Annotated in this window: 50 protein-coding genes and 2 tRNA genes (2 of these 52 only partly in view); 39 read left to right on the plus strand and 13 right to left on the minus strand. The window is 71.4% G+C overall.

What is annotated here, in order from left to right; all coding sequences use genetic code 11:
• A protein-coding gene (locus tag LV79_RS26355; RefSeq protein WP_285470609.1) for an AMP-dependent synthetase/ligase crosses the window boundary here: on the plus strand, window positions 1-868 show its 3' end. 914 nt of this gene lie to the left of the window's left edge; only the last 868 of its 1,782 coding nucleotides appear in the window; its start codon lies beyond the left edge, outside the window; the stop codon is at window positions 866-868.
• A gap of 747 nt (window positions 869-1,615) precedes the next feature.
• Here LV79_RS26355 and LV79_RS26360 read toward each other — a convergent pair.
• Together LV79_RS26360 and LV79_RS26365 are read right to left on the minus strand one after the other, a co-directional pair.
• Entirely contained in the window at window positions 1,616-2,620 is a 1,005-nt protein-coding gene (locus LV79_RS26360) for an S-adenosylmethionine:tRNA ribosyltransferase-isomerase (RefSeq protein ID WP_253840923.1), read from the minus strand.
• Complete coding sequence (locus LV79_RS26365) at window positions 2,617-3,300, minus strand: SDR family NAD(P)-dependent oxidoreductase (protein ID WP_308208964.1); 684 nt, start codon at window positions 3,298-3,300, stop codon at window positions 2,617-2,619. Before LV79_RS26365 ends, LV79_RS26360 begins: the two co-directional genes overlap by 4 nt.
• A 192-nt stretch (window positions 3,301-3,492) precedes the next feature.
• On the opposite strand from LV79_RS26365, the gene LV79_RS26370 reads away from it, so the two are divergent.
• The 5 genes from LV79_RS26370 (at window position 3,493) to LV79_RS26390 (ending at window position 8,489) form a co-directional block, all read left to right on the plus strand.
• Window positions 3,493-4,620: a GAF domain-containing sensor histidine kinase gene (locus tag LV79_RS26370; protein WP_253840924.1), complete on the plus strand. Its 1,128-nt coding sequence runs from the start codon at window positions 3,493-3,495 to the stop codon at window positions 4,618-4,620.
• A complete protein-coding gene (locus LV79_RS26375; protein WP_253840925.1) occupies window positions 4,610-5,254 on the plus strand; it encodes a response regulator in 645 nt (214 codons plus the stop codon). The genes LV79_RS26370 and LV79_RS26375 overlap by 11 nt, the downstream gene beginning before the upstream one ends.
• Window positions 5,255-5,452: 198 nt before the next feature.
• A complete protein-coding gene (locus tag LV79_RS26380; RefSeq protein ID WP_253840926.1) occupies window positions 5,453-6,457 on the plus strand; it encodes an efflux RND transporter periplasmic adaptor subunit in 1,005 nt (334 codons plus the stop codon).
• Window positions 6,454-7,167, plus strand: a complete 714-nt coding sequence (locus LV79_RS26385) for an ABC transporter ATP-binding protein (protein WP_253840927.1) — start codon at window positions 6,454-6,456, stop codon at window positions 7,165-7,167. Before LV79_RS26380 ends, LV79_RS26385 begins: the two co-directional genes overlap by 4 nt.
• Entirely contained in the window at window positions 7,167-8,489 is a 1,323-nt protein-coding gene (locus tag LV79_RS26390) for an ABC transporter permease (RefSeq protein WP_253840928.1), read from the plus strand. Before LV79_RS26385 ends, LV79_RS26390 begins: the two co-directional genes overlap by 1 nt.
• 56 nt (window positions 8,490-8,545) lie before the next feature.
• On the opposite strand, the gene LV79_RS26395 is transcribed toward LV79_RS26390, so the two are convergent.
• Window positions 8,546-9,439, minus strand: a complete 894-nt coding sequence (locus LV79_RS26395; RefSeq protein WP_253840929.1) for a serine/threonine dehydratase — start codon at window positions 9,437-9,439, stop codon at window positions 8,546-8,548.
• A gap of 64 nt (window positions 9,440-9,503) precedes the next feature.
• On the opposite strand from LV79_RS26395, the gene LV79_RS26400 reads away from it, so the two are divergent.
• On the plus strand, window positions 9,504-10,661 hold the full coding sequence (locus tag LV79_RS26400) for a uroporphyrinogen decarboxylase/cobalamine-independent methonine synthase family protein (protein ID WP_253840930.1): 1,158 nt from the start codon (window positions 9,504-9,506) through the stop codon (window positions 10,659-10,661).
• On the opposite strand, the gene LV79_RS26405 is transcribed toward LV79_RS26400, so the two are convergent.
• Window positions 10,662-11,588: a LysR family transcriptional regulator gene (locus LV79_RS26405; RefSeq protein ID WP_253840931.1), complete on the minus strand. Its 927-nt coding sequence runs from the start codon at window positions 11,586-11,588 to the stop codon at window positions 10,662-10,664.
• Window positions 11,589-11,659: 71 nt separating this feature from the next.
• Here LV79_RS26405 and LV79_RS26410 point away from each other — a divergent pair, with 71 nt between their 5' ends.
• From LV79_RS26410 to LV79_RS26440, 7 genes are all read left to right on the plus strand, one after another.
• The gene (locus LV79_RS26410) at window positions 11,660-12,355 is read left to right on the plus strand and encodes a succinate dehydrogenase cytochrome b subunit (protein ID WP_253840932.1); all 696 of its coding nucleotides are present in this window, start codon (window positions 11,660-11,662) and stop codon (window positions 12,353-12,355) included.
• 4 nt (window positions 12,356-12,359) lie between these two features.
• Window positions 12,360-14,288 carry a fumarate reductase/succinate dehydrogenase flavoprotein subunit gene (locus LV79_RS26415; protein WP_253840933.1) on the plus strand — a complete coding sequence of 643 codons (1,929 nt, stop codon included), beginning with the start codon at window positions 12,360-12,362 and terminating at the stop codon, window positions 14,286-14,288.
• A complete protein-coding gene (locus LV79_RS26420) occupies window positions 14,285-15,031 on the plus strand; it encodes a succinate dehydrogenase/fumarate reductase iron-sulfur subunit (RefSeq protein WP_253840934.1) in 747 nt (248 codons plus the stop codon). Before LV79_RS26415 ends, LV79_RS26420 begins: the two co-directional genes overlap by 4 nt.
• Before the next feature lie 14 nt (window positions 15,032-15,045).
• Window positions 15,046-15,678 (plus strand): hypothetical protein, encoded by a 633-nt coding sequence (locus LV79_RS26425; RefSeq protein WP_253840935.1) that lies wholly within the window; start codon window positions 15,046-15,048, stop codon window positions 15,676-15,678.
• A 38-nt stretch (window positions 15,679-15,716) separates the two neighbouring features.
• Window positions 15,717-17,876: an NAD-dependent DNA ligase LigA gene (ligA, locus tag LV79_RS26430; protein ID WP_253840936.1), complete on the plus strand. Its 2,160-nt coding sequence runs from the start codon at window positions 15,717-15,719 to the stop codon at window positions 17,874-17,876.
• A gap of 540 nt (window positions 17,877-18,416) precedes the next feature.
• Window positions 18,417-18,917, plus strand: coding sequence for a GNAT family N-acetyltransferase (locus LV79_RS26435; RefSeq protein ID WP_253841204.1), 501 nt, complete (start codon window positions 18,417-18,419; stop codon window positions 18,915-18,917).
• A gap of 70 nt (window positions 18,918-18,987) precedes the next feature.
• A complete protein-coding gene (locus LV79_RS26440) occupies window positions 18,988-19,701 on the plus strand; it encodes a 3-keto-5-aminohexanoate cleavage protein (RefSeq protein WP_253840937.1) in 714 nt (237 codons plus the stop codon).
• Window positions 19,702-19,732: 31 nt separating this feature from the next.
• Here the strand turns inward: LV79_RS26440 and LV79_RS26445 are convergent, their stop codons facing one another.
• The gene (locus LV79_RS26445; protein ID WP_253841205.1) at window positions 19,733-20,386 is read right to left on the minus strand and encodes an ACT domain-containing protein; all 654 of its coding nucleotides are present in this window, start codon (window positions 20,384-20,386) and stop codon (window positions 19,733-19,735) included.
• A gap of 207 nt (window positions 20,387-20,593) precedes the next feature.
• Here LV79_RS26445 and gatC point away from each other — a divergent pair, with 207 nt between their 5' ends.
• The 8 genes from gatC (at window position 20,594) to LV79_RS34655 (ending at window position 28,840) form a co-directional block, all read left to right on the plus strand.
• A complete protein-coding gene (gene gatC / locus LV79_RS26450; RefSeq protein WP_092776701.1) occupies window positions 20,594-20,893 on the plus strand; it encodes an Asp-tRNA(Asn)/Glu-tRNA(Gln) amidotransferase subunit GatC in 300 nt (99 codons plus the stop codon).
• Window positions 20,890-22,401, plus strand: coding sequence for an Asp-tRNA(Asn)/Glu-tRNA(Gln) amidotransferase subunit GatA (gene gatA, locus LV79_RS26455; protein WP_253840938.1), 1,512 nt, complete (start codon window positions 20,890-20,892; stop codon window positions 22,399-22,401). The genes gatC and gatA overlap by 4 nt, the downstream gene beginning before the upstream one ends.
• The gene (locus LV79_RS26460; protein ID WP_092776697.1) at window positions 22,401-22,592 is read left to right on the plus strand and encodes a hypothetical protein; all 192 of its coding nucleotides are present in this window, start codon (window positions 22,401-22,403) and stop codon (window positions 22,590-22,592) included. The genes gatA and LV79_RS26460 overlap by 1 nt, the downstream gene beginning before the upstream one ends.
• Window positions 22,589-24,091, plus strand: coding sequence for an Asp-tRNA(Asn)/Glu-tRNA(Gln) amidotransferase subunit GatB (gene gatB, locus LV79_RS26465; protein WP_285470614.1), 1,503 nt, complete (start codon window positions 22,589-22,591; stop codon window positions 24,089-24,091). Before LV79_RS26460 ends, gatB begins: the two co-directional genes overlap by 4 nt.
• A 637-nt stretch (window positions 24,092-24,728) precedes the next feature.
• Window positions 24,729-25,613: an alpha/beta fold hydrolase gene (locus tag LV79_RS26470; protein ID WP_253840939.1), complete on the plus strand. Its 885-nt coding sequence runs from the start codon at window positions 24,729-24,731 to the stop codon at window positions 25,611-25,613.
• A 326-nt stretch (window positions 25,614-25,939) separates the two neighbouring features.
• Window positions 25,940-26,842: a PQQ-dependent sugar dehydrogenase gene (locus LV79_RS26475; RefSeq protein WP_308208965.1), complete on the plus strand. Its 903-nt coding sequence runs from the start codon at window positions 25,940-25,942 to the stop codon at window positions 26,840-26,842.
• A 341-nt stretch (window positions 26,843-27,183) separates the two neighbouring features.
• Window positions 27,184-28,101, plus strand: coding sequence for a 2-hydroxyacid dehydrogenase (locus tag LV79_RS26480; RefSeq protein WP_253840940.1), 918 nt, complete (start codon window positions 27,184-27,186; stop codon window positions 28,099-28,101).
• Between the two features lie 40 nt (window positions 28,102-28,141).
• Window positions 28,142-28,840, plus strand: coding sequence for a DoxX family protein (locus LV79_RS34655; RefSeq protein ID WP_253840941.1), 699 nt, complete (start codon window positions 28,142-28,144; stop codon window positions 28,838-28,840).
• Between the two features lie 66 nt (window positions 28,841-28,906).
• Here the strand turns inward: LV79_RS34655 and ilvD are convergent, their stop codons facing one another.
• Both ilvD and LV79_RS26495 read right to left on the minus strand, forming a co-directional pair.
• The gene (ilvD, locus tag LV79_RS26490; protein WP_253840942.1) at window positions 28,907-30,751 is read right to left on the minus strand and encodes a dihydroxy-acid dehydratase; all 1,845 of its coding nucleotides are present in this window, start codon (window positions 30,749-30,751) and stop codon (window positions 28,907-28,909) included.
• Window positions 30,752-30,855: 104 nt separating this feature from the next.
• Complete coding sequence (locus LV79_RS26495; RefSeq protein WP_253840943.1) at window positions 30,856-31,482, minus strand: PH domain-containing protein; 627 nt, start codon at window positions 31,480-31,482, stop codon at window positions 30,856-30,858.
• A gap of 337 nt (window positions 31,483-31,819) precedes the next feature.
• On the opposite strand from LV79_RS26495, the gene LV79_RS26500 reads away from it, so the two are divergent.
• The 3 genes from LV79_RS26500 (at window position 31,820) to ilvC (ending at window position 35,276) form a co-directional block, all read left to right on the plus strand.
• Window positions 31,820-33,664, plus strand: a complete 1,845-nt coding sequence (locus LV79_RS26500) for an acetolactate synthase large subunit (protein ID WP_253840944.1) — start codon at window positions 31,820-31,822, stop codon at window positions 33,662-33,664.
• A 28-nt stretch (window positions 33,665-33,692) separates the two neighbouring features.
• The gene (ilvN, locus tag LV79_RS26505; RefSeq protein WP_253840945.1) at window positions 33,693-34,199 is read left to right on the plus strand and encodes an acetolactate synthase small subunit; all 507 of its coding nucleotides are present in this window, start codon (window positions 33,693-33,695) and stop codon (window positions 34,197-34,199) included.
• Between the two features lie 63 nt (window positions 34,200-34,262).
• Window positions 34,263-35,276, plus strand: coding sequence for a ketol-acid reductoisomerase (gene ilvC / locus LV79_RS26510; protein ID WP_253840946.1), 1,014 nt, complete (start codon window positions 34,263-34,265; stop codon window positions 35,274-35,276).
• 554 nt (window positions 35,277-35,830) lie between these two features.
• Here the strand turns inward: ilvC and LV79_RS26515 are convergent.
• Window positions 35,831-36,541 (minus strand): hypothetical protein, encoded by a 711-nt coding sequence (locus LV79_RS26515; RefSeq protein WP_253840947.1) that lies wholly within the window; start codon window positions 36,539-36,541, stop codon window positions 35,831-35,833.
• A gap of 126 nt (window positions 36,542-36,667) precedes the next feature.
• Between LV79_RS26515 and LV79_RS26520 the strand changes: the two genes are divergently transcribed.
• The 6 genes from LV79_RS26520 (at window position 36,668) to LV79_RS26545 (ending at window position 44,272) form a co-directional block, all read left to right on the plus strand.
• Window positions 36,668-36,943 (plus strand): DUF397 domain-containing protein, encoded by a 276-nt coding sequence (locus LV79_RS26520; RefSeq protein WP_253840948.1) that lies wholly within the window; start codon window positions 36,668-36,670, stop codon window positions 36,941-36,943.
• Between the two features lie 1,118 nt (window positions 36,944-38,061).
• Window positions 38,062-38,340, plus strand: coding sequence for a hypothetical protein (locus LV79_RS26525; RefSeq protein ID WP_253840949.1), 279 nt, complete (start codon window positions 38,062-38,064; stop codon window positions 38,338-38,340).
• A gap of 138 nt (window positions 38,341-38,478) precedes the next feature.
• Window positions 38,479-40,071 carry a phosphoglycerate dehydrogenase gene (serA, locus tag LV79_RS26530; RefSeq protein WP_253840950.1) on the plus strand — a complete coding sequence of 531 codons (1,593 nt, stop codon included), beginning with the start codon at window positions 38,479-38,481 and terminating at the stop codon, window positions 40,069-40,071.
• Between the two features lie 262 nt (window positions 40,072-40,333).
• The gene (locus LV79_RS26535) at window positions 40,334-41,371 is read left to right on the plus strand and encodes a 3-isopropylmalate dehydrogenase (RefSeq protein WP_253840951.1); all 1,038 of its coding nucleotides are present in this window, start codon (window positions 40,334-40,336) and stop codon (window positions 41,369-41,371) included.
• Window positions 41,372-41,664: 293 nt separating this feature from the next.
• Complete coding sequence (gene cimA / locus LV79_RS26540) at window positions 41,665-43,332, plus strand: citramalate synthase (protein WP_253840952.1); 1,668 nt, start codon at window positions 41,665-41,667, stop codon at window positions 43,330-43,332.
• Window positions 43,333-43,501: 169 nt separating this feature from the next.
• Window positions 43,502-44,272, plus strand: a complete 771-nt coding sequence (locus LV79_RS26545; RefSeq protein WP_253840953.1) for a fumarylacetoacetate hydrolase family protein — start codon at window positions 43,502-43,504, stop codon at window positions 44,270-44,272.
• Window positions 44,273-44,398: 126 nt separating this feature from the next.
• On the opposite strand, the gene LV79_RS26550 is transcribed toward LV79_RS26545, so the two are convergent.
• The gene (locus tag LV79_RS26550) at window positions 44,399-45,664 is read right to left on the minus strand and encodes an FAD-dependent oxidoreductase (protein ID WP_285470619.1); all 1,266 of its coding nucleotides are present in this window, start codon (window positions 45,662-45,664) and stop codon (window positions 44,399-44,401) included.
• Between the two features lie 567 nt (window positions 45,665-46,231).
• Here LV79_RS26550 and LV79_RS26555 point away from each other — a divergent pair.
• From LV79_RS26555 to LV79_RS26565, 3 genes are all read left to right on the plus strand, one after another.
• Window positions 46,232-47,050 (plus strand): HAD family hydrolase, encoded by an 819-nt coding sequence (locus LV79_RS26555; RefSeq protein WP_301321660.1) that lies wholly within the window; start codon window positions 46,232-46,234, stop codon window positions 47,048-47,050.
• Window positions 47,051-47,150: 100 nt separating this feature from the next.
• Window positions 47,151-47,225 (plus strand) — tRNA-Gln (locus LV79_RS26560).
• A gap of 88 nt (window positions 47,226-47,313) precedes the next feature.
• Window positions 47,314-47,386, plus strand: a tRNA-Glu gene (locus LV79_RS26565).
• 546 nt (window positions 47,387-47,932) lie between these two features.
• Here LV79_RS26565 and LV79_RS26570 read toward each other — a convergent pair.
• Window positions 47,933-48,634, minus strand: coding sequence for an IclR family transcriptional regulator (locus LV79_RS26570; protein WP_177215510.1), 702 nt, complete (start codon window positions 48,632-48,634; stop codon window positions 47,933-47,935).
• 63 nt (window positions 48,635-48,697) lie between these two features.
• Between LV79_RS26570 and leuC the strand changes: the two genes are divergently transcribed.
• The 3 genes from leuC to LV79_RS26585 all read left to right on the plus strand — a co-directional run bounded on the left by leuC (window position 48,698) and on the right by LV79_RS26585 (window position 51,707).
• The gene (gene leuC / locus LV79_RS26575; protein ID WP_253840954.1) at window positions 48,698-50,131 is read left to right on the plus strand and encodes a 3-isopropylmalate dehydratase large subunit; all 1,434 of its coding nucleotides are present in this window, start codon (window positions 48,698-48,700) and stop codon (window positions 50,129-50,131) included.
• 12 nt (window positions 50,132-50,143) lie between these two features.
• Window positions 50,144-50,740 (plus strand): 3-isopropylmalate dehydratase small subunit, encoded by a 597-nt coding sequence (gene leuD / locus LV79_RS26580; protein ID WP_253840955.1) that lies wholly within the window; start codon window positions 50,144-50,146, stop codon window positions 50,738-50,740.
• 280 nt (window positions 50,741-51,020) lie between these two features.
• Window positions 51,021-51,707: an HU family DNA-binding protein gene (locus LV79_RS26585; RefSeq protein ID WP_253840956.1), complete on the plus strand. Its 687-nt coding sequence runs from the start codon at window positions 51,021-51,023 to the stop codon at window positions 51,705-51,707.
• A gap of 323 nt (window positions 51,708-52,030) precedes the next feature.
• Here LV79_RS26585 and LV79_RS26590 read toward each other — a convergent pair whose 3' ends face one another.
• The 3 genes from LV79_RS26590 to cofC form a co-directional block, all read right to left on the minus strand.
• Complete coding sequence (locus tag LV79_RS26590; RefSeq protein ID WP_253840957.1) at window positions 52,031-52,939, minus strand: NUDIX hydrolase; 909 nt, start codon at window positions 52,937-52,939, stop codon at window positions 52,031-52,033.
• A 4-nt stretch (window positions 52,940-52,943) separates the two neighbouring features.
• Window positions 52,944-55,118: an RNA degradosome polyphosphate kinase gene (locus LV79_RS26595; protein WP_253841210.1), complete on the minus strand. Its 2,175-nt coding sequence runs from the start codon at window positions 55,116-55,118 to the stop codon at window positions 52,944-52,946.
• A gap of 119 nt (window positions 55,119-55,237) precedes the next feature.
• Entirely contained in the window at window positions 55,238-55,864 is a 627-nt protein-coding gene (gene cofC, locus LV79_RS26600; protein WP_253841211.1) for a 2-phospho-L-lactate guanylyltransferase, read from the minus strand.
• Window positions 55,865-56,010: 146 nt separating this feature from the next.
• Here cofC and LV79_RS26605 point away from each other — a divergent pair, with 146 nt between their 5' ends.
• Window positions 56,011-56,733: a lysophospholipid acyltransferase family protein gene (locus LV79_RS26605; protein ID WP_253840958.1), complete on the plus strand. Its 723-nt coding sequence runs from the start codon at window positions 56,011-56,013 to the stop codon at window positions 56,731-56,733.
• A gap of 13 nt (window positions 56,734-56,746) precedes the next feature.
• Window positions 56,747-57,671: the 5' portion of an NAD(P)H-dependent glycerol-3-phosphate dehydrogenase gene (locus LV79_RS26610; protein ID WP_253840959.1), read on the plus strand. It continues 80 nt past the right edge of the window; only the first 925 of its 1,005 coding nucleotides appear in the window; the start codon lies at window positions 56,747-56,749; the stop codon falls past the right edge of the window.

Raw genomic sequence — 57,671 nt, forward strand, 5'->3', positions numbered from 1 at the left:
CTGCCACGCCGTCGCCGACCGGCTGGTGCTGCGCCGGTTGCGCGCCCGGCTGGGCCTGGCCGAGGTGAAGGTCCCCGCCTCCGGCGCCGCCGCGATCCCGGTGGAGACGCTGGAGTTCTTCTGGGCCATCGGCATCCCGGTGTACGAGATCTGGGGCATGTCCGAGACCGCGGGCCTGGGCACCTCCGGCCGCGTCGGCCTCAACAAGCTCGGCACCGTCGGCACCCCGGTGCACGGCACCGAGGTCCGCCTCGCCGACGACGGCGAACTCCTCATCCGCGGCGCCTCGGTCATGTCCCGCTACCGCAACGACCCGATCCGCACCGCCGCCACCATCGACCCCGACGGCTGGGTGCACACCGGCGACATCGGCGTGATCGACGAGGACGGCTTCGTGTCCATCGTGGACCGCAAGAAGGAACTCATCATCACCTCCTCGGGCAAGAACATGTCCCCGACGGCCATCGAGAACGCCATCAAGGCGGCCAACCCGGTCATCAGCCAGGTCGTGGCCATCGGCGACAACCGCCCCTACGTGTCCGCCCTGGTGGTCCTCGACCAGGACGCCATGACCGCCCTCGCCGCCGCCCACAACCTCCCCGCCACCCCCTCCGCCCTGGCCGCCTCCACCCCCGTCCGCACCCTCGTCACCGCCGCCATCCGCGCGGGCAACCAAAAACTCTCCCGCACCGAACAGGTCAAACGCTTCCACATCCTCCCCACCTACTGGCCCCCCGGCGGCGACGAACTAACCCCCACCCTAAAACTCCGCCGCAAACCCATAGCCGAGAAATACGCCCAAGCCATAACCAACCTCTACGCCGAAACCCCCACCCCCGACACCGTCAACCTAGCCACCGCCCCCTAACCCCACCCCACCTCCCACCCACGCCGCACCCCACCAGCCAGATCGCCTCCCCACGCCCCGCCCCACCAAGCCCTGCCCCCTCACCACACCCCGCTCCACCAAGACCCCACGCCAGCCCCAGCCCACCACTTACGACTGGCTCAGACCCGACGACCTTGGCCCCAAGACGCCCGCCAAACGACGTTGGCCGACCCGCGCTCCACCACGGCGCTGGTGCCAGGCCGGCTCGATGGGGTGGACTTGTTTTGCGTGGGGGAGGACCACCCGTAGCGTCGTTGCGCGGACAGGGCCATGCTTTTCGGCCCCTGCTTTGCGGTCCTGCCACGGGTGGTCTCGGGGCCCCGCGCAAAACAAGTTCGCCCCATCGAGCTTCGCTCGAAAATCGCGTCAATCCGATGGCGCAGCCGAGGCGTCCACCGCAGCGAAGCGAAGGTCCGAGAGCCGGATTCCCCCAGCTCACAGTACATCCGCAAGATCAACCCGCCCCATAGTCCCCCGAATACACAGCCTACCGAGCGGCGCGCAAGGGCGGGGAGCCTGAAGTTCCCCCTGTGGACAACTCAATCCCCTGTGGACAACTCCACCGTGCGGACAACTCCCCCGCAGACAACCCTATGGAAACCCCCATCCCCACACGATCACCCCCGTAGACACCCTGCCCCCACGCAGACCCTCTACCCCGGAGCTCACACACAGGCACCCCCAGGCACCCCAGCACTCCCCAGCCCCAGCGCCCCCCAGAACCCCTCACCGCAGCAACAGGTTCACATCCCCAAACTCATGCCACAGATACCCCTCCCCCACAGCCGCCCGATAGCACTCCTCTACCGCCTCAACCCCAGCAACCGCCACCAGCATGTCCACATGCGACGCCAACGGTTCGTGGAACCCAGTCACCAACCCATCCACCACCCCCACCCCTCGCTCAGGCGTGATCACCAGTTCCGTCCACCCCGAATCGGCCCGCACCACCCCGTCCCGAGCCGCGGACTCCACCGCGCGCACCGCGGTGGTCCCCACAGCGATCACCCGCCGCCCATCGGCACGAGCGGCGTTCACCGTTCGGGCGGTCTCCTCCGACACCCGGAACCACTCCGGATAAGGCCGTTCATGCGCCTCCGGCGACGCCACCCCCGTGTGCAGCAGCACCGGCGCGAATTGCACCCCTTCCGCCACCAACCGGGTCACCAGACGGTCGGTGAACGGGCGGCCCGCGCTGGGCATCTCCGCGCTGCCCGGGTCCACGCCGAATACCGTCTGGTAGTACCGCAGTGGCCACGCGCGCGGGACGTAGCTGTAGCGGATCGGTTCGCCCATCGCGGAGAGGTAGGCGTGGACGGTGGAGAACGGGCCGGGGCGGACTTCGGCTTCCCACAACCGGTTCCGCGAGTACCGGCGGAGCAGTGACACCGAGGCGCCGCCCACGAGGTCCAGTACCTCTCCCGCCGTGCCGAACGGGAAGGGCTGGGTGCCCGAACGCAGCTCTACCAGCCAGGTGCCGTCCGCGTTCTCCGTGGACAGGTGTACCCGCAGCGTGCTGTCCGCCATGGCGACGGACGCGGCGAGTGTGCCGGAGGTGTTGACCACCAACACATCCCCGGCGCGCAGGAGGTCGGGTAACTCGGTGAACCGGTGGTGGCTCACAACACCGCCGTCGCTCACCAAGAGGCGGACGCCGTCGCGGGGGAGGCCTCGGGCCTCGGGGGGCTCGTGGGCGTCCAACCCGGCGGGCAGGGTTACCTGGATTGTCACAGTTCTACCTCCGTCAGGCGGATCCGGCCGGAATCGGGGCGCGTCGCCAGCACGTGCAGCACGGCGGGCACCACGGTCTCCGGGAGTGGTCTGTCGCTGATGTCCTCACCGGGGAACGCGTCCCGGTGCATGTCGGTGCGCAGGTCGCCCGGATCGGCCCACCACACGCGGATCGCGGGCTCCTCGACCGCCAGCACACCGCTGAGCAGCTCCACGGCCGCCTTCGACGCGCCGTAGCCGCCCCAGCCCGCGTAGTGCTCGACGGCGGCGTCCGAGGTGATGTTGAGGACCGCGCCGCCGCGGCGGCGCAGCCCCGGTAGCGCTACCTGGGTGAGCCCGAGCAACGCGAAGACGTTGGCCTCGAACACCTCCCGCAGCGCGTCGAGCGGGTGTTCGGCCAACCCGGGCAGCGGGCTCGGCCCCAACGCGCCCGCGTTGTTGACCACCAGGGTGGCGCCGCCGAGCGCGTCGGCGGCGGCGACCAGGTCCTCCCGGTGGTCCGCGTCGGTGATGTCACCCGGGACCGCCACGACGCGGCCGGGCAGCCCGGCGGCGACCGCGGCGAGCGCGTCCGCGCCCCTGGCGTCGAGCACGAGGTCCCACCCGGCCGCGGCGAGACCGGTGGCGACGGCGCGCCCCAAGCCCCGCGAAGCGCCGGTGACGATGGCCAACTGGTGCACTGCGATCCCCTTCTCCCGCGATTGGACTTCCCGCCCCGGACCTCGCCCCTCCCAGAGATTTCGCGCTGCCCGGGCCTGCCATCGACGTTAGGCACCGCCGCGGGCCGTGCCATCGGACCCGAGGCGGGACTTCCCTCCGACTTTGGTCCTAGGACCAGCGGTTTCGTCGCTCCGCCTCGGTACCGTGGACCCGTGACCGGGATCGGGAGGAACGAACTGCGCGCCGTCAGCGCCGCCGTGCTGGCGGTCGCGACACACCTGTCGGTGCGCGACGTGCTGCGCACGATCCTCACCTCCGCGCGCAGGCTCGTCGGCGCCCGCTACGCCGCGCTCGGCGTGCCGGACGACGCGGGCGGCTTCGCCGAGTTCCTCGCCGACGGCGTCACCGACGAGCAGTGGGCCGCGATCGGCCCGGTCCCGCGCCAGCACGGTCTGCTCGGGGTGCTGCTGCACGACACGAAACCGGTCCGGCTCGACGACATCCGCGCCCACCCCCGGTTCGAGTGGTGGCCAGCCGCGCACCCCGTGCTCACCGACTTCCTCGGCGTGCCCATCACCGACGGGGACGAGATCGTCGGCGAGATCTTCGTGGCCAACAAGACCGCCGACGGCGGGTTCACCGAGCAGGACGAGGAGCTGCTCGCGCTGCTGGCGGCGCACGCGGCCATCGCGATCGTCAACGCGCGGCTGCACGAGCGGGCCAGGGAGCTGTCCATGGTGCAGGAGCGCACCAGGATCGCCAGGGAGCTGCACGACGCGGTGACCCAGAAGCTGTTCAGCCTCCGGCTCGCCGCGGAGTCGGCGGCCACCCTCGCCGGTCGTGACTCCGCGCGCGCGGCGGCCCAGCTCGACCTGGTGCGCGCGTTGGCCGCGGAGGTCAGCGACGAGCTGCGCGCCGCGGTGGTCGGCCTGCGCCCGCCGGACCTCGCGGGCGACGGGCTCGACAGCGCTATCGGCAAGCAGGCCGAACTGCTCAACCGGGTGCACGGGGTAGACATCGTCTACCGGGGTGGCGACGTCCCCCGCCTCACCACGACCCGGGAGGAGGCGGTCTACCGGGTGCTGCAAGAGGCGCTGCACAACGCACTGCGGCACGCCAGCGCCCACCGGATCCAGGTAGACCTGAGGGTGCACTCCGAGTCGGTGGTGCTAGAGGTCAGCGACGACGGGACGGGGTTCGATGTCGAGGGCAGCCGCGACCGGAGGTTGGGACTGACCTCGATGCGGGAGCGGGCACGGGCGGCGGGGGGCCGGTTGCGGGTCACCTCGACCAGCCCCGGGGGGACGACGGTACGGCTGGAGGTGCCCGTTGGGGGCTGAGCTGATCAGGGTGCTCGTGGTCGACGACCACCCGGTGGTGCGCCAGGGCCTGCGCACCTTCCTCGACCTGCAGGACGACATCACCGTCGTCGGCGAGGCCGTGGACGGCGCGTCCTGCGTCACCGCCGCCGAGCTGCTCAAACCGGATGTGGTGCTGCTGGACCTGCGCATGCCGGGCACCGACGGCGTGTACGCGCTCAACGAGCTGCGCGAGCTGGGCAACAAGGCGCGCGTCCTGGTCATCACCAGCTTCACCGAGCCGGTGGGCATAGTCCCCGCCGTGCGCGCGGGGGCCGCCGGTTACGTCTACAAGGACGTCGACCCGTTGGCGCTAGCCGCCGCCGTCAGGTCTGTGCACGCCGGTCACGTGTTGCTGCACCCCGATGTGGCGCGGTTGCTCGCAGAGGGTGACACGCGCCCGGGTGGCGCCACGTTGACCGCGCGCGAACGCGAGGTCCTCGCCCAGGTGGCGCAGGGCAACTCGAACCGGCAGATCGCGCGTGAACTCACCCTGTCGGAGAAGACGGTGAAGTCGCACATGACCGCCATCCTGGGCAAGCTCGGCCTGCACGACCGCACCCAGGCCGCCCTCTACGCGGTCCGCACCGGCTTGGTCTCCCCGGCCGGTCGCTGAGGTCCCTCGGCCATTCGGCCACCCCATCGGCCGATCGGCCAGTCCTGTCGCACATCGGGCAACCCCGCGCGCCGATTTCGCGTCTTTTCCCAGTAGCGGTGCGAAAGTCCTGTGGGTACGCCCGGGGAAGCCTGCTATTCACCGTGTGTATAGTGCGGGCCAGTACCGGTTCGCGAACTTGGGGATATGGGGGTACCGGTGAACTTTCGGCTCATCATCACCGCACTGACGGCGGCCACCGTCGTCGCGGGGTGCTCGACCTCGTCGGCGGGTCCGCCGGTGCCCGGCCTCGCTGAACGCGGGTCGACGATGACCACCGCCACGCTGGCCCGCAAGGACCTGACCACCAAGGTCAGCCTCAAGGGCAAGGTCACGCTCAGCCCGGTCTTCGGCCTGGTGGCGCCGGTCGACGGGCAGGTGCGCTACCTGGACGTCAAGGACGACAAGAAGGGCACGCCGACCAAGCCGACCCGGGTCGGCGCGGTGTGGGCGGCAGGTAAGCCCAACCACATCGAGGTGCCCGCTGGCTCTACCTTCTCCGGCAGGCTTGTCGACGACAAGGCCACGGTCACCGTCGGAATGCCTGTCGTGTCGGCGAAGTTCGGTGGCTACGCCATCGTCGCCGACATCGACGGCGCGCAGGCCTACGCGCTCGCCGACGGCTTGGGCGTGGTGCGCGCGCAGATCAAAAGCGGCCCCGGGCCGTTCGACTGCACTCCGCTCGGTACCACCGCCGCACTGCCTCCCGGCACGATCCCCGACCCGCCCGCGCCGGTCGTCCCGGTCGCACCCGCCCAGGGCCTGCCGACCGACGGCGCGGCCGCACCGGCACCCGCTCCGCAGCAACCGCAGCAGCCCGAGCAGGACAGCCGCACCCCGTCGGAGTCGACCGGCATGCGGCTGGTCTGCGTCCCCCCGGCGGGCACCAAGCTGATCAACGGCGCCGAGGCGACCCTGGAGGTCGTCACCGCCGAGGCCAAGCAGGTGCTCGTCGCCCCGGTCGAGGCCGTCGCGGGCAAGCAGGGCGCGGGCAAGGTCGACGTGCTCGACACCAACGGCAGCAGGCAGACCAAGGACGTCGTGCTCGGCGGCACCGACGGCGCCGTGGTGGAGATCAAGTCCGGGCTCACCGGCACCGAGACCCTCGCCGTGCCGGGACCGGACCTGCCCGCGCCCAAGCAGGACGGGGCACCCGGCAAATGACCGCCGTCCCCCAGCCGCCGCTGATCCAGCTCAACGGCGTGACCAAGACGTTGAAGGGGCAGGGCGAGCCGAGGCCCATCCTGTCCGGGGTGGACCTGACGGTGCGCGCGGGCGAGAGCGTGGCCATCCTGGGCCGCTCCGGCTCGGGCAAGAGCACCATGCTCAGCCTCATCGGCCTGTTCGACCGGCCAGACGGCGGCCAGTACCTGCTGCACGGCGCCGACATCACCCGGATCCCCGAGCGCCGCGCGGCCCGGCTGCGCAGCCAGGAGTTCGGCTTCGTGTTCCAGCGGTTCTTCCTGCTCAAGCACCTGACCGCGATGCAGAACGTGGCGATGGCGCTGGTCAACGGCCAGGGCTGGCTCGCCCGCCGCAAGCGCAGGGCCAAGGTGATGGCCGCGCTCGAGCAGGTCGGCATCGCGCACCTGGCCAAGCACCGGCCCGCCCGGCTCTCCGGCGGTGAGCAGCAGCGGGTGGCCATCGCCAGGGCGCTGGTGCGCCAGCCGCGGGTGCTGCTGGCCGACGAGCCGACCGGCGCGCTGGACACCGAGACTGGTGCCCTGGTCATCGACGTGCTGCACGCGGCGACCGAGCGCGGCTGCGGGCTGATCCTGGTCACCCACGACCACGCGCACGCCAACCGCATGGGCCGCGTCCTGCGGCTGCGCGACGGCCTGCTGGTGCCCGACCGCACGGGGGTGCTGGCCTGATGGGGCTCTCCGGGCGGTTCCGCTCCGCCGTCGTGATCGGCGGCCAGGGCATCCGGGCCCGCAAGCTGCGCACCTTCCTGTCGATGATCAGCCTGTTCCTCGGGGTCCTCGCCGTGGTCGCCGTGCAGGCGAGCTCGGTGCTGGCCAACCGGGCGCTGCTGGCCGACATCGAGATGTCCGAGGGCAAGGACGGCACCGTCGTGGTCGGCGTCCCGCCCGGCCCGAAGGGCACCTCCTCCGCGCTCGAGGTGGTCCGCGGCCGCACCGACGCGGTCGCCTCCTTCTCGACCCAGGCCATCATCGGCGAACCCGGTCTGACCCCGGTCAACCCGGGCGGCATGCCGCTGCGCTACGCCGACCAGGCGGGCCCGCAGACGCGGATGATCTGCGACGGCCGCAGCTGCTACACCGAGGTCTCGGACGAGAAACCGCCACCGCGCGGCAACACCGTCGAGGTCTTGGTGGTCGGCATCACCGGCGACATCCGGCAGTTCCGGCCGTTCCAGCTGGAGGCGGGCAGCTGGCTCGACTTCGGCGGTGAGCCGTCGCTGTCGCCGCGCATCGTGCTCAACCGCGAGGCGACGGAGGCCTTCACCCGCTACCAGCTCCCGGCCGAGATGAGCATCGGGTCCGCCTACCAGGGCAACGGCCCCGGGGCGCCCGGCGCGCCGCACGCCACCCCGCGGGTGATCGGCACCGTCCACGACGGCGGGTTCCAGCCGGTCGTCTACGTCCGGGCGGACGAGCTGCTGAACTGGATCCCGGCGGAGGCGCTCGAGAGCCAGAGCGCGTCGTTGACGATGGCGCCCGCGGCGGCGTCGATCCTCCCCACCCTGCGCGCCAAGCTCGGCCCCGAAGCGGCGGGCCAGCTCTACACCACCACGGTCAACTCCCGCGAACGCATCGGCGGGCAGCTGGACATGATGAGGTGGATCTTCTACGGGATGGCGGCGCTGGTCCTGCTGATCGGCGTGGCAGGCATCCTCAACGTCGGCCTGGCCACCGTCGGCGAGCGGGTCGAGGAGTTCGCCCTGCGCCGGGCGGTCGGCACGCCGAGGTTGCTGCTGGCCGGGATCGTGCTCGCCGAGACCCTGATCATCGGCTTGCTCACCGCGGCGGCGGCGATCGCGGCGGGGGTGGTCGGCCTGAAACTCGCAGGCGAGCTGTTCGGCGCGAACCGGCCGACGCTGCAGAACGTGGACTTCCCCTGGGAAGCGGGGGTGGCGGGCGTGGTCGCCGGTCTGGTCGCGGGTGTCCTCGGTGGACTGTTCCCGGCCATCCGCGCGGCGCGGATCCCGATCGCCACCGTCATGAGGGCCTAACCCCAGGCTGGGTGGGTGGTGGTGTGGCGGGACCCACCCACCCAGCCGCCGGGGTCCTAGGCCGCGATCCACTCGCTGTTGGCCCCGCACACGATCAAGCAAGGTAGCTCTGCCTCGGCCTTCCCGCCGAGCCAGGCGGCCAGCGGGACAGCGGCCGCGGGCTCCACGGCCAGCCGGAACTCCTCCCACAGCAGGTCCCGCGCGGCGAGCAACTCCGCGTCGGTGACCAGGACCGACCGCGCCCCGCTCGACCGGACGACGTCGAAGGGCAGCGCCCCCACCCTGGTCGCGCCCAACGCGGACGCGGCGACCGAGTCCACCACCGCATCGACCGGGGTGCCCGCGGCCAGCGCGTCGTGCATCGCCTGGCAGTTCACCGGTTCGGCCAGCACGACCGACCGGCCGCCCGCGCCCAGCACGGTTCCCGCGGCCAATCCGCCGCCCCCGACGGCGACCACGAACGCGTCGACCTCCGGTGCCTCGGCGACGACCTCCGCCGCGCACGTCCCCTGCCCCGCGATGACCAGCGGATCGTCGTACGCGGGCACATAGCGCGCACCCGTGGAAGAGGCCTCCGTCAACGCTGCCGCCGCGGCTTCGGCGTAAGCGGCGCCGTGGCGCACCAACTTCGCCCCTGCGGCCTCGATGCGCCGGGTCTTCGATTCCGGCGCGCGTTCAGGTACGTAGACCGTCGCCGGTAGGTCTAGGAGGCGGGCGGCGGTGGCGACAGCCATGCCGTGGTTACCGCCAGAGGCCGTCACGACGTGGGTGGGCCGAGGTCCACCGAGAAGCGCGTTCAGGGCACCCCGCAGCTTGAACGACCCGGTGCGTTGCAGGTGCTCCAACTTGAGCACCACCGGTCGACCGTCCAGTTCGGTGCGCAGGATCGGGGTGCGGCGGGCGTGTGGCGCGATCCGCGTTGCTGCCGCGACGACATCGGTGTGGTCCACGACCGCCGATGCTAACCGGGCCGGTGGTGTGCGGCGCCCGGAGGCGATCCACCAGACTCACACCGTGAACACCGCACCCTGGCCGCCAGGTACCGCTACCGGCATCGGCTCGCTGCCTGGGACAGACCCGGTCGAGGCCGCTGCCACCGTCCTCGGTGAGCTGCCAGACCTACCGCACCTGCCCGAGCTCCCCGCGCGGGGACTCGGGGCGGACATCCTTGGTCGTACGGCGGCGCTGCTCGTTGACCTGGCCTTCGAGTTGGTCCCCTCCGGCTACCGCGTCGCCGCGCGCCCGGGGCTCGACTACCGGCGCTCGACAGACCTCATCCGCAGGGACTTGGACGCCATCGAAGAGGCCGTAGAGCGACTCGGTACTCCGCCGCCGGTGGTCAAGGTGCAGCTCGCGGGGCCGTGGACGCTCACGTCAGGGCTAGAGCTACCGCGCGGTCACCGGGTGCTGACGGACTACGGCGCGCTGCGGGAGTTCACCGAGTCCTTGAGCGAGGGGCTGTCCCGGCACGTCGCGGAGGTGCGCAGGCGGCTGGGGACCGAGGTGGTCGTGCAGCTCGACGAGCCCAGCCTGCCGACGGTGCTCGCGGGCGCGGTCCCGACCCCGTCGGGCTACGGCACCGTGCGCGCGGTCGCCGAACCCGAGGCCAGGGACGTGCTCAGCGCGGTCATCGACGCGGCCAAGAAGGCGACCGGGCAGCCCGTTGTGGTCCACTGCTGCGCGCCCAAGCCGCCGTTCGGGCTGCTGGCGGCCGCGGGGGCGGGCGCGATCGCGTTCGACGTGCCGCTGCTCGGCAAGGTGGGCGCGGCGACGCTTGACGCGATCGGGGAGGTGTGGGACGCCGGGACCGTGCTGTTCCTGGGCGTCGTGCCCAGCACCGATCCTGGCAGAGTGCCCAGCACCGATCCTGGCAGAGCGCTCAGCGCCGATCCTGGCAGAGCATCCGGCACGGATCCCGGCCGAGGGTCCGGCGCCGATCCGCGGAGGGCGCCCGGTAGCGGTCCCGGCGGGCTGGCCGCCCTGCGCGAGGTGGCGACCCCGGCGTTCCGGCTGGCCGACCAACTCGGCTTCAACCGCTCCGTCCTGGCCGAGCGGGCCGTGGCGACGCCGACGTGCGGCTTGGCGGGCGCGTCGGAGCCGTGGGCGCGGCGGGCCATGTCCCTCGTGCGCGATGTCGGCAAGGCCTTCGCGGAGCCGCCGGAGGGCTGGTAGTCACCGCAGCGGCTCGACGCCCGGGGGCAGGGCGTTGGCGGCCACCAGGGCGTCGATGTGCCCGAACAGCGTCGACCGGAACGCCCTGGCGGCCGCCGTCGGCGGGGTGTCGGTGCGGTGCGCCAGCGCGATCGTGCGGCGGATGTTCGGGCTGGTCAGCGGTGTCGCGCGTAGGCCTGGGCGGCCGGGCAGCACGAGGCTGGGCACCAGCGCCACGCCGAGCCCGGCCTCCACGAACCGCAGCACGGCGTCCATCTCGCCGCCCTCCACCGCCAGTTCGGGCTCGAACCCGGCCGCGCGGCAGGCTTGCAGGGTGGTCTCCCGCAGGTCGTAGCCGCTGCGGAACATGACCATCGGCCGGTCGCGGAGCGACTCCAGGCGGATGCCGCTCGGTAGGGCTGCCTCCGCCGCCGATGAGGCGACCATGAGGTGCTCGCGCAGCACGGGAGTCATGGTTAGTGCTGACTCGACCCCTTGCGGCCGAACGATCAGCAGCGCGAGATCCAGTTCGCCTCCTAGCAGCGCGGACGTCAGGTCGCGGGAACCGCTCTCTTCGACTTGGAGCCGGATACCGGGGTAACGGTCGTGGTAGCGGCGTAGGACGTCCGCCAGCACACCCACACACACGCTCGGCGTCGCACCCAGGCGGATACGGCCTTGGCGGAGCCCTACGAGCTCCGCGACCTCTAGCCGCGCAGAGTCCACATCGGACAAGATGCGCTTAGCGATCGGTAGCAGTGCCTCGCCTGCGGCGGTAAGAGTGACGTTGCCCCGCGCGCGGGTGAACAGGGCCGCGCCGAGTTCGGTTTCCAGGCCGTGGATCTGCTTGCTCAGTGAGGGCTGCGCCACATGCGCCCGCTGGGCCGCGCGCGTGAAGTGCCGCGTCTGGGCGACGGCCAGGAAATACACGAGCTGCTGCAGCGTCATAGCCCCAGGCTATCGAGATGAGCCGATTCATGTATTGGACGACTTGTCGATGGCACTCCTAGCGTGGCCGTATGGCACTGACCCTTCAGCGCGGATCACCTGGGAGACAAGGGTTCCCGCGCAGGCTGTGGTCGTCGACGGTGGGCAAGAAGGCCGTGATGGCGGTGACCGGCGCGATCCTGCTCGGCTACGTGGTCGCGCACATGGTCGGCAACCTGACGATCTTCCTCGGCGACATCGACGGCTACGGCGTCTTCCTGCGCCGGATGCTCTCCCCGGTCCTCGGGTACGGCGGGTTCGTCTGGGTGATCCGCGTGGTGCTGGTGCTCGCCGTGGTCCTGCACATGACCGCCGCCATCCAGCTCGCCCGGCGGGCGGCCAGGGCGCGCCCCGTGGGCTACGCGCGGCGGCCGAGGGTCCAGGGCGGGTACGCCGCGCGGACCATGCGGTGGGGCGGGGTGATCATCGCGCTGTTCGTGGTCTACCACCTGCTCGACCTCACCGCTGGCGTCCTGAACCCGCACGGCGTCGAGGGCCAGATCCACGCCAACGTCATCGCCGACTTCCAGCACTGGTACATCGTCGCGGCCTACACGCTCGCCGTTGTCGCTCTAGGCCTGCACCTGCGGCACGGCATGTGGAGCGCACTACGCAGTCTCGGCCGCGCCCCCGGCGCCTCCAGCGTGATGGCACTGGTCGTGTCCGTTGGCATCACCGTGGGGTTCTTGTTCGTGCCCTATGCCGTCCTCTTCGGAATCGTGAGGTGACGCAGTGCTCTACCGCGACGGCGACCCGATCGCTGACACATGCGCGCCGGACGGCCCACTGGAGACGAGGTGGGAGCGACGCCGCTTCTCCGCTCGACTGGTCAACCCGGCCAATCGGCGCAAGCTGACCGTCGCTGTCGTTGGCACTGGCTTGGCAGGTGGGTCTGCCGCCGCCACCCTGGGCGAACTCGGCTACAACGTCTTGTCGTTCTGCTACCAGGACAGCCCAAGACGCGCGCACAGCATTGCCGCCCAAGGTGGCATCAACGCCGCCAAGAACTACGCCGGAGATGGCGACAGTGTCCACCGCCTCTTCCACGACACGATCAAGGGCGGCGACTTCCGCTCTCGTGAGTCCAACGTGCATCGACTCGCGGAGGTCAGCACGAGCATCATCGACCAGTGCGTCGCCCAAGGCGTTCCCTTCGCGCGCGAGTACGGCGGTCTGCTCGACACGCGATCCTTCGGTGGCGCGCAGGTGTCCCGCACGTTCTACGCACGCGGTCAGACCGGTCAACAGCTCTTGCTCGGCGCCTATCAAGCGCTTGCGCGGCAAGTCCACGCAGGTAGCGTGCGTTCCTTCCCCCGGACCGAGATGCTCGATCTCGTTGTCTCCGACGGGCGTGCGCGCGGTGTCGTAGTGCGGGATCTGGTCACCGGAGAGATCACGACCCACGTTGCTGACGCGGTAGTCCTAGCGACCGGCGGTTACGGCAACGTCTTTCACCTCTCCACTAACGCCAAGGGCTGCAACACCACAGCGATCTGGCGCGCCCACAAACGCGGAGCCCTCTTCGCGAACCCCTGCTACACCCAGATTCACCCCACATGCATCCCTGTAAGCGGCGACCACCAATCGAAGCTGACGTTGATGAGTGAGTCCCTCCGCAACGACGGCCGTGTGTGGGTACCGGTCCTAGCGGGCGACAACCGGCCTCCCGGTCAGATCCCCGAGGCTGAGCGTGACTACTACCTGGAACGCATCTATCCGAGCTTCGGCAACCTTGTCCCGCGCGACATAGCCTCACGCGCCGCGAAAGCCGTGTGCGACGCGGGCAGGGGAGTGGGACCGGGCGGGCTTGGCGTGTATCTCGACTTCGCCGACGCCATCACGCGGCTCGGTAGGGATACCGTCGCCGCCCGCTACGGGAACCTCTTCGAGATGTACCAGCGCATCACCGATGAGGACCCGTACCAGGTCCCGATGCGGATCTATCCCGCCGTGCACTACACGATGGGTGGGCTCTGGGTGGACTACGACCTGCGCAGCACCATCCCCGGGCTGTTCGTCCTCGGTGAGGCGAACTTCTCCGACCACGGCGCCAACCGGCTGGGCGCCAGCGCGCTCATGCAAGGGCTCGCCGACGGCTACTTCGTACTCCCAGCGGTCATCGGTGACTACCTCGCCGATGGCCCGTTCGGCCCCGTTGACGCCAACGCGGTCGATGAAGCCGAGGACGGTGTTCGTGAACTCATCTCCACACTGCTTTCCCTCAACGGTGACCGCACCGCCGAGTCCTTCCACCGCGAGCTGGGCAAGCTCATGTGGGACCTCTGCGGGATGGAGCGGTCCGAGGACGGGCTGCAGAAGGCGCTCGAACGCATCCCGTCGCTCCGCGAGGAGTTCTGGCGCCGTCTCAAGGTGACCGGTAGCGGTAGCGAACTCAACCAGGCCCTAGAGAAGGCGGGCAGGGTCGCGGACTTCCTGGAACTCGCGGAGCTGATGTGCGTGGACGCCCTGCACCGCACTGAGTCTTGCGGCGGCCACTTCCGCGTCGAGAGCCAAACCCCCGACGGCGACGCACGACGCGACGACGACCGCTTCTCTTATGCGGCCGCGTGGGAGTTCGCCGGAGTCGGAGAGCCACCCGTGCTACACCGCGAGGAACTGCGCTTCGAGGCCGTCAGGCCCACCGTGAGGAGTTACAAGTGAAGTACCGAGTGCAGGTCTGGCGACAGGCAGGCCCTAGCGTCAAAGGCAGGCTCGTCGAATACGAGATCGACGGCGTCACCGCCGAGATGTCGTTCCTGGAGATGCTCGACGTCCTCAACGAGCGCCTTCAACTGGAGGGCGACGACCCTGTCGCGTTCGACCACGATTGCCGGGAAGGCATCTGCGGCGCGTGTGGGGTCATGATCGATGGCGTCGCACACGGCCCGGGTAAGGCCACCACGACCTGTCAGCTGCACATGCGCCAGTTCGACCCGGCCGAGCCGATCGTGGTCGAACCATGGCGGGCCGCGCCCTTCCCCGTCGTCCGCGACCTCGTCGTCGACCGCACCGCTCTAGACAGGGTCATCGAGGCAGGCGGTTACATCTCCACACGCGCGGGTGCGGCGCCGGACGCACACGCACTCCCCGTACCCAAACCCGACGCTGACACTGCCTTCGAGGCAGCCGCCTGCATCGGCTGCGGCGCGTGTGTCGCCGCGTGCCCCAACGGCTCCTCCATGCTGTTCACCGCCGCCAAGGCAACCCACCTCGGCGTCCTACCCCAAGGGCAGCCCGAGAGGTACAACCGCGCGCGCGACATGGTGGAGACACAAGACGACCTCGGATTCGGCGGCTGCACTCTCGCGGGCGAGTGCACGGCCGTCTGCCCCAAGGGCATCCCGCTATCCACGATCTCCCGCCTCAACCACGACGTCCTCTCCGCTGCCATGCGCGCGGGCTAGGCCAAGATGGGCGGATGAGCTGGTTCCGCAAGAAGCCCCAACCGGAGCGGCCCGAACCCGCCGCGCTCGCGGAACGGTTCTGGACCCGGTGGTTCGAGCTGCTCCCGGACGTCGCGGCCGCGCTCGGCGAGGGCGAGCCGAACCGCGTGGAGAACCAGCTCTGCGACCTCGTCGCAGACCTCCACCCAGACCTGCACTTCGCCCTTGAACGCGGCGGTAGGTCTATCTACGCCTTGGTCATCTCCGGCCAAGAGGACCCGAGGTTGCGCCCGTATACCGATGCGTGGAAAGCGGCAGCTCCGCCGGATGACGCTATCTGGGAGTTCCACGACTCAGTCCCACCTGTGCCGGACCCGACCGAGGTGACCGTCAACCTCGGCGTCCACCGCATCCGACTGGCCGACGTCCGGGTGCACGTCCAGGTCGACGAGGCCGCGGGCGTGGTCGACGTCGCCGTGCACCACCCGCTGCTGCGCGAGCTCGACCCGGCCGCCCGATCCGCGATGACCTTCCTGCCCCTGGACGCCACGCTGGGTGAGCGCCTCGCCGGTCGGCGGCTGCGCCGGGTCGAGCCCGCCGTCGACGCCCCCGCCGACACCATCGGCCTGCTTGAGCTGCGCGAACTTGTCCACAGGCTGGCGGGCTGACGCCGCGCGTTGTCGGTCCCCCTCGCTAGTCTGCTCGTGTGACAAGCGCTGACCAGGAGCTACCGCGACACGCCCCCGGGGCCGAGGCCGAGGGCGTCGAGGACGTGCCCGCCGAGGACCGCGAGCGGCACTCGGTGCTCGCCGAGGAGCTGCTCGGCCACCAGTTCCGCTACTACGTGCTCGACTCACCGACGATCTCCGACGGCGAGTTCGACGCGTTGCTGCGCGAGCTGGAGGCCCTCGAGCAGCGGCACCCGGCGCTGGTCACCCCCGAGTCGCCGAGCCAGCGCGTCGGCGGCACGTTCTCCACCGAGTTCGCCGCCGTGGACCACCTGGAGCGGATGCTCAGCCTGGACAACGCCTTCGACGTCGACGAGCTGGGGTCCTGGGTCGACCGGGTCACCAAGGAGGTCGGCGACGCCGCGCACTACCTGTGCGAGCTCAAGATCGACGGCCTCGCCATCAACCTGCTCTACGAGGGCGGCAGGCTCACCCGCGCCCTCACCCGGGGTGACGGCCGCACCGGCGAGGACGTCACCCTCAACGTGCGCACCATGCGCGACGTGCCCGAACGGCTCACCCCCAGCGCCGAGTTCCCCATCCCCGAGCTGGTGGAGATCCGCGGCGAGGTCTTCCTCCGCGTCGAGGACTTCACCGAGCTCAACGCCCGCCTGGTCGAGGCGGGGAAACCGCCGTTCGCCAACCCCCGCAACACCGCCGCGGGCTCGCTGCGGCAGAAGGACCCCAAGATCACCGCGAGCAGGTCGCTGCGGATGATCTGCCACGGTTTCGGCAAGAGGGTCGGTTTCGAACCCACGGCCCAGTCCGAGGCGTACCGCGCACTGACCGCGTGGGGCCTACCGGTGTCCGAGCACACCAAGCTGCTCGACTCCGCGGACCAGCTCGCCGCGCACATCAAGCACTGGGGCGAGCACCGCCACGACGCGGTGCACGAGATCGACGGCGTCGTGGTGAAGGTCGACGAGGTGTCCCTGCAGCGCAGGCTGGGCAGCACGTCCCGGGCGCCGCGCTGGGCCATCGCCTTCAAGTACCCGCCCGAGGAGGCCACCACCACGCTGCTCGACATCCGGGTCAACGTGGGCCGCACCGGCCGGGTCACCCCGTACGCGGTGATGGAGCCGGTCAAGGTCGCGGGCTCGACGGTGGAGATGGCCACCCTGCACAACGCCAGCGAGGTCAAGCGCAAGGGCGTGCTCATCGGCGACCGCGTGGTCATCCGCAAGGCGGGCGACGTGATCCCCGAGGTGCTCGGCCCGGTCATCGACGCCAGACCGGCTGACGCGCGCGAGTTCGAGATGCCCACCGAGTGCCCGGTGTGCGACGCGACGCTGCGCTACGAGAAGGAGGGCGACGCGGACATCCGGTGCCCCAACGCCCGCTCGTGCCCCGCGCAGCTGCGGGAGCGCCTGTTCCACCTCGCCGGTCGCGGTGCCTTCGACATCGAGGTGCTCGGCTACGAGGCCGCGGGCGCGCTGCTGGCCGCGGGCGTCCTCGCCGACGAGGGCGACGTGTTCTCCCTCACCGAGGACGACCTGATCGAGGTCGACCTGTTCCGCACCAAGGCGGGCGAGCTCTCGGCCAACGCCCGCAAGCTGCTGGCCAACCTCGACGCCGCCAAGGATCGTCCACTGTGGAAGGTCCTGGTCGCGTTGTCGATCCGGCACGTCGGCCCGACTGCGGCCCGCGCGCTGGCCCAGGCGTTCGGCTCGATCCAGGCCATCGAGGCGGCCGACGAGCAGCACCTGGCCGACACCGAGGGCGTCGGCCCGACCATCGCCGCCGCCGTCGAGGAGTGGTTCGCCGTCGGCTGGCACCGCGACGTGGTCGACAAGTGGCGCGCGGCCGGGGTGCGGATGGTCGAGGTGCGCGACGAGGGCGTCCCGCGCACGCTGGAGGGCCTCTCGATCGTGGTCACCGGCAGCCTCGCGACGTACTCCCGCGACGAGGCCAAGGAGTCCATCCTGGCCAGAGGCGGCAAGGCCTCGGGGTCGGTGTCGAAGAAGACGGCCTTCGTGGTGGTCGGCGACGCGCCGGGGTCCAAGTACGACAAGGCCGTGCAGCTCAAGGTCCCGGTGCTCGACGAGGACGGGTTCCGGGTCCTGCTCGAGCGCGGCGCGGAGGCCGCGACCGAGTTGGCCACCGTCGGCGAGCCGGACGCGGAGTCCGCAGAGGACTGAACCGTCGCCACTCGGAAGGGTTGCGCGATCAACCTTTTCCGCCGGTCCTGTCCGTGGCCTGCTGCATACCCGTGCGCCCGGGTGGATACGGGAACGCTCCCGCGCTGGGCCATCCGTGTGAGCGCACCGGACAGCACTGTCCGGTACCGCGCGGTGCCGCCGCAACGCGTCGCGAATCCGCCGAACCGGGTGGTTGGCAGCGCCGCGATCCCTTGGCAGGGTGGGTGCAGCGGCCCGTGTGAGCTGGGCTCGCGCGGTGGTCGTCGCTGCGGCGGAGGGGGAGGGGCTGGGGGGAGTCGGACCGGACCGGAGCCACGGTCGGAGCCGACGGTCCGGGGTAGGACGAGTGGCCGGTCGTCCGGGGGTGAGGGACGTCCCCGGTGGTACCCAACCGGATCCGGTGGCACCGGTCGGCGCGCGGGCAGGCAACCGCGCGCGGGCTGGGGCGTCGGAGGAGTCCGGTGGGGTTTCCCGCGTCGAACCCGGCGCGGGGTCGCACCGGGACGACACGACGAACGTGGGAGGCGAGGCGTGGCTGAGGTGGCTGACCTGGTGGTGCGCCAGGCGCGGTCGGACGAGGTGCGGCGGGTCGGTGCGCTGACCGTGGAGGCGTACCGGGCGGTCGGGTACCCGGGGGACGGGGGCGGGTCCGGGTACGCCGCGTTGCTGGCCGACGCCGAGGCGCGGCTGCGCTCGGCCGAGCTGCTGGTCGCCGCGGACCGGGAGGGGTGTCTGGTCGGTACGGTCACCGTCGCCCTGCCCGGCACGCCGTTCGCCGAGATCTCCCGCGCGGGTGAGCTGGAACTCCGCATGCTCGCCGTAGCCGCCCCCGCGCGCGGTAGAGGAGTGGGGGAGTTGCTGGTGCGCGCGGTTATCGCTAGAGCGCGCGAACTGGGTCTAGAGCGTGTCGTGTTGTGCAGTCCGGCAGGGTTAACGCCCGCTCACCGCCTGTACGAGCGCCTCGGCTTCTCCCGCTTACCCAGCCGCGACTGGCACCCCGGCCCCGAGGTCCAACTCATCGCTTACACCCTGGACGTCTGACGGTCCTCTGTTCGTCCATCCGGGCTAGTGGCAACAGGTGGAGACCGACGGCCTCTGCTTCACTGGCCCGGTGGAGCTACAGGCGTGCCTCAACGGCGAGCGCTCACCCGCCGACCACCCCGCCGTCCCGATCACCGCGGCGCAGGTGGCGTCAGCCGCCGCTGATGTCGCCGCGCTCGGTGTCACGGCCGTGCACGTGCACCCGAGGGACGCCACCGGCCGCACGACGCTGCTCGGCCCCGAACTGGCCGCCACCGTGGCCGCCGTCCGCGCGGCAGTGCCAACCGCCACCGTCGGCGTCACCACCGGCGCCTGGACCGAACCAGACCCACACCGCCGAGCCGCCTTGGTCGCCGCCTGGACCGGCCTCGCCGCGGGCCGCCCCGACTTCGCCTCCGTCAACGTCCACGAGGACGGCTGGTGGGAGGTCTGCGCGGCCCTGCACTCAGCGGGCATCGCGGTCGAACTGGGCGTCTTCGACCCACCCGCCGCCGCGACCCTCCGCACCTACGGCATCCCACCCGCCGCAGTCCGCGTCCTGGCCGAAGTCCGCCCCGATGCCTCTGCGGAGCCCCTCCTGGACGCCCTGGCCTGGCTACCCCTGCCGATCCTGCTCCACGGCGAGGAAGCCTCCACCTGGCCCGCACTCACCACAGCCGCCCACCTCGGCCTGGCTACCCGCATCGGCCTGGAGGACACCCTCCACCTACCCGACGGCACCGTGGCCGCCGACAACACAGCCCTGGTCCGGGTGGCCTTGGAGCGGACCACAGTCCAGTTCTGATCAGCCCGGCAGAACCACCGCGACGATGCCGTCAGTCCGGCAGGACTACCGCGACGATCCCGGCCAGGTGGGCGAGGCGGGCGACTTCGGCGGCGCGGAACATGGGGCCGCCGGGGCGGCCGACGAGGAGGACGCGGTCGGGTTTGCCGAGGGGGGTGGCGGCGAGTTCGGTGCCGAGTTCGCGCCAGGTGGCGGGGACCCAGGGTTCCTCGCCGTCGAGGACGGTGGCCCGGGCGAGGGGGAGCCAGGGGAGGGCGATGGTGTGCACGTCGGGGGCGGCGGTGCTCGCGGCGAGGCGGGTGGCGCCGTCGGCGGTGGCCGACACGATCAGCGCCCACCCCGATCGGATGATCCTCGGCACCCCGGCGGCGAAGATCGCCAGGCCGTCGCCCGGTTCGGCGGCGACGTCCTCCACCAGTTCCAGTTCGCGGTGGGTGTCGAGCAGCCCGGCGTACGGGCGGACCGCGTCCACCTCGACCCCCGGGATCGACTCGGCGGCGGTGATCAGCACGTCCGGCAGCCGCCCGCCGGGCAGTTCGACCACCAGGTCGTCGATGGCGACCCCGCCCGCCCGTTCCACCACGTCGACGCTGAGGATGTCGGCACCGATGGCGCCCAGCGCGGTCGCGACCGCGCCCAGGGTGCCCGGGCTGTCCGGGAGTTGCACCCGGATCAGGAACGACAAGGCGAACGCCTCCCGCACTTAGCAACCCCGCGCGGACGCGCGGATTTGTCGACCGCTGATTGTCGCAGACCCCGGCCGCGCCGCCCCGGCTGCCACCGGGCACCGGTTTAGCACCGCGGCGCGTTCCGAACAACCCGTTCGGGGCGGCCGAACCCCGCGAAATAGACTCACCAGGTCCTATCACAGACAACCCCGGGGGTTCGTCGAGTGCCCAGCATCTCCCGCGACGAGGTGGCCCACCTCGCTCGCCTGGCCAGGTTGGCCGTCACCGAAGCCGAACTCGACCTGTTCGCAGGTCAGCTCGACCAGATCGTGGCGGCGGTCGCCCAGGTCGGCCAGGTCGCCGACCAGGACATCCCGCCGACCTCGCACTCGGTGCCGTTGACCAACGTCTTCCGCGCCGACGTCGTGCGCCCCGGGCTCACCCAGCAGCAGGCCACCGCCGCCGCGCCCGCGGTGGAGGACGGCCGGTTCCGCGTTCCGAGGATCCTCGGGGAGGAAGCATGAGCGAGCTGACCCGGCTCGACGCGGCCGACATCGCCGCCAAGGTCGCGGCCAAGGAGGTCTCGGCGGTCGAGGTCACCCAGGCCCACCTGGACCGCATCGCCGCCGTCGACCACGCCGTGCACGCCTTCCTGCACGTCGACACCGACCGGGCGCTCGCCGCCGCCAAGGCCGTCGACGACGACGTCGCCGCCGGTCGCCCGGCCGCCTCGCCGCTGGCCGGCGTGCCGCTGGCGCTAAAGGACGTGCTCACCATGCAGGGCGCGCCCACGACCTGCGGTTCGAAGGTCCTGGAACACTGGCAGCCGCCCTACGACGCCACCGTGACGCAGCGGTTGCGGGCGGCGGGCGTGGTCATCCTCGGCAAGACCAACATGGACGAGTTCGCGATGGGCTCGTCCACCGAGAACTCCGCCTTCGGCCCGACCCGCAACCCGTGGGACCTCGACCGCATCCCCGGCGGCTCCGGCGGTGGTTCCTCCGCCGCGCTCGCCGCGTTCGAGGCGCCGCTGGCGATCGGCACCGACACCGGTGGCTCCATCCGCCAGCCGGGAGCGGTCACCGGGACGGTCGGCGTCAAGCCCACCTACGGGACCGTCTCCCGCTTCGGCCTGGTCGCCTTCTCGTCCTCTTTGGACCAGGCTGGCCCGTGCGCGCGGACGGTGCTCGACGCCGCGCTGCTGCACGAGGTCATCGCCGGGCACGACCCGCTCGACTCGACCTCCATCGACGCCCCGGTGCCGCCGGTGGTCGCCGCCGCTCGCGAGGGCGCCACCGGTGACCTCAAGGGCGTCAAGGTCGGCGTCGTCACCGAGTTCGCCGGTGACGGCTACGAGCACGGCGTCGCAGAGGCGTTCGCCGCCGCCGTCGAGCAGCTGCGCGCGCTCGGCGCCGAGATCGTCGAGGTGTCCTGCCCGAGCTTCGACCTCGCGCTGCCCGCGTACTACCTGATCGCGCCGAGCGAGGCCTCGTCCAACCTGGCCCGCTTCGACGCGATGCGCTACGGCCTGCGGGTGGGCGACGACGGCGGCCACAGCGCCGAGGAGGTCATGTCGCTGACCCGCGCGGCCGGGTTCGGCGCCGAGGTCAAGCGCCGGATCATGCTCGGCACCTACGCGCTCTCCGCCGGGTACTACGACGCCTACTACGGCTCGGCGCAGAAGGTCCGCACGCTGATCATGCGCGACTTCGACGCCGCGTTCGCCCAGGTCGACGTGCTGGTCTCGCCGACGACGCCGACCACCGCGTTCAAGATCGGCGAGCGCACCGCGGACCCGATGGCGATGTACCGGGCCGACCTGTGCACCATCCCGTCCAACCTGGCGGGCAACGCCGCGCTCAGCGTCCCCTGTGGACTGGCCGACGGCCTGCCGGTCGGCATGCAGATCATGTCGCCCGCGCTGCAGGACCAGCGCGGGTACCGGGTGGCCGCCGCCTACGAGCTGGCCCGCAACGCCGCCCAGGGCGGTCCCCTGATCAACCGTGTTCCGGAGCTGGAGGTCGCGCACTGATGGCTGGGTCCAAGTACAAGGGCGTGTTCGGGATCGTCAGCGCGGTCACCTCCGCCACCAGCGCCGCCCGCGGGTTCGCCGCGGCCCGCGCCGACAAGGACAAGCTGGTGCTGGCCAACGCCATCGGCAGCGTCGTCGTCGCCATCACCGGCGTGCTCATCGCCGTCCGCGCCTACCGGAGGGCCAAGTGACCACAGCGGAGCTGATGGACTACACCGAGGTCGTCACCCGGTTCGACCCGGTGCTCGGCCTCGAGGTGCACGTCGAGCTGTCCACCGCGACCAAGATGTTCTGCGGCTGCGCCAACCAGTTCGGCGGCGAGCCCAACACCCACGTGTGCCCGACCTGCCTGGGCCTGCCCGGGTCGCTGCCGGTGCTCAACGCGCTCGCGGTCGAGTCGGCGATCCGCATCGGGCTCGCGCTCAACTGCGAGATCGCGCCGTGGTGCCGGTTCGCGCGCAAGAACTACTTCTACCCGGACATGCCGAAGAACTTCCAGACCTCCCAGTACGACGAGCCGATCGCGTTCAACGGCTACCTCGACGTCACCCTCGACGACGGCGAGGTCGTGCGCGTGCAGATCGAGCGCGCGCACATGGAGGAGGACACCGGCAAGTCCCTGCACGTGGGTGGCGCCACCGGCCGCATCCACGGCGCCGAGCACTCGCTGCTGGACTACAACCGGGCGGGCGTGCCGCTGATCGAGATCGTCACCAAGACGATCGAGGGAACCGGCGAGCGCGCGCCCGAGGTGGCCCGCGCGTACGTCTCCACGCTGCGCGACCTGCTCAAGGCGCTCGACGTGTCCGACGTCCGGATGGACCAGGGTTCGCTGCGCTGCGACGCCAACGTGTCGCTGATGGAGCGCGGCGCCGCGGAGTTCGGCACCCGCACCGAGACCAAGAACGTCAACTCGCTGCGCAGCGTCGAGCGGGCAGTGCGCTACGAGATGACCCGCCAGGCCGCGATCCTGGCCGGTGGCGGGTCGATCCTGCAGGAGACCCGGCACTTCGAGGAGGCGTCCGGCACCACCCGCGCGGGTCGGCGCAAGGAGACCTCCGAGGACTACCGGTACTTCCCCGAGCCAGACCTGGTGCCCATCGCGCCGTCGGCGGAGTGGGTGCAGGAGCTGCGGGGGACGCTGCCGGAGCTGCCCGCCGAGCGCCGCAAGCGGGTGCAGGCGGAGTGGTCGCTGACCGACCTGGAACTGCGGGACCTGGTCAACGCGGGCGCCATCGACCTGGTCGCGGCCACCGCCGACGCGGGCGCCCCGCCCGCTGAGGCCCGCTCGTGGTGGATGTCGTACCTGTCCCAGCAGGCCAACACCCGCGGCGTCGAGTTGGGCGCGCTGCCGATCACCCCCGGCCAGGTCGCCCGCGTCATCGCCCTGGTCGCCGACGGCTCCCTCACCAACAAGCTCGCCCGCGACGTCGTCGACGGCGTCCTCAACGGCGAGGGCGAACCCGACCACGTCGTCGAGACCCGCGGCCTCAAGGTCGTCTCCGACGACTCAGCCCTCTACGCCGCCGTCGACGAGGCCCTAGCCGCCAACCCCGACGTAGCCACCAAGATCCGCGACGGCAAACACGCCGCCGCCGGAGCCATCGTCGGCGCCGTCATGAAAACCACCAAGGGCCAAGCCGACGCCAAACGCGTCCGAGAACTAATCCTAGAACGCTGCGGCGCCTAGCTCCTCGCCCCCAGTGCCGCCCACCCCCTCTCACCGGGGGTTGGGCGGCACTGTCATCTCCGCACTTCTCGCTGCTCACCCACCAGCCGCTCGCTCTGTCCGCCGACCGCACCGCTGCGGCCCCTGACCGCTCCTCCCCCCGGCACCCGCCCGACTGAAGCACCACCCCACCGAGTCGGCCACCACCACTCGGCCACGCCAACCAATTCGCTTCGCCACTCCGGCCACTCCACCTACGCCCCACCCAGCTCCGCCAACTCGCCCGGCCACGCATCTGGCCCCGCCAGAACCGCACCTGGCTCCGCCCGGCCGCCCCCGGCTCCGCCAACCCGCCGCCACCGCTCCGCTCATCACACATTCGGGCGAAGCCCCTTGACGCCTCCGGGGGCCCACCCCAAGCCTGGCCCGGCCCCCACCCTCTCCGGGGGGCGTCCCTGGGCCAGTCTACCGGGACCCACCCACGGGCGATCTTGAAACAGGCCCCGCAGAGATCCACATGTGGATAACTTTTGTCGCCCAGCGGAGGGACAAATGCGCCGTTCGATCGAGGCGCAGCCCCAGGTCAAGGCAAGAAACGGGGGAGCACGAACGGGTGGGTGAAGGTCGCAGGCAGGAAAGTGCGGCAGACTGGGGCGCGATGCGCGAACACGACGTGCGCGCGGCTGATGGGACCAGGCTGCGCGGGTGGTGCACTGAGTCCGACGGGCCGGTTGTGTTGTTGTGTCCGGGGTTGGGGACGATCCCGGAGGCTTGGCCCGCGTTGGTGTTGCCGTCGTCCGGGGTTCGGGTGCTTAGTTGGTATCACCGGGGCACCATGGGGTCGGAGCGGCCGGTTGATTCGGCGCGGATCGGGCTCGATGACCACGTTGCGGACGCGGTCGCGGTGTTGGACGCGGCCGGGGTGCGGCGGTGCGTCGTCATGGGGTGGTCGGTCGGGGTGATGGTGGCCGCGGAGTTGGCGCGGCGGTATCCGGGGCGGGTGTCGGGGTTGTTGCTCGCCGCCGGGGTGTCGGGGGATTTGTTCGGGGGTGTGCTCGGGGTGCTCGGCATCCCGGCCGCCGTGCGCAGGCCGTTGGTGGTCGGGAGCGCGGTGGCCGTGCGTGCCGTGGGTCCGCTGGTCGACGCTGTGCTGCACCGGGTGCCGGTCAACCGGGTCACCGCGGCGCTGCTGCAGCACAGCGGGTTCATGCTGCCCGGCGCCGACCCGGCTGATGTCGCGAAGGCGGTGCGCCGCTTCCTCGGTCACGACTGGCGCTGGTACGTCACCCTGGCCCTCGCGCTCGCCGACGTCCCGCGGCGTGACCTCGCCGGGATCACCTGCCCGGTCACCGTGCTCGCGGCCCGCTTCGACGTCGTCGCAGATCCCCGCCAGGCCGTCAAGGCCGCCGCGTGCCTACCGCAAGCGCGTGTACGGGTAGTGCCAACCAGTCACTTCTTGCCGCTAGAGGCACCCGAGGTGATCGCGGAGGAGCTTCAGTTGCTGGTTGACCGCGTGGCTGTGGTCGAACGCGCGCGGCGGTAGCTGCTCACCGGGGATTCACCTTGTTGGACGTAAGGTCGGTCATCATGGCTGGAGTGCTGCGTACCCCGTTTCGCCTGCTTACGGCGATGTGTGTGGCGCTGGCTGTGTCCTCTTGCGCTACCTTCGCCGACCAGCCGCCCGAGGAGAGTTGGCAGGCCAACGCCCCCCTGACACCTCAGGCAGCCCCCGAACCTGAGACCGGTGGCCGTAGTGGGGCCATAGAGGACCCCCAGGCCGAAGGTCAGGCGACGAAGGTACCTCCGCCTGACGGGTGCAAGGACTTCCATCCGGCCGTTTTGGCTACCTGTCTCGATACGGTTGTCGCGGTGGCAGCGCTACCTGGCGACGGTTCGAACCCGACTTCGTTGGTCGCCGAGCGTAAGACCGGTCGGATCCTGTTGGTGCGTAAGGACAACGAGCCGACCGTGTTCGCTACCGTCGCCGTTGACGCGTCCACCGACGGTGGGCTTACCGGTCTCGCGTTGTCTCCGACTTACGAAGAGGACCAACTGGTCTTCGCCTACATCACGACGCCGACCGACAACCGCGTGGTCCGCATCGCGCCGGGGGACAAGGCGAAGCCCGTGCTCACCGGTATCCCTAGGGGGGCGACGGGTAACCGCGGCTCACTCGCGCGTGACCACCGTGGTGCGCTCGTGCTCGCTACCGGCGACGCTGGCTCGGCGACCGCCGCGGCGGACCCGAAGTCGCTCGCGGGCAAGGTCCTGCGGATCACCGGTGACGGCAGGCCCGCGCCCGGCAACCCGACGTCCGGGAGCGCGGTGCTCGCGGCCGGGCTGCACGCGCCCGGCGGGATCTGCGCGTCGCTCGACGGGACGCAGACCTGGGTGACCGACCGCACGGCGGCGGCGGACGTGCTGTACCGGGTGACCCCGGGCAAGGCGCTGACCAGCCCGGCCTGGTCGTGGCCGGACAAGCCCGGCGTCGCGGGCTGCGCGGCGACCCCGGAACTGGTGTGGGTCGCCATGGCCACCGCCGGTCACCTGGAGAACCTGCCGCAGGCCCCCGACGGGACGTTCACCGGCAAGCCGCAGATCGCCCTGGCCGCCCCGGACGGCTTCGGCAAGGTCGACGGCCTCGACCTGATGACCGACCAGATCGCCATCGCGGGCACCGTCAACCGCCAGACCGGCCCCACCGTCTCCAGCGACGACCGCGTCGTCGCCATCCTCGTCCAGCCCCAAGGCGGCGGCGGGGGCGCGGACTAGCTCTCACGGCTCCTGGGTCATGGCTCTGAGCTGGGGATGTGTGTCCTTCGGGTGACTCAAATTCCGTCTTCTGGGTGACAGAAGTTATCCACATGTGGATCTCTGCGGGGGTCGGTTCAAGATCGACTGTCGGGGGGTGCCGGTAGGCGGCGCGGGCTTGGCGGGTGAGGGCCCGGGCGGGGCGAAGTCGAGCCGGGAGTGGGGCGAGCGGCCCGGGGGCCGGGCGAAGCGAGCTGGGAGCGGTGTGAGGCGGGCCGGGGCGGGGCGAAGGGGGCCGGGGGCGGTGCGAGCGCAGGGGTGTTCTCGCTGGTGGTAGGGCCGGGGCGGGGGGCGGACGTAGGGTGGCGGTCGTGAGTATCACTGTTCTGGTGCCTGATGAGCACGGGGTCGCGGCTTTCGCGGATGTTGATGGGGTGCGGGCGGTTCGGTATGAGCCGGGGGAGTTGCCGGAGGAGGCCGCTGACGCCGAGGTCCTCGTGCCGGGGTTCCTCTCCGCCGACAAGGTGCGGTTGGTCGGGAGCTTGCCGAAGCTGCGGCTGGTGCAGTTGCTGACCGCCGGGGCTGAGGCGTGGGTGGGGCAGTTGCCGGGGCACGTGATGTTGTCGACCTGCAGCGGCGCACACGGGGGCAGTACCGCGGAGTGGGTGGTGGCCGCGTTGCTCACCGTGTTCCGGGACATGCGGGAGTTCGAGGACGACCGGCGGTCGCAGACGTGGGCGATGCACCAGACGGAGACGTTGCAGGGCAAGAAGGTGCTCGTCATCGGCGCGGGTGACCTGGGCAAGCAGCTCAAGCGCCGGTTGGACGCGTTCGACGCCGAGGTGACCATGGTCGCGAACTCGGCCCGCGACGGGATCAGGGCGATCAGCGAGCTCGACGACCTGTTGCCGCACCACGACGTCGTCGCGTTGATGGTGCCGATGACGCCCGCGACCAGGCACCTGGTGGACGCCGCGTTCCTCGCGAAGATGCCCGACAACGCGGTGGTCGTGAACGCCGCGCGCGGGCCGGTCGTGGACACCGAGGCGCTGCTGGTGGAGCTCCAGTCCCGGCGGTTGCGGGCCGCGCTGGACGTGACCGACCCGGAGCCGCTGCCGGAAGGTCACCCGCTGTGGACGGCGCCGAACCTGTTGCTCACCCCACATGTGGCGGGTAGTTGCACCGGTGTGCACGCCCGCGCGTACCGGGTGGTCGTCGAGCAGGTGCGGCAGTTCGCACGGGGTGAGGAGCCGAGCAACCTGGTCCGCGGCGACTACTAGTTGATCGGCGGGGGGTTGACCCATCGCTTACTGTGCGGGCGTGAGTACCGAAGACGACCGCCCACGGCAGAGTGGCGGATACGCGGACAGCGGCTATTTCACGCCGTCGGAGAGCAAGTACCCGACGACCCCCACCAGCGGTGACGACACCCACGGCAGCGGCGCCACCACGACGGCCCTGCCGCGTCCCACCGACCACGACAACGACACCGGGTACGGCGGCCGGGAGGAGGTGCTCGAACCCGAGCCGCACGCCTGGCACTTCGGCGCCGACCTGGGCCTGTTCGTGCTGCGGGTGACCCTCGGCGCGCTGTTCGTCGGCCACGGCCTGCAGAAGGTGTTCGGCCTGCTCGAGGGGCCCGGCATCAGCGGGTTCGCCCAGGCGCTGACCCAGTTCGGGTTCGAGCACGCCACCGTGCTGTCCTGGGTCACCGGGCTCACCGAGCTGATCGCGGGCGCCCTGCTCGTGCTCGGCCTGTTCACCCCGGCGGCCGCCTCGGCCGTGCTCGGCGTGATGGCCAACGCCATCTGGGTCCGGGTCAACATCGACCTGTTCGCGGGCGGTGTCGAACTGGAGGCGGTCTACGCCGCCGCCGCGTTCGCGCTGCTGTTCGCGGGCGCCGGTCGGATTTCCCTGGACCGCAACACCCCGTGGTTCCGCCGAGCGCCCGCGTTCGGCTTCATCTTCCTCCTCCTCGCCGCCGGGCTGAGCGTCGTCACGCTCGTTGTCCTGCGCTGAGCCGAACCCCACCAAGAGACCAAAGGCCCCCGCCGTTGTGGCGGGGGCCTTGGTACGCGCGTAGACCTACCGGCTCGGGTCGCGGACCGCGCCGGTGGAGGCGTCGGTGGCCATCCGGGCGTAGGCGCGCAACGCGTTGGTCACCGGGCGGATCCGGTCGACCGGCTGCCACGGTCGTTCCCGGGCGTCCATCTTGGCCCGCCGCTCGGCCAGCACCTCGGGCGCCACCAGCAGTTCCAGGGTCCGCTCGTGCACGTCGATGCGGATCTGGTCACCGTCCTCGACCAGCCCGATCGTGCCGCCGCCCGCCGCCTCCGGCGAGACGTGCCCGATGGAGAGCCCCGAGGACCCACCGGAGAACCGGCCGTCGGTGATCAGCGCGCACTTCTTGCCCAGGCCGGACCCCTTGAGGAACGCCGTCGGGTGCAGCATCTCCTGCATGCCGGGCCCACCGGCAGGCCCCTCGTAGCGCACCACCAGGACCTCGCCCGCCTGGATCTTCTTGCCCAGGATCACCGACACCGCCTGCTCCTGGCTCTCCACGACCCGCGCGGGGCCCTGGAAGACGAACAGGTCCTCGTCGATGCCCGCGGACTTGATGACCGCGCCGCGCTCGGCCAGGTTCCCGTGCAGCACCGCCAGTCCACCGTCGGCGGTGTGCTTGTGCGCGAAGTCGCGGATGCAGCCACCCGCCGCGTCGGTGTCCAGTGAGGACCACCGGTTCGACGTGGAGAACGCCTTGGTGGTGCGGACCCCGCCCGGCGCGGCGTGGAACAGCTCCACGGCCTCCTCGCTCGGGTTCGCCGCGCGGATGTCCCACTCGGACAGCCACTGCGCCAGCGACGGGCTGTGCACCGAGGCGACGTCCTCGTTGAGCAGCCCGGCCCGCCACAGCTCACCGAGGATCGCCGGGATGCCGCCCGCCCGGTGCACGTCCTCCATGTGGTAGTCGGAGTTCGGCGACACCTTCGACAGGCACGGCACCTTGCGGGAGATGTCGTCGATGTCGGCGAGGGTGAAGTCGACCTCGCCCTCCTGCGCCGCGGCGAGCACGTGCAGCACCGTGTTGGTCGACCCGCCCATCGCCATGTCCAGCGCCATCGCGTTCTCGAACGCGGCCCGGTTGGCGATCGAGCGCGGCAGCGCGGACTCGTCGTCCTGCTCGTACCAGCGCTTGCACAGCTCGACGACCGTGGTCCCGGCGCGGGCGAACAGGTCCCGGCGCGCGGCGTGCGTGGCCAGGGTGGACCCGTTGCCCGGCAGCGCGAGCCCGAGCGCTTCGGTGAGGCAGTTCATCGAGTTGGCGGTGAACATGCCCGAGCAGGAGCCGCAGGTCGGGCAGGCGGAGCGCTCCACCTCGTCGAGCGCGTCGGCGTCCACCGAGCTGTTGGCCGAGGCGGCGATGGTGGTGATCAGGTCCGACGAGGGGTGCGCGACCCCGCCGACCACGACCGCCTTGCCCGCCTCCATCGGTCCACCCGAGACGAACACCACCGGGATGTTGATCCGCATGGCCGCGTTGAGCATGCCCGGGGTGATCTTGTCGCAGTTGGAGATGCACACGATGGCGTCGGCCTGGTGCGCGTTGACCATGTACTCGACCGAGTCGGCGATGATCTCGCGCGATGGCAGCGAGTACAGCATCCCGCTGTGGCCCATGGCGATGCCGTCGTCGACGGCGATGGTGTGGAACTCGCGCGGCACGCCACCGGCGGCGGTGATGGCCTCGGCCACGATGTCGCCGAGGTCGCGCAGGTGCACGTGCCCCGGCACGAACTGGGTGTAGGAGTTGGCGATCGCGATGATCGGCTTGCCGAAGTCGCTGTCGGTCATGCCGGTCGCTCGCCACAGCGAGCGGGCACCGGCGGCGTTGCGACCGTGCGTGGTGGTGCGGGAGCGCAGCGCGGGCACGGCTCCTCCAATGGTCGACGAGTGCGGGTCTGACTGCGTGGTACTGCCTGGCCCACGCCCGTGGTGCGGGGTCGGCCTGGAAGTGGGGAGCGGTGCCGCCCAGGTTACTCCGCTGCGGTCGCGCGGCGTCCCGTGTCTTCGGTGACCTTTTCGGTTACCGCGTCCGCACCGGTGTCCGCACTGGATTCCGTACTCGGCCCAGTACTGGAGTTCGCGCCGGAGTCCTGATCGGTGTCCGCGCCCGCATCCGTGACATCCGTGGTCACCACGTCGGTCGCTGTGTCGGTCACCACGTCGCCGGACTCGGCGATGGGCTCGTCGTCGGACGCCTGCTCACCGAGACCCACGCTGGGGTCGTCCATCCTGCCGCCGCTGACCAGGGCCAACGCGGGCAGGTGGCGCGCCCGGACGTGCGGGAGCCCGATCTCGGTCTCGTCGTAGCGCACCGCGGCCACCCGGCCCTTGGCGTCGATCCGCAGCCCCTTGAGCAGGTTCCAGGCCAGCGCGTGCGTGCTGACCACCTCGCGCACCACCAGACCTTCCGCGTCCGCGGTCGTGCGCACGCGTAACACCCAGACGACGAGCGCGATGGGGATCACGTAGACGGCGACGAGCCCCGGCGCGGCGAACGCGAACGGGGTAGCGCAGACCGCGAACAGGAGCGCGGCCAGCACAGCGACGCCGGGGACGCGGAAGACCAGCCGGGACGGCACTTGCTGCTGCTCAGACACCCTTAGATGGTGCACCCGGGGTGTGCGCGGCCCGCTCCCGGGTCCCGAATCGGTGTCCACCATCCGGGAGCACCGTCCCGCAGAGTTGACGCTCTACCCCGAACGCACTAGCGTCTGCGACGTGCCAGCTCACTCCATTCTCGTACTTCCGCCGCGCGTTCGACGCTGACGGAAGGTCCTGACGTCGAACGCGCGACCCTCGTGCGACCCCTGTGGTCGACGGGGGTTTTTTCGTGTCCAGGCCCGTACTCGCACCACCGATAGTCCGACTTCCCAACAATCGCCCCGGATCCCGCGCCAGCCCCACGAGAACACTCCGACCCACGAGGCAGAACCGATGACCAGCGCACCATCGCGGCCCACCCCGGCCGCAGCGAACCCTGGGACGGCCGCCGCCACCGCGCAGCCTGCCCGGCCCAAGCCCGCGCCGCCGACCGGAACACCCGTCCGGGTGACCGGAGCGCAGTCGCTCGTCCGCTCGCTTGAGGCCGTCGGCGTCGAGATCGTGTTCGGCATCCCCGGCGGCACCATCCTGCCCGCCTACGACCCGCTGCTCGACTCCACCAAGGTGCGGCACGTGCTGGTCCGGCACGAGCAGGGCGCCGGGCACGCGGCCACCGGGTACGCGCAGGCCACCGGCAAGGTCGGTGTCTGCATGGCCACCTCGGGCCCCGGTGCGACGAACCTGGTCACCCCGCTCGCGGACGCCAACATGGACTCGGTCCCGATCGTGGCCATCACCGGGCAGCAGACCCGCGGCCTGATCGGCACCGACGCCTTCCAGGAAGCCGACATCTGCGGCATCACGCTGCCGATCACCAAGCACAACTTCCTGGTCACCGACCCGGCCGACATCCCGCGCACCATCGCCGAGGCGTTCCACCTGGCCAAGACCGGCCGCCCCGGCCCGGTGCTGGTGGACATCCCCAAGGACGTGCTGCAGGAGACCACCTCGTTCAGCTGGCCGCCGGAGCTGCGGCTGCCCGGCTACCGGCCGACCACCCGCCCGCACGGCAAGCAGGTCCGCGAGGCCGCGAAGCTGCTGTGCGCGGCCAAGCGCCCGGTCCTCTACGTCGGTGGCGGCGTGATCAAGGCCGACGCCGCGCCCGAGCTGCTGGAGCTGGCCGAGCTGACCGGGATCCCGGTCGTCACCACGCTGATGGCGCGCGGCGCGTTCCCCGACTCGCACCGCCAGCACCTGGGCATGCCCGGCATGCACGGCACCGTGCCCGCCGTCGGCGCCATGCAGCGCTCGGACCTGCTGGTCGCCCTCGGCGCCCGGTTCGACGACCGGGTCACCGGCGTGCTGGAGAGCTTCGCCCCCGACGCCGCCATCGTGCACGCCGACATCGACCCGGCCGAGATCTCCAAGAACCGCCGCGCCGACGTGCCGATCGTGGGTGACTGCAAGGAGATCCTGGTCGAGCTGATCGCCGCGGTGAAGGCCGAGCGGGCCAACGGCGCCGCCGACATCTCCGCGTGGTGGACGCTGCTCGACGAGTGGCGCGGCACCTTCCCGCTCGGCTACGAGTGGCCGTCGGACGGAACCCTGTCGCCGCAGTACGTCATCGAGCGCATCGGCCGCATCGCCGGACCGGAGGCCGTCTACACCGCCGGTGTCGGTCAGCACCAGATGTGGGCCGCGCAGCACGTGCGCTACGAGAACCCGCGCACCTGGCTCAACTCCGGCGGCCTGGGCACCATGGGCTACGCCGTGCCCGCCGCCATGGGCGCCAAGTTCGGCAGGCCCGACGCGGTGGTCTGGGCCATCGACGGCGACGGCTGCTTCCAGATGACCAACCAGGAACTGGCCACCTGCGCCATCGAGGGCGCGCCGATCAAGGTCGCGGTCATCAACAACGGCAACCTCGGCATGGTCCGGCAGTGGCAGAACCTGTTCTACAGCGAGCGCTACTCCCAGACCGACCTCGGCACGCACAAGCACCGCATCCCCGACTTCACCCTGCTCGCCGAGGCGCTTGGCTGCGCCGGTCTGCGCTGCGAGACCAAGGAGGACGTCGACTCGGTGATCCACCGCGCGATGGCCATCAACGACCGCCCGGTCGTGGTGGACTTCGTGGTCGGCAAGGACGCCCAGGTGTGGCCGATGGTCGCCGCCGGGACCGGCAACGACCACATCATGGCCGCCCGCGGCATCCGACCGCTGTTCGACGAAGCGTGACCCGGCGGACCTGAGGAGGACCGAGCGCATGACCAAACACACCCTCAGCGTGCTGGTGGAGAACAAGCCGGGCGTGCTGGCCCGGGTCGCCGGGCTGTTCTCCCGGCGCGGGTTCAACATCGACTCCCTGGCCGTCGGCCCGACCGAGCACCCCGACGTGTCCAGGATGACCATCGTGGTCGCCGTCGAGGACCTGCCGCTCGAGCAGGTCACCAAGCAGCTCAACAAGCTGATCAACGTGATCAAGATCGTCGAGCTCGAGGCCTCCGCCGCGGTCCGCCGCGAACTGCTGCTGGTCAAGGTCCGCGCCGACGCCACCGTGCGCAGCCAGGTCCTGGAGACCGTGCAGCTGTTCCGGGCCAAGGTCGTCGACGTCTCCCCGGAGGCGTTGACCATCGAGGCGACCGGCACCGCGGACAAGATAGAGGCCCTGCTGCGCATGCTGGAGCCCTACGGCGTCCGCGAGATGGTCCAGTCCGGCATGGTCGCCATCGGCCGCGGTCCGCGTTCGATCACGGCCACGGCCGTCCGCTGAGCTAGTCCCCCCAGTTTCGCTGGCCTCCCGCCAGGTACCGCCAGAAAGGCAGACACAACTCCCATGTCCGTCGAGATCTTCTATGACGCCGACGCCGACCTCGGCATCATCCAGGGCCGCAAGGTCGCCGTCATCGGCTATGGCAGCCAGGGCCACGCGCACGCGCTGAGCCTGCGCGACTCCGGTGTGGACGTCCGCATCGGACTGCCCGAGGGGTCCAAGTCCCGCGCCAAGGCCGAGGAGCAGGGCCTGCGCGTGCTCACCCCCGCCGAGGCCTCCGCAGAAGCCGACCTGATCATGATCCTGGCGCCGGACACCAAGCAGCGCTTCATCTACGCCGACGACATCGAGCCCAACCTCAACGACGGCGACGCGATCTTCTTCGGCCACGGCTTCAACATCCGCTACGACCTGATCAAGCCGCCCGCCAACGTGGACGTGGCCATGGTCGCCCCCAAGGGCCCCGGCCACCTCGTGCGCCGCCAGTTCGTCGACGGCAAGGGCGTCCCCGCGCTCATCGCCGTGCACCAGGACGCCACCGGCGGCGCCCAGGCCCTCGCGCTGTCCTACGCCGCGGCCATCGGCGGCGCCCGCGCGGGCGTCATCAAGACGACCTTCACCGAGGAGACCGAGACCGACCTGTTCGGCGAGCAGGCCGTGCTCTGCGGCGGCGCGTCGGCCCTGGTGCAGGCCGGGTTCGAGGTGCTGACCGAGGCGGGCTACGCCCCGGAGATCGCCTACTTCGAGGTGCTGCACGAACTCAAGCTCATCGTCGACCTGATGTACGAGGGCGGCATCGCCCGCCAGCGCTACTCGGTCTCCGACACCGCCGAGTACGGCGACCTCACCCGCGGCCCCCGCGTCATCACCCCCGCGGTCAAGGCCGAGATGAAGAAGATCCTCGGCGAGATCCAGGACGGCACCTTCGCCCGCGAATGGGTCGCCGAGGACGAGAGCGGCCGCGCGAACTACCACCGCCTCCAGGAGGAAGGTGCCAAGCACCCCATCGAGGAAACCGGCGCCAAGCTCCGCGGCCTCATGTCCTGGGTGGACCGCCCGATCACCGAGACCGCCTGACCTGGTTCGCTGTGATCGAGGAGGGGGCCGCGCACCGGCCCCCTCCTCGCTCGTTGGTGGACGTCATTCTCTGCTGCCACCAGGCGATCTCCGGTTTTCGGGTGCTCGGATTTTCCGTCTTCTGGGTGACAGAAGTTATCCACATGTGGATCTCTGCGGGGCCTGTTTCAAGATCGCCCGTGGGTGGGTCCCGGTAGACTGGCCCAGGGACGCCCCCCGGAGAGGGTGGGGGCCGGGCCAGGCTTGGGGTGGGCCCCCGGGGATGTCAAGGGGGTTCGCCCGAAGGTGTGACGCCGGGGGGTGGGCGCGCCGCGCGCGTGGGGGCGTTGCGAGGTGGGGGAGTTGCGTGCGTTTGGTGTGAGGGCATTGCGCGCGTTGAAGTTTGGGCTCGGCGGGAGCCGGGGTTTGTGGTGGCGCTGGGGTGGGCGTCATCGGTCTGCTGCGGGGTCGCTGATTCGTTGTTGCTGAGCGCCTTTGGCCGCAGGATGGGGCGAGCCAGTGGACTGCCGCTGGTGGCTGTTCGGGGGCCCGGGGTAGTCCACTGTGGAGCGGGGCTAGAAGTCTGGTTCGGTGCTGAGGGTGATCAGGGCGGCTGGGGCCAGTTCCGGGGCGAAGGAGTAGCCGGGGAAGCCGCCGTGGCGGATCGAGGTTCTGAGGTAGTCGACGAGGGTTGTGGTGGGGTGGCCCGCGATTCCGTGCAGGACGGGGTCGGCCACCTGGGAGGGGAGGGTGAGGTCGTGGGTGCCGCCGGGGACGTTGGCCTTGCGGCGTTCGTCGGGGGCGAGGGCGAAGGTGTAGCCGGGCTCGGTGCCGTGTTCGTCCCAGTCGGCGGCGAGGGTGTAGGCGCTGGGGAGGCACAGCGGGTCCGGGTACTCGGGGCCGGGCGGTTGCCCGCGGGGCACGGGTTCCAGGTGGTAGCTCAGCAGCAGCGCCTCGCAGTCGCCGGGGAACCAGACGCGGCCGACGCGGCGCAGGCACGCTTCCAGGGCGAACGGCAGGCCGACCTTCTCCGCCAGGGTGTCGGCGAGGGCGATCGCGCCCTCGGTGGGCGGTTCGTGCGGTTCGACGCCGTCGGCGGAGACCCAGCCCAACTCGGGCAGCGCGGCGGCGATCCTGGCGACGTCCTGGCCGACCCGGATCATGGTCTCGTCCGCGACGGCGGCCACGTCCTCGGCGAGCGCGTCGGGCACCGGGCCCAGCGCGCGCAACTCCTCCCACACCGCGACCCGCTCGCCCCGCAGGTAGCGCCGGAAGTACGAACTCACCCGCGCCACGTTACTCACCGCGACCGCCCGGGGACACCAGCGACACGGTGCGCGCGGCCGCGCTGGTGGCCTGCGGTATACCTGATCCCCGGCAGAACCCCCCGCCACCCCCAGCGAGGAGACGTGATGGACAGCGCACCCATCTACGACGACAAGGCCGAGATCCGCGGCAACCTGGACCTGGCGAAGGCCGAGTGGCAGCGCGCGGCCGAGCCGGACGCCGACCCCGACGGCGAGTACGTCGAGATCGCCTTCGTCCCGCACAGCGACGGCAAGACCTACATCGCCATGCGCAACTCCCGGTTCACCGGCCCCGACGACACCGTGCTCGTGTTCACCGAGTCGGAGTGGGACGCCTTCGTGGAGGGCGCCAAGGCCGGGGAGTTCGACGAACCGTGGTGACCCCACCCGGCGCGGACCCCGGCCACCCCGGCGGGTCGGTCTGGATCACGCCGGAGGCCCTCGCCGCCGCGTCCCGCGCCGCCACCCCCGACGCCGCCCACCCCGGGCAGCCCGACGGCGACGCACCGGACCGCACCGAGGCCATCCAGCACCCCAGAACCACCCCACCCCACCCACCCGCGTCGGGCCCACCCCCCACCCACCCCACCGGCGGCCCCCCACCCGGCCACTCCGGCCACATCCCCCTCCTCGGACGCTCCCCGTCCCCACACCCCGGCCCACCACCCGGCCTGCAACCTGGCCCGCCCTCCCGTCCTGGCATGGCCCCAGTCCCACCAGTCGGCTCCGGCGCGCCACAGGGCCCGGGTACCGCCCCGGCTCCCGGCATCTCTCCCGGCGCCGCCCCGCTCTCCCGCCCGGGCATGGCTCCGGTCGCACCAGTCGGGCCTGGCGCACCACAGGGCCTGGGTACCGCCTCGACTCCAGGCCCACCTCCAGGACCCGGAGCTGCCCCGCCACTGGGCTCCGGCGCGCAGCCACCGCCCGGCAGACCGCCACACCAGGGTCCGCCACCGCACTCCGGCTCGATCTCCCAGCCGGGTCCGCCATCTCACCGCGGCGTGACCTCTCAGTCCGGTGCGTTGCCGCAGCCTGGCCCGCCGTCGCATCCCGGAGCGCCGCCGCGGACCAACTCGCCGACGCAGCAAGGTGTGCCGCCGCGGTCTCGTCCGCAGTCCCCACCTGGCTTGGCTTCCGGGCAGGGTGCGCCACCGCGACCGATTGCGCGGCCTGGTCTGTCGTCAGGGCAAAGCATGGCGCCGTCGACCGGCTCCGGTCAGCAAGGGGCACCGCTGCGGGCGCAGGCTGGTTCGGGGGGCCAGCACGGTCATCAGGGTCAGGTGGGGCCGGGTGGGTCGTCGGGGCGGCTGCCGGTGCTTCCGGGGCAGGTGCCGCAAGCGGTGCGGCCGAACCAGCACGGGATGCCACCGAACCAAGGGCAGTTCCGGGGGCAGCAGCCAGGTGGTCCGCGACCTGAGGCGAGGCAAGCGGTTCCCCCGCCTCCTGGTCAACCAAGGCCCCCGCAGCACACCGGACCCCAGCAGCAGCCCAGGCCCGATATGTCCACTCCGGCGATAGCCCCGCAGCAGGCGCCCGTCTACCCGCCGTTGGCTCAGGCGCCGGTGTTGGAGGCGTTCGGCGGTGGGGGGTTCGGGCCCGCGGGGTCTGGGCTGTACCCGACGGGGTCGACGCCGGTGCCGGTGCGGGCGGTGGAGCCCGACGGGTTGCCGACGGTGAAGGACCAGGTGCGCAAGCGGCCCGCCTACCTGGTCGAAGGCGACGACGACGAGATGTTCGGCAACGACGAGTTCACCGCCCCGCCGGTCATCGGGGAGTGAGCCGGGGGTGGCGAAACACTGCCATGTCACCTGCCTCACCCTCGGGTTGAACGGTTCAGTCACCGGCCTAGACTCATGGCCCTTGGGTTACAGCGCCGTAACCACGTCCCTCCGCAGATCCAGCCCAGGAGCCGCAGCGTGACTATTACGAGCCGCCCCGTCGTCCTCATCGCCGAGAAGCTCGCGCCGTCCGTGCTGGCCGTCTTCGGCGACGAGTTCGACGTCCGCCAGGTCGACGGCACCGACCGCCCCGCGCTGCTGGCCGCGGTGTCCGGCGCGGACGCGCTGCTGGTGCGCTCGGCCACCCAGGTCGACGCCGAGGTGCTCAAGGCGACCGACACGCTCAAGGTCGTCGCCCGCGCCGGTGTCGGCCTCGACAACGTCGACGTGCCGTCCGCGACCGACCGGGGCGTGCTGGTGGTCAACGCGCCCACCTCGAACATCGTCTCCGCCGCCGAGCACGCCGTCGCGCTGCTGCTCGCGGTGGCCCGCCAGATCCCGGCCGCGAACCAGACCCTGCAGGACCGCACCTGGAAGCGCGGCGCGTTCTCCGGTGTCGAGCTGCTGGGCAAGACCGTCGGCGTCGTCGGCCTGGGCAAGATCGGCCAGCTCTTCGCCCAGCGGCTGGCCGGGTTCGGCACCACGCTCATCGCCTACGACCCCTACGCCTCCGCCGCGCGCGCCGCGCAGCTGGGCATCGAGCTGGTCGAGCTCGACGAGCTGCTGGCCCGCGCCGATGTGATCTCGGTGCACCTGCCCAAGACCCCCGAGACCAAGGGCCTCATCAACGCCGAGGCGCTGGCCAAGACCAAGCGCGGCGTGCTGATCGTCAACGCCGCACGCGGTGGTCTGATCGACGAGGACGCGCTGGTCGACGCCGTGCGCAGCGGCCAGGTCGGTGGCGCGGGCGTGGACGTGTTCACCCAGGAGCCCACCACCGAGAGCGTGCTGTTCGGCGTCCCGGGCATCATCGTCACCCCGCACCTGGGCGCCTCCACCGCCGAGGCGCAGGACCGCGCGGGCACCGACGTCGCGCACTCGGTCCGGTTGGCGCTGCGCGGCGACTTCGTGCCGGACGCGGTCAACGTGGCCGGTGGCGCCGTCGGCGAGGAGGTCCGCCCGTACCTGCCGCTGGTGCAGAAGCTGGGCACCGTGCTCTCCGCGCTCGGCGGCAAGGCGCCGACGGCGATCACCGTGCTGGTCCGCGGTGAACTGTCCACTGAGGACGTCTCGATCCTGCCGCTCGCCGCGCTGCGCGGGGTCTTCTCCGGCATCGTCGAGGACCAGGTGACGTTCGTGAACGCGCCGCGGCTGGCGGAGACCCTCGGGGTGACGGTGGAGGTCGCCAAGGAGAGCGAGAGCCTCAACCACCGCAGCGTGGTGACCCTGCGCGGGGTCTACCCGGACGCCTCGGTGGTGACCGTCAGCGGCACGCTCTCGGGCCTCGGCCAGGTGGAGAAGCTCGTCGAGGTGCACGGCCGCTCCTTCGACCTGCGCGCCGAGGGCGACGTGCTGCTGCTGGAGTACCCGGAGCGCCCCGGCGTGATGGGCACCGTGGGCACCCTGCTCGGCGAGACCGGGGTCAACATCGACGCCGCCCAGATCAGCCAGACCTCCGGCGGCGACGCGGTGATGCTGCTGCGGGTGGACCGCCCGGTCGACCAGTCCGTGCTGGAGTCCATCGGCGCCTCGGTCGGCGCGACCCTCGTCCGCTCGGTCGCCTTCGGCTGAGCGTTGCTCGACAACCGGGTCCGACGAGCCCGGTAGCGCTCCCGGCCGTCCACGGGCTGGGACGCGATTCACGCCCCGCGCGGTGCCCGGATCGGTTGGTCGACAACCGATCCGGGCACCGTTCGTGTCAACCGGGGCCCGTTGTGACCTCGATTCGCCACCCAGAGGGGTGGCGAGATGCGGCGACCGGACGACTTCCCGGTAGCCTTCCCTCGACTACCAGGCCCTGAGAAGTTCGGGCCGATATCCGGGAGGTGTGTGCATGCGGCTCGCGGTGATCCCAGGTGACGGGATCGGGCCGGAAGTGATCGCCGAGGCACTGAAGGTGCTCGGTGAGGTCGTTCCGACCGCGGAGATCACCCGATACGACCTCGGCGCGGCGCGGTGGCACGCGACCGGGGAGCTGCTGCCGGAGTCCGTGCTCGCCGAGTTGCGCGAGCACGACGCGATCCTGCTCGGCGCGGTCGGGGACCCCTCGGTGCCCAGCGGCATCCTCGAGCGCGGCCTGCTGCTGCGGCTGCGCTTCGAACTCGACCACCACGTGAACCTGCGCCCGGCGCGGCTCTACCCGGGGGTGAAGAGCCCGATCGCGGATCCGGGCGAGATCGACATGATCGTCGTCCGGGAGGGCACCGAGGGCCTCTACGCGGGCAACGGTGGACTGTTGCGAAAGGACACTCCGCACGAGATCGCCACGGAGGTCAGCGTCAACACCTCCTTCGGCGTCGAGCGGGTGGTGCGCGACGCCTTCACCCGCGCATCGGCCCGTCCCCGCAAGCACCTCACCCTCGTGCACAAGACCAACGTGCTCACGCACGCCGGGTCGTTGTGGTCGCGCGTGGTGGAGGAGGTGTCGTTGCAGCACCCCGACGTGACGGTGGCCTACCAGCACGTCGACGCGACGACCATCCACATGGTCACCGACCCGACCCGGTTCGACGTGATCGTCACCGACAACCTGTTCGGCGACATCCTGACCGACCTGGCCGCCGCGGTGACCGGTGGCATCGGGCTCGCCGCCAGCGGCAACCTCGACATCACCCGGCGCAACCCGAGCATGTTCGAGCCCGTGCACGGCAGCGCGCCGGACATCGCGGGCCAGGGCATCGCCGACCCGACCGCCGCGGTGCTGTCGGTGGCGCTGCTGCTCGACCACCTCGGCGAGGTGGAGGCGGCCAGGCGCATCGAGGCCTCGGTGGCCTTCGACCTGGCCACCCGCGACCACGGCTCACCCGGCGGCACCTTCGCCATCGGGGACCGCCTGGCCGCACTGGTCTCGTCGAACGTCAAGACCAGCTAGGACAAGCACTCGTGCGACGGCCGCTCCGGTTCCCCCGGGGCGGCCGTCGGCGTTCGCGACCACTAACCGCTCCCATGAACTGGGACACGGGGTCCGTGGAGTGGACCGGGACGAGTCCACTGTGCCACTATCGGCGCATGGCTTCCGTTGTCATCATTATTGACCGGCGCGCTGGGTAGCTCCTCTTCCGAGCCCAGCGCGCAGACCTCTCGCACCTTCGCGGGGGGTCTTTTTGTTTGCCAGGAATCCCCACCGCCCACCCAGAACCCGGCAGCACCCAGGAGCGCAGCACCGTGACCAGCTCAGCCCGATCCGTTCCCGCGGGCACCCCGCTCGGCGACACCTTCCACGTCTACGACACGACCCTGCGCGACGGCGCCCAGCGGGAGGGCATCTCCTACTCGGTGACCGACAAGCTGGCCGTGGCGCGGCTGCTGGACGGGCTCGGCGTCGGGTTCATCGAGGGCGGCTGGCCGGGCGCGATGCCCAAGGACACCGAGTTCTTCGCCCGCGCCGCGGCGGGGGAGTTGCAGCTGCGCCACGCCGCGCTCGTCGCGTTCGGCTCCACCAGGCGCGCGGGCACCACCGCCGCGCAGGACCCGCAGGTGCGCGGCCTGCTCGACTCCCAGGCGCCGGTGATCACCCTGGTCGCCAAGTCCGACCGCAGGCACATCGAACGCGCGCTGCGCACCGACGTCGCCGAGGCGGAGGCCATGGTGCGCGACACGGTGGCGTTCCTGGTCGGCGAGGGCCGCCGGGTGTTCCTCGACGCCGAGCACTTCTTCGACGGCTACGCCTTCGACCCGGACACCTCGCTGCGGGTGCTGACCGCGGCGATGGAGTCCGGCGCGGACGTGGCCGTGCTGTGCGACACCAACGGCGGCCAGCTGCCGCTCGGTCTCGCCGAGACCGTCGGCGAGGTCATCGCCCGCACCGGGTTCCGGGTGGGCATCCACTGCCAGGACGACACGTCCTGCGCGGTGGCCAACAGCGTCGCGGCTGTGCAGGCTGGCGCGAGCCACGTCCAGTGCACCGCGAACGGTTACGGCGAACGGGCGGGCAACGCCGACCTGTTCGCCGTCATCGGCAATCTCGTGACCAAGCTCGGCATCGATGCGCTGCCCACCGGTGCGCTGGCCGAGCTGACCCGGGTCTCCCACGCCCTTGCCGAGATCGCCAACATCGCACCCGACACCCACCAGGCCTATGTCGGGTCGTCGGCCTTCGCCCACAAGGCGGGCCTGCACGCGAGCGCGATCAAGGTGGACCCGGTCCTCTACAACCACCTGGATCCGGGCACCGTCGGCAACGACATGCGGGTCTTGGTCACCGAGATGGCCGGCCGGGCCAGTCTCGAGCTCAAGGGACACGAGCTCGGGGTTGACCTGGCCGGCAGGCCGGAAGCCGTCACCAACGCGCTGCGCAAGGTCAAGGACCTCGAGGCCCGCGGCTGGTCCTTCGAGGCCGCCGACGCCTCGTTCGAACTGCTGCTGCGCGAGGAGATCGCCGGGCTCGACCCCACCCAGAGCGAACCGGTGACCCCGTTCGAGCTGGAGTCCTACCGGGTCATCCTCGACCACGACCGCGACGGCTCGGTGGTGTCCGAGGCGACGGTGAAGGTCCGCGTCGGCGGCCAGCGGGTCATCGCGACCGCCGAGGGCAACGGGCCGGTGCACGCGCTCGACGCCGCGCTGCGCACGGCGCTCTCCCCGCACCTGCCGTGGCTCGACGAGGTCGAGCTGACCGACTACAAGGTGCGCATCCTCACCTCCGGCGGCGGCCCGCGCGGCACCGACCACGGCACCGACGCGGTCACCAGGGTGCTGGTCCAGTCCTCCGACCGCGAACGCGAGTGGACCACCGTCGGCGTGCACGGCAACATCGTCGAGGCCAGCTGGCTCGCCCTGTGCGACGCCCTGGCCCACAAGGCGATGCGCGTCCGCGCGGCGGTCAGCGGCTGAACCCGGGGCGCTCGATGGGGCGAGCTCGTCGTGTGCGGGGAAGCTGGTCCTCCGCCACGCGAAACAAGTCCGCCCCATCGAGCATGTGGTTCGCGGCGGCGTGCGGGGGCGACGGTCGTCACCGGCCAGCCGGAGTGGGGGCCTCGGCGGGTGGGCCTAGGCTGGGGGCGTGCGTATCGCTCGAATTGCCCATCCTGACGGGGTCGCGTTCGTCACCATCGAGGGTGACGACGGGGCCGAGGTCGCTGCCGAGGTCGCCGAGCACCCGTTCGGCAAGCCCACCTTCACCGGTCGGCGCTGGCCGTTGGCCGACACCCGGCTGCTGGCGCCGATCCTGCCAAGCAAGATCGTCTGCGTCGGCAAGAACTACGCCGACCACGCGAAGGAGATGGGCGGCCAGGCGCCCGCGAACCCGGTCATCTTCCTCAAGCCGTCCACCACGGTGATCGGGCCGGGCGCGGCGATCAAGCTGCCCGCCGACTCGTCGCGTGTGGACTTCGAGGGCGAGTTGGCGGTGATCATCGGGATGCCGTGCCGGGACGTGCCCGCCGCCCGGGCCAAGGACGTCATCCTGGGCTACACCATCGCCAACGACGTCACCGCGCGCGACCAGCAGCAGGCCGACGGGCAGTGGACCAGGGCCAAGGGGCACGACACGTTCTGCCCGCTCGGCCCGTGGATCAGCACCGGCGTGGACGCCGACGACCTGCGCCTGCGCACCACCGTCGACGGTGAGCTCAAGCAGGACTCCCGGACCTCGCTGCTGCTGCACGACATCCCCAGCGTCATCGAGTGGGTCTCGCGCGTCATGACCCTGCTGCCCGGTGACGTCATCCTCACCGGCACCCCGGCCGGGGTCGGCCCGATCACCGCGGGCCAGGAGGTCTCGGTGTCCATCGAGGGCCTCGGCACGCTCACCAACCCCGTCGCGAACCGCTGACCGACGCCTGGTGCTGGATGGGGCGGACGCCCCGCACAAAACAAGTTCGCCCCATCGAGCCCACCACCTACCCGCGCCCGCCGGGTGACCGCGCGCCGCGGTCACCTGTCCGGGTGGATTCCGGGGTCAGGCCGGTGGGCGGCGGGCGAAGTCCGGGGTCGACTCGGTGATCACGCCGCGGCCGACCAGTTGCGCGGGTAGCCACTGCAGCAGCGGGACCCGCGCGATCACCCGCAGCGGCAGCGGCGGCTTGCTCGACCCGGCGATGTCGACCTCGCCCGCCAGCGCGGGCCGCAGCGCCTTCTCGTGGATGACCCGCTGCATGGTCTGCACCAGCACCGTCGGCAGCAGCCGCCTGCGCCGCACCCGCGCCAGGTCCGAAGTGGACACCGTGCCCGCGCGCAGTGGCCCGGCCAGCACCGCGGCGGCGGCGATCGCGTCCTGCACCGCCAGGTTGATCCCGACCCCGCCCGCCGGTGACATCGCGTGCGCCGCGTCACCGAGGCAGAGCAGTCCGTCGACGTGCCAGCGGGTGAGCCGGTCCAGCTTCACGTCCAGCGTCTTCACCTCGTCCCACGAGCCCACCGCGTCGAGCCGGTCGGCCAGCCACGGCTGGGTCGCGGCCATGTCCCGCATCAGGTCGGTCACCGGCCCGGTCCGCGCCACCGGGTCCGAGCCCTTGGCGATCAGGGTGGCCACCTGCCAGTAGTCGCCGCGGTCGATCAGCACGCTCGCCCGCCGCTTGCTCAGCACCGGCACGATGCCCTCGGGATCGCTGTCCGCGCGCGGCACCCGGAACCACCACACGTCCATCGGCGTGGTGAACGACTTGGGCACCAGGTGCGCCTCCGCGCGCAGCCGCGACCCCCGGCCGTCGCAGGCGATCACCAGGTCGGCCTCGACCGAGCCGGTCCCGCCGTCGGCGGTGCGGTAGTCGACGCCGGTCACCTTGCGGCCGCTCCAGCGCAGCCCGACCGCCTCGGTGTTGCGCCGCAGGGAGAAGGTGGGCTCCTCGGCCGCCGCGCCCGCCAGCAGGTCGAGCAGGTCCCACTGCGGCACCATGGCGATGTGGTTGTTCGGACCGCGCAGCGCCTTGAGGTTGGCCACCCGCAGCGCGCCGCCGCGGTAAGGCACCTGCACCTGCTCGACCAGCCGGTGCGGCAGCGCGCGGAACGCGGGGCCAAGGCCCAGGTCGTCGAGCAGGTCCAACGTCGGCGGGTGCACCGTGTCGCCGCGGAAGTCGCGCAGGAAGTCCGCGTGCTTCTCCAGCACCGTCACCTCGACGCCGCCGCGCGCCAGCAGCAGCCCCAGCACCATCCCGGCCGGTCCGCCGCCGACCACGCAGGCCGTTGTCCGGATTGTCCCCGGCCGCGCCGTTCCCGTGTCGTCCACGATCCCCTCCCCGATTTCAACGCCAGTTGAATAAGCTCAGCATGCACCGGCCCGACCCGGCGGTCAAGCGGGATCGGCCGTTCGGGTCACGCCACCGCGGTGACCACGCGCGGCAGCGGAAACCGTCCACCCGCGACCGGGTTCTGTCCCGTGTTCGTCCTCTCGATGGCCGAAGCGACGGTGCGGACTCGTAAACAGGCCACAGTGGACAGTGGTCGCCCCGCGCGATCAGGCGCTTCCTTTGGGTGACCGGGTTGGCGACGAGGGGGTCTGTCCGCCGGGCGAACCGCTCGCGCGCAGACCCAAGCGGCACAAGGCCTTTGGCCCTGGACCAGGCGGCGCGTCGCCCCGTACAGTGTCCCGCACCAGGTCGGGCGGCCGCTGTGGCCGAGGGTGATCACCCTCTCACCCGATTGCCCGGCTGGCGCCGCGTAACGGGGGCGGACGGCACCGCGATAGACGTAGTTTTGGCTCTGCCACGCGGCTTCGCGCTTGACCGTGTCAGAAGCCCAAACATCACCTAGGCAGACGAATCGCCGGACGCGCCGGGAGATCTAGCCTCGCTGGATGACTTCCGCGCTCGTGCCCGCACCGTCCACATCAGCCGGTCCTGGGCGGGTGGTGGCCAACAACGGGCACGAACCGCCTGCGATCGACGCGATCTGCCTGGACATCGACGACACCCTCATCGACTTCACCGGCTCCGCGAGATCCGCGCTGACAGTGCTGATCGGCTCCGTCGTGCTCGGCAGCGCGGACCTGTGGCCCACCTGGCAGCGGGTCACCGAGGAGCACAGCGCGATGGTGGTCGCGGGCGAACTCGACTACGACGCCATGCGCCACGCCCGCACCAAGGCCTTCCTCTCCGACCTCGGCAGCGACCTCGACGACGACGCCGTCGCCGCGCTCGAGGACCGCCGCCTCGCCCAGATGAGCCGCGCCTGGCGCCCGTTCCCCGACGTCCTCCCGTGCCTGGACTGGCTGCGCGCCGCCGGCCTGCGCCTGGCGGCCGTCACCAACGCCTCCGGTCCCCGCCAGCGCGAGCGCCTCGCGAGCCTGGGCCTCGAGCGCTTCTTCGACGCCGTCATCAGCGCGGGCGAGCTCGGCGCGGCCAAACCAGACCCGGTGATCTTCCACACCGCCTGCGCCGAACTCGACGTCGCCCCCGCCAACACCGCCCACATCGGCGACCGCCTCGACCTCGACGCCCACGGCGCCCGCGACGCGGGCCTGCACGGCATCTGGCTGGACCGGGACCACACCCACCCCCCAACCCCCGGCGTCCCCGTCATCGACACCCTCGCCGACCTCCCCGCCCTCCTCGTCACCGAGTACCGCACCCCCACCGTGACCAGCACGTCCACCCTCCCCATCCCCCGACGGTAGGGGTCGATTTCTCGATCACCGGGGTTGTGGTCTAACATCTTCCCCGGCACGCAGGAACGCCACTGGAGCCCAAGGCTCCAGCGGCAACTCGGCGAGCCATTGGGGTATGGTGTAATTGGCAGCACGACTGATTCTGGTTCAGTTAGTCTAGGTTCGAGTCCTGGTACCCCAGCCAGAGAGACAAAAGATCACTCTGCTAGAGTCTCTCCCGGCGGAAACGCCAAGCAACACCCGCAAGACCATAACTCAATACGAAAGTTCCTGGCCCCGTCGTCTAGCGGCCTAGGACGCCGCCCTCTCAAGGCGGTAGCGCGGGTTCGAATCCCGTCGGGGCTACAGAGGTGGAAGAGGTCTGCTTGGATGCGGTGCATCCTTGCGGGCCTCTTTCGCTATTGCACCCGGGGGGCGACCCCCCGGACCCCCACGGTGCGGTGGGCGCGTTGTGCGAGGAACGAGCACCCAGCGGTCGGTAGCGGTTGGTGATCCGCGCGCCACCAACCCCCACGCTGAACGCGGCCCCCCACCTACGACTGGGTCCAACCCCGAACGCATTGCCGCACACCGCTCCACCACGGCGCTGGTGCCAACTTGCTCGATGGGGCGGACTTGTTTTGTGTGGGGGGACGGTACCCGTAGCGTCGGTAGCGGACAGGGCCATGCTTTTCGGCCCCTGCTTTGCGGTCCTGCCGCGGGTGTCGTAGGGGCCCCGCGCAAAACAAGTTCGTCGCATCGAGCAAGGCTCGAAACTCGCGTCAAAGCCAATGGCGAAGCCGAGGCGACACCCCCGCGATGGCGCAGCCGAGCAGTATCCCTTGCCCCACCCCAAAGAGAAACGCCTGCGGGGGGAGCCGCAGGCGTGGGGGTAGGGGAGGGGCAGAAGGGTCAGAGGCGGTTTTGGAGGGCGTCGGCGGCGGCCAGGAGGTCTGCTGCCCAGCGGGAGCCGGGCCTGCGGCCCATGCGGTCGATGGGGCCGGAGACCGACACCGCCGCCACCACCGCTCCCGAGGCGTCGCGCACCGGGGCTGAGACGCTGGCCACGCCCGGCTCCCGTTCGGCGACGCTCTGGGCCCAGCCGCGGCGGCGGACCTCCAGGAGGGCGCGTTCGCCGAAGACGGCGTCGGCGAGGAGGCTGCGCTGGGTGGCCGGGTCGGCCCAGGCGGCGAGGACCTTGGCGCCGGAGCCCGCGGTCATCGGCAGGCGCGCGCCGACCGGGACCGTGTCGCGCAGACCGCTGGGCGGTTCGGCGGAGCAGACGCAGATCCGGTGTAGACCATCGCGGCGGTAGAGCTGCACGCTCTCGCCGGTGCGGTCGCGCAACCGGGGCAGCACGGCGGTCGCCGCGTCGAGCAGCGGGTCGGTCGCGCCGCCCGCCAACTCCGCCAGCGCGGCACCCGGGCGCCACCGGCCGTCGCTTCCCCTGCGCAGCAGGCGATGCACCTCGAGGCCGACCGCGAGCCGGTGCGCGGTCGCCCTCGGCAGGCCGGTCTTCACGCACAGCTCCGCCAGGCCGCACGGCTCTTTGGCGACCGCCTGCAGTACCGCCATTGCCTTGTCCAGAACTCCGATGCCGCTATGCTGTCCCACGTCTCGATACTACTTTCCCGTTATGTGGGAAGTCCAGTCCGTGGGAAGCAGTGGTGATCAGCGGTGGCCAAAACGCTCGCCGAGAAGGTGTGGGACCGGCACGTCGTGCGCAGGGGCAGCGGTGCCGAACCCGACCTGCTCTACATCGACCTGCACCTCGTGCACGAGGTGACCAGCCCGCAAGCCTTCGAGGGACTGCGCATCGCCGGGCGGCCGGTGCGCAGGCCCGACCTGACGATAGCGACCGAGGACCACAACGTCCCGACAGTTGGGATCGACCTCCCGATCGCTGATCCGGTCTCGCGCACCCAGGTCGACACGCTTCGGGCCAACTGCGCGGAGTTCGGCGTGCGGCTGCACCCGATGGGCGATGTCGAGCAGGGCATCGTGCACGTGGTCGGCCCGCAGCTCGGCCTGACCCAGCCCGGGATGACGGTGGTGTGCGGCGACAGCCACACCTCCACCCACGGCGCGTTCGGCGCGCTGGCCTTCGGGATCGGCACCTCGGAGGTCGAGCACGTGCTCGCCACCCAGACGCTGCCGTTGCGGCCGTTCAAGACCATGGCGGTCACCATCACCGGCGAGCTGCGCCCCGGTGTCACCGCCAAGGACGTCATCCTCGCCGTCATCGCCCGCATCGGCACCGGCGGCGGGCAGGGCTACGTGCTGGAGTACCGCGGCGAGGCCATCGAGAAGTTGTCGATGGAGGCCAGGATGACCGTGTGCAACATGTCCATCGAGGCAGGCGCGCGGGCGGGGATGATCGCCCCCGACGAGACCACGTTCGCGTACCTCAAGGGCCGCCCGCACGCGCCGGGCGACGCCTTGTGGGACACCGCCGTCGCCGACTGGCGCGAGCTGCGCACCGATGACGGCGCGGTCTTCGACGCCGAGGTGGTGCTCGACGCCGACGAGCTGAGCCCGTTCGTCACCTGGGGCACCAACCCCGGCCAGGGGCTGCCGCTCTCGGCCAGGGTGCCCGACCCCGAGCAGATCGCCGACGAGAACGAGCGCGTGGCCGCCGAGAAGGCCCTGTCGTACATGGACCTCGTCCCCGGCACCCCGCTGCGCGACATCAGCGTCGACACCGTCTTCCTCGGCTCCTGCACCAACGGGCGCATCGAGGACCTGCGCGCCGCGGCGGCCGTGCTGGCGGGCCACCGCGTCGCCGACGGGGTGCGGATGCTCGTGGTGCCCGGCTCGATGCGGGTCAAGGCGCAGGCCGAGGCCGAGGGGCTGCACGAGGTGTTCCTCGCCGCGGGCGCCGAGTGGCGGCAGGCGGGCTGCTCGATGTGCCTGGGCATGAACCCCGACCAGCTCGCCCCCGGCGAGCGCAGCGCGTCCACATCGAACCGCAACTTCGAGGGCAGGCAGGGCAAGGGCGGGCGCACCCACCTGGTGTCGCCGCTGGTGGCGGCCGCAACCGCCGTGCTCGGCACCCTGTCCTCGCCGGAAGACCTGGTCACCGCCGGTGCCGCGGCCGCGGTCGAGAACTGAGGGGGAGCACAGATGAAGCCGTTCACCACGCACACCGGGGTCGGGGTGCCGCTGCGCCGGTCCAACGTGGACACCGACCAGATCATCCCGGCGGTCTACCTCAAGCGGGTCACCCGCACCGGGTTCGAGGACGGGTTGTTCGCCGCCTGGCGCGCTGACGAGCACTTCGTGCTCAACCTGGAGCCCTACCGCGCGGGCAGCGTGCTGGTCGCCGGTCCGGACTTCGGTACCGGCTCCTCCCGCGAGCACGCCGTCTGGGCGCTGTCGGACTACGGGTTCCGGACCGTGCTCTCCACCCGGTTCGCCGACATCTTCCGCGGCAACGCGGGCAAGGCGGGGCTGCTGGCCGCCCAACTGGAGCAATCCGACATCGAACTGTTGTGGAAGCTGCTCGAAACCGAGCCGGGCACGGAGGTCACCGTCGACCTCCGGGAGAAGACCGTCCGCGCCAAGGACTTCACCGCCCCGTTCGCGGTGGACGACTACACCCGCTGGCGGCTGCTCGAGGGGCTCGACGACATCGGTCTCACGTTGCGCGAAGTGGCCGCGATCGACGAGTTCGAGCAGGCCAGGGCCGATTACCTGCCTGTAACAACGCCGATCGCCTGAGGTCGGTCGGACCGGTCGGCAATCCCCTTCGCACACCGGGGATCCGGCCGGTCCGACCGCCACCGCGCACCCCACAACCCAACCCGACAGACCCCGTCCGCGGCCCCCCGCGACGCCCGAAAACCTCCGGTTCGGTCCCCCTCAGGGGGTGGACACCGCATGCGGCAAGGAAAAATCGGGCGCGTCGCGTGGAAATCGCGCGCCATTAGGCCTATCTTTGCCAGAAGTCGGCTGATTCGGCCGTGAACGGCAGTGTGGCTCTCTTACGGAGGACTGAAGGGTGAACAAGGCCCAACTCATCGAGGCGTTGACCGAGCGCCTTGGCGACAAGAAGGCCGCAGGCGCTGCGGTCGACGGTCTCGTCGACGTGATCGTTCGCACGGTCAACAAGGGCGAGAAGGTGAACATCACCGGCTTCGGGGTGTTCGAGAAGCGCGCGCGTGCCGCCCGCACCGCGCGCAACCCGCGCACCGGCGAGACGGTGAAGGTCAAGAAGACCAACGTCCCCGCGTTCCGCGCGGGCACGATGTTCAAGGAGGTCGTGAGCGGGGCCAAGAAGCTGCCCAAGGTCGCGGCCACCAAGACCACCGCGGCCACCCGCGCGGCGGCGGCGGCGCCCAAGGCCGCCACCACCACGACCCGGGCCGCGAGCACCCGGACCGCGGCGGCGAAGCCGGCAGCGGCGACCACGCGTAGCACCACCACGCGTACCCGTGCGGCTGCGGCGAAGCCCGCGGCGGCGGCGGCGGCCACCACGGCGGCCAAGACCACGCGGACCCGCGCCACCGCGGCGAAGCCCGCGGCCACCGCGACCAAGGCGGCGGCGGCACCGAAGACCACGGCGGCGAAGACCACCGCGGCGAAGAAGACCACGACCGCTGCGGCGAAGCCCGCCGCCGCGGCGAAGAAGACGACGGCCGCCAAGAGCACCACGCCTCGGGCGACCGCCAAGGCCACCAAGAAGTAGGTCGGCCACCGGCGCCTGGACCGACCCACCCAGGGCGGTCCGGGTCGCGTCTTCACCAGGTCTGCGCACATCGCGAGAGCCCCGCACGCTTCCCCCGTGCGGGGCTCTCGCGTGTCCGCGCAACGCCACGTCCGTCCCACCGCGACACCACCGCTGACCTGCTCGGTTGCGCTGTCGCATGGGTGGTCCGGACCGGTCGCGGGGATGGCCGCGCACAACGGTTTCCGCGGGGCCCCGCGACGCATTCCCGCTCTCGCGGGAGTTCTCCCGGCGACTTCCGCCGAAGGGCCCCACGACCCCATTCCACCCGTTCGTGATGGACCTCAGATCGCCGGTATGTAGTCCGCCGAGACGACCCGGTCACCGGCGAACGAGAGCACCCAGACACTGCCCTTGCGGGCGTGGACATCCACCGCCCCGGTGAGCTCGGACACCACGTCCGGGATCACCCCGCCCTGGCTGCAGATCACCGGTGTCCCACCCGCGGCGGCGATCCGCCGCACCGCGGCCGCCCCGCCGCCGTGCTCCCCGTGCGCCGACTCGGACAGCTCCGGCGCCGACTCCACCGGGACCCCCAACGCCGCCGCCAGCGGCGCCACAGTGGCCGTGCAGCGCAGTTTCGGCACCGACACCACCCGGTCCGGTCCGAACAGCGGCAGCAGCCGCGTCAGGGCGTCGACCTGCCGGAGTCCCGTCGCCGACAGCGGGCGCTGCTCGTCGGGGCCCGGCCACTCGCGCTTGCGGCCCGCGTGCGCGTGCCGCACCAGCAGGACTGTCGTCGTCGCGGCGGGAGCGTCGGTGAAGCGCTCCAGCACCACCCGGTCGTGCGGGTAGGTCAGCAGCGCCGCGGCCTCGTCGACCGGCAACCACCGCAGCAGGTCGACCTCGTCGTTGGGGACGAACTCGTCGGCGGCGTCCGCCGCGCGGGCGGCGAAGTAGTCGACCGTCTTGCTGCCCTCGGGCACGGTGTACTCCACCCGGGTCAGGTGGCGGCCGAGGACAGCGGCGAAACCCGTCTCCTCGGCCACCTCCCGCACCGCCGCGGCGTGGACGGTCTCCCGCTTGTCCAGCTTGCCCTTGGGCAGGCTCCAGTCGTCGTAGCGCGGCCGGTGCACCACGGCTACTTCCACGGCGGCCACTTCCACGGCGGCAACGTCCACCGCGCCACCGCCCGCCGCCGGTCCCGACGGCGACGGGCGCCACAACACCGCTCCCGCGGCGCGAACGTGCACCGGCTCAGCCGAGCGCGTGGTGGCTGGCCAGCAGCGCGGCCTGGTGGTCGCGCACGGACGTGCCGTCCGCGGGGGAGGGCACCCACTCGCCGCCCGGGGTCAGCACCCAGCAACGGGTGGACGGGTCCAACGCGGAGTCGAAGATGGCGTCCAGTTGGGCGGTCAGCCTCGGGTCGGTCACCCGGACCTGCACCTCGACGCGCCGGTCGAGGTTGCGGTGCATCATGTCCGCGCTGCCGATCCAGCGCTCGTCGGACCCGACGAAGTGGAAGATCCGGGAGTGCTCCAGGAACCGGCCCAGGATCGAGCGCACCCGGATGTTCTCGCTCAAGCCGGGGATCCCGGGCTTGAGCGCGCAGATCCCGCGCACCACCACGTCGACCGGGACGCCTGCCTGCGACGCCCGGTACAGCGCGTCGATGACCTGTTCGTCCACCAGGGAGTTCATCTTGATCCGGATGCCCGCGGGCAAGCCATCGCGCAGGTGCGCGACCTCGCGCTCGATGCGCTCCACGATCCCGCGCCGCACACCGTAGGGCGCCACCAGCAGGCTGCGGTACTCGTCCTGGCGGGCGTAGCCGGTGAGGACGTTGAACAGGTCGGTCAGGTCGGCGCCGATGGCCGGTTCCGCCGTCAGCAGGCCGACGTCCTCGTAGAGCCGCGCGGTCTTGGGGTTGTAGTTGCCCGTCCCGATGTGGCAGTAGCGGCGGATCGTCGAACCCTCCTGGCGCACCACCAACGAGGTCTTGCAGTGCGTCTTGAGGCCGACGAGCCCGTAGACCACGTGCACGCCCGCCTTCTCCAGCTGCCGCGCCCACTTGATGTTGGCCTGCTCGTCGAAGCGCGCCTTGAGCTCCACCAGCGCCACCACCTGCTTGCCCGCCTCGGCCGCGTCGATGAGCGCGTCCACGATGGGCGAGTCGCCGGAGGTCCGGTAGAGCGTCTGCTTGATGGCCAAGACGTGCGGGTCGCTGGCCGCCTGCTCCACGAAGCGCTGCACGCTGGTGGAGAACGAGTCGTACGGGTGGTGCACCAGCACGTCGCCCTCGCGCAGCGTCGCGAAGATGCTGCGCGGGGTCTCCCGCTCGCCGAAGGCCGGGTGCGTCGCGGGGCGGAACGGCGGGTCCTTGAGCTCCTTGCGGTCCACGCCGTAGAGCTGCCACAGGCACGACAGGTCGAGCAGGCCGCGCACCACCACGACGTCGTTGGGGTGCACCTCCAACTCGCGCAGCAGCAGCTCGAGCATGTGCTCGCTCATGTCGTCGGCGACCTCCAGGCGCACCGACGGTCCGAACCGGCGCTGCGCCAGTTCCCGTTCCAGCGCCTTGAGGAGGTCCTCGTCGCGGTCCTCCTCCACCTCCAGGTCGGCGTTGCGGGTGACCCGGAAGGCGTGCTGCTCGATGACGTCCATGCCGGTGAACAGCGTCGGCAGGTGCGCGGCGATGAGCTCCTCCAGCGGCAGGAACACCGCGACCTGCTCGTCGGCGCTGCGGTCGATGGGCACCAGGCGCGGCACGTTGTCGGGCACCTTGACCCTGGCGAAGCTCTCCCGGCCGGTGTCCGGGTTGCGCACCGTCACCGCGAGGTTGAGCGAGAGCCCGGAGATGTAGGGGAACGGGTGCGCCGGGTCGAAGGCCAGCGGGGTCAGCACGGGGAACACCTGGTCGCGGTAGTAGGCGGCCAACCTCTTGTGCTCGTCGGCGGTCAGCTCGGTCCAGCTCGCGATGCTGATCCCGCGCTCCCGCAACGCCGGGCGCACGTGCTCGGCGAAGACCCGGGAGTGCCGCTCGACCAGGTCCTGGTTGCGCTTGGAGATGTAGCCCAGCTGCTCGCGCGGGGTCAGCCCGTCCGCGCTGCGCACCGACAGGCCGGTCTCGTTCCTGCGCTTGAGGCCCGCGACCCGCACCATGTAGAACTCGTCGAGGTTCGAGGCGAAGATGGCCAGGAACTTGGCCCGCTCCAGCAGCGGCTGCGAGGCGTCCTCGGCCAGCGCGAGCACCCGGCCGTTGAAGTCCAACCAGGACAGTTCGCGGTTGAGGTAGCGGTCGTCCGGCAGGTCGGTCTCGGTGGCCGCGGGGGTGACCGCGGGCGGCGCGGAGGGGACCCGGTGGGGTTCGCCCTCGGCACTGGGTGCCTCGCCCGCGGGGAGCGCGGTGGTGCTGTCGCCGCTGGTCGTCATGGCCTCGTCCGGGCTGCTCTCGGTGCTCACAACCCCATTGTCAGCTACCGCGGGCGGGGGAGCGCACCCGTGACTCCTACGGAGACGTGAATTCTCGCCACATCCGCCGAGCGCGCGGCTCAGCGCACCCGGCAGGTGGCCCCGGCCAACCGGGCGGTGCGCGCGCCGAGCCCCAGGTCGGCGGCCAACCGCAGGTCACCCGGGGTGTCCACATCGCAACGCAGGTGTGCCAGGCGATCGCCGACCCGGACCGCGCCGGTGCCGTGCGCGGCGGCCGATCCCGGCCCGAACCGCGGGTGCAGCGGGGCTCCCGGCGCGCCGAGCAGCAGCGTCGTCCCGGTACCCGGCCGGTCGGCGACGAACGCCCGCCTGCCCTGGGCCTCGGCCACCGCGGCGTCGAGGTCCTCGGGCCGCAGCGCGGGCAGGTCGGCCTGCATGGCGCCGACGACGGCGCCCGGATCGGCTTGGCGCAGCGCCCGCGCGCCGAACTCCAGTGCCGCGTTGAGGCCTGGCAGACCGCGTTCGTCGACGACCTCGGCGCCGGTGCCCGCGAGCGCGGCGACCACGCGGGCGTCCTCGCACACCACGAGCAGCCTGCGCACCACCGACGCGGCCAGAGCGGCGGTCACCGTGTCCAACACCACAGCGAGCACGAGGTCGCGGTGCGCGTCGGCGCCACCGGGCACCGCGCCGCGCAACCGGGACTTGGCCCGGTCGAGGTTCTTGACCGGCACCACGAGGTCCACCACGTCCTCGATCCTGCCGGCAGCCGCCGCGGCGGGCACCCACCGGTGGACCCGTGTGGACCCGGGGCGGGTCAGCCAGGGAGACTCACGGGTCACGTGCGGCGGCAGCGCCGCTGCGGTTCTGGCGGAGCACTCGAGGAGCGGCGTTGGGCAAGCGTGAGAAGGGCGGGTTCTGGGTCGCGGTGTCCGCGGCGGCGTTCTACCCGTTGAGCTGGATGGCCAAGCGGGACTACCGGCACGCCGAGAAGCTGCCCGCCGAGGGCGCGGCCCTGCTGGTGATGAACCACGTCTCCCACCTCGACCCGCCGAGCGACGCGGTGTTCGTGCACCGCAACGGCCGGGTGCCGCGGTTCATGGCCAAGGACAGCCTGTTCCGCATCCCGGTCTTCGGCAAGATGCTCGCGGGCTCCGGCGGCATCCCCGTCTACCGCGGCACGTCGGACGCCCGCGGCAGCCTCAGCGCCGCGCACGACGCGTTGCGCGAGGGCAAGTTGGTGCTCATCTACCCCGAGGGCACCATCACCAAGGACCCGGCGGGGTGGCCGATGTGGTCGCGCACCGGGGTGGCGCGGTTGGCGCTGGAGAACGACGTCCCGGTCATCCCGGCCGCCCGCTGGGGCACCCAGGAGATCTGGAACGGCTACGACAAGAAGTTCCGGCCGTTCCCCCGCAAGCGGGTCGTGACCCTGGTGGGTGACCCGGTCGACCTCTCGGCCTACCGGGGCAGGCCGGTCACCAACCAGTTGCTGCGCGAGGTCACCGACCTGCTGATGAGCCGGGTGCGGTCGCTGGTCGCCGAGATCCGCCAGGAGCCGGAACCGGCCGAGTTCTACCGCGCGAGCGCCAAGCGCGACACCGCGACGGACTGACGGGACGACGACCATGGCGGGCAAGATCACGGTCATGGGCGCGGGGTCCTGGGGGACCACGTTCGCCAAAGTGCTCGCGGACGCGGGCACCGAGGTGGTGCTGTGGGCGCGGCGCCGCGACGTCGCCGACGGCATCGCCGAGACCAGGCAGAACCGCGACTACCTGCCCGGGGTCGCGCTGCCCGCGCCGCTGACGTCCACTTCGGACCCCCGGCTGGCGCTCGACGGCGCGGACACGGTGGTGCTCGCGGTGCCGAGCCAGACCCTGCGCAACAACCTGACCGCGTGGCGCGCGCTGCTGCCCGCGGGCGCGACCCTGGTCAGCCTGGCCAAGGGCGTGGAACTGGGCACGCTCAAGCGGATGAGCGAGGTCGTCGTCGACGTCACCGGCGTGCCCGACGACCAGGTCGCGGTGGTGTCCGGGCCGAACCTGGCCAAGGAGATCGCCGAGGAGCAGCCGACCGCGACGGTCATCGCCTGCCGCGACCACGACCGCGCCGTCGCGTTGCAGCGCGCGTGCACCACCGGCTACTTCCGGCCCTACACCATCACCGACGTGGTGGGCTGCGAGCTCGGGGGCGCCTGCAAGAACGTGATCGCGCTGTCGTGCGGGATGGCCGACGGCCTCGGGTTCGGCGCCAACACGCTGGCCACGCTGATGACCCGCGGTCTCGCCGAGACCAGCAGGCTCGGTGCCGCGCTCGGCGCCGACCCGCTGACCTTCGCCGGTCTGGCCGGGCTCGGCGACCTGGTGGCGTCGTGCTCGTCCCCGCTCTCGCGCAACCGGACCTTCGGCGCGCGGCTGGGCCGGGGCGAGACCATGGCGCAGGCGCAGGCCGCGGTGGGCGGGCAGGTCGCCGAAGGGGTGAAGTCGTGCTCGTCGATCCGTGAGCTGGCGCTGCGCCACGGGGTGGAGATGCCGATCACCGAGGTGGTGC

Origin of the sequence: Actinokineospora globicatena (genome assembly GCF_024171945.1) — a bacterium.
Taxonomy (GTDB): domain Bacteria; phylum Actinomycetota; class Actinomycetes; order Mycobacteriales; family Pseudonocardiaceae; genus Actinokineospora; species Actinokineospora globicatena.

Bases quoted from the DNA above. Each gene is read 5' to 3' on its own strand.
- LV79_RS26385 (WP_253840927.1), top strand. From the start codon at position 6,454: ATGACCGCCGTCCCCCAGCCGCCGCTGATCCAGCTCAACGGCGTGACC.
- LV79_RS26390 (WP_253840928.1), top strand. From the start codon at position 7,167: ATGGGGCTCTCCGGGCGGTTCCGCTCCGCCGTCGTGATCGGCGGCCAG.
- LV79_RS26405 (WP_253840931.1), bottom strand. From the start codon at position 11,588: ATGACGCTGCAGCAGCTCGTGTATTTCCTGGCCGTCGCCCAGACGCGG.
- LV79_RS26410 (WP_253840932.1), top strand. From the start codon at position 11,660: ATGGCACTGACCCTTCAGCGCGGATCACCTGGGAGACAAGGGTTCCCG.
- LV79_RS26425 (WP_253840935.1), top strand. From the start codon at position 15,046: ATGAGCTGGTTCCGCAAGAAGCCCCAACCGGAGCGGCCCGAACCCGCC.
- gatA (WP_253840938.1), top strand. From the start codon at position 20,890: ATGAGCGAGCTGACCCGGCTCGACGCGGCCGACATCGCCGCCAAGGTC.
- LV79_RS26460 (WP_092776697.1), top strand. From the start codon at position 22,401: ATGGCTGGGTCCAAGTACAAGGGCGTGTTCGGGATCGTCAGCGCGGTC.
- LV79_RS26470 (WP_253840939.1), top strand. From the start codon at position 24,729: ATGCGCGAACACGACGTGCGCGCGGCTGATGGGACCAGGCTGCGCGGG.
- LV79_RS26500 (WP_253840944.1), top strand. From the start codon at position 31,820: ATGACCAGCGCACCATCGCGGCCCACCCCGGCCGCAGCGAACCCTGGG.
- ilvN (WP_253840945.1), top strand. From the start codon at position 33,693: ATGACCAAACACACCCTCAGCGTGCTGGTGGAGAACAAGCCGGGCGTG.
- ilvC (WP_253840946.1), top strand. From the start codon at position 34,263: ATGTCCGTCGAGATCTTCTATGACGCCGACGCCGACCTCGGCATCATC.
- LV79_RS26520 (WP_253840948.1), top strand. From the start codon at position 36,668: ATGGACAGCGCACCCATCTACGACGACAAGGCCGAGATCCGCGGCAAC.
- LV79_RS26525 (WP_253840949.1), top strand. From the start codon at position 38,062: ATGTCCACTCCGGCGATAGCCCCGCAGCAGGCGCCCGTCTACCCGCCG.
- LV79_RS26535 (WP_253840951.1), top strand. From the start codon at position 40,334: ATGCGGCTCGCGGTGATCCCAGGTGACGGGATCGGGCCGGAAGTGATC.
- LV79_RS26555 (WP_301321660.1), top strand. From the start codon at position 46,232: ATGACTTCCGCGCTCGTGCCCGCACCGTCCACATCAGCCGGTCCTGGG.
- leuD (WP_253840955.1), top strand. From the start codon at position 50,144: ATGAAGCCGTTCACCACGCACACCGGGGTCGGGGTGCCGCTGCGCCGG.
- LV79_RS26595 (WP_253841210.1), bottom strand. From the start codon at position 55,118: ATGACGACCAGCGGCGACAGCACCACCGCGCTCCCCGCGGGCGAGGCA.